The organism is Propioniciclava sp. LT432 (assembly GCF_059515965.1).
In genome coordinates, this window is the sequence record NZ_JCAKNE010000017.1 from 1 (window position 1) to 57,111 (window position 57,111).

46 protein-coding genes (1 of these 46 only partly in view) are annotated in these 57,111 nt (G+C 71.5%); 24 read left to right on the forward strand and 22 right to left on the reverse strand.

Translation table 11 applies throughout. The features are described 5' to 3' along the window. Nucleotides 1–51 precede the first annotated feature (51 nt). On the forward strand, nt 52–1,242 hold the full coding sequence (locus tag AC5YDV_RS10660) for an integrase catalytic domain-containing protein (RefSeq protein ID WP_496182577.1): 1,191 nt from the start codon (nt 52–54) through the stop codon (nt 1,240–1,242). Between the two features lie 483 nt (nt 1,243–1,725). Here AC5YDV_RS10660 and AC5YDV_RS10665 read toward each other — a convergent pair whose 3' ends face one another. Next, nucleotides 1,726–1,902, reverse strand: a complete 177-nt coding sequence (locus AC5YDV_RS10665; RefSeq protein WP_496182895.1) for a DUF8730 family Cys-rich protein — start codon at nt 1,900–1,902, stop codon at nt 1,726–1,728. 97 nt (nt 1,903–1,999) lie between these two features. Then, nucleotides 2,000–2,398 carry a metal-sensitive transcriptional regulator gene (locus tag AC5YDV_RS10670; RefSeq protein WP_496182894.1) on the reverse strand — a complete coding sequence of 133 codons (399 nt, stop codon included), beginning with the start codon at nt 2,396–2,398 and terminating at the stop codon, nt 2,000–2,002. 135 nt (nt 2,399–2,533) lie between these two features. Between AC5YDV_RS10670 and AC5YDV_RS10675 the strand changes: the two genes are divergently transcribed. Further along, nucleotides 2,534–3,988, forward strand: a complete 1,455-nt coding sequence (locus tag AC5YDV_RS10675; protein WP_496182893.1) for a benzaldehyde dehydrogenase — start codon at nt 2,534–2,536, stop codon at nt 3,986–3,988. A gap of 415 nt (nt 3,989–4,403) precedes the next feature. Here the strand turns inward: AC5YDV_RS10675 and AC5YDV_RS10680 are convergent, their stop codons facing one another. Both AC5YDV_RS10680 and AC5YDV_RS10685 read right to left on the reverse strand, forming a co-directional pair. After that, nucleotides 4,404–4,712: a rhodanese-like domain-containing protein gene (locus tag AC5YDV_RS10680; RefSeq protein ID WP_496182898.1), complete on the reverse strand. Its 309-nt coding sequence runs from the start codon at nt 4,710–4,712 to the stop codon at nt 4,404–4,406. A gap of 25 nt (nt 4,713–4,737) precedes the next feature. Continuing rightward, nucleotides 4,738–6,114 (reverse strand): MBL fold metallo-hydrolase, encoded by a 1,377-nt coding sequence (locus AC5YDV_RS10685; RefSeq protein WP_496192485.1) that lies wholly within the window; start codon nt 6,112–6,114, stop codon nt 4,738–4,740. Between the two features lie 187 nt (nt 6,115–6,301). Here AC5YDV_RS10685 and AC5YDV_RS10690 point away from each other — a divergent pair, with 187 nt between their 5' ends. Continuing rightward, nucleotides 6,302–6,874 (forward strand): TetR/AcrR family transcriptional regulator, encoded by a 573-nt coding sequence (locus AC5YDV_RS10690; protein WP_496182891.1) that lies wholly within the window; start codon nt 6,302–6,304, stop codon nt 6,872–6,874. Between the two features lie 38 nt (nt 6,875–6,912). After that, nucleotides 6,913–7,320 carry a hypothetical protein gene (locus AC5YDV_RS10695; protein WP_496182890.1) on the forward strand — a complete coding sequence of 136 codons (408 nt, stop codon included), beginning with the start codon at nt 6,913–6,915 and terminating at the stop codon, nt 7,318–7,320. Nucleotides 7,321–7,328: 8 nt separating this feature from the next. On the opposite strand, the gene AC5YDV_RS10700 is transcribed toward AC5YDV_RS10695, so the two are convergent. Continuing rightward, the gene (locus AC5YDV_RS10700) at nt 7,329–8,477 is read right to left on the reverse strand and encodes a DNA glycosylase AlkZ-like family protein (RefSeq protein ID WP_496182889.1); all 1,149 of its coding nucleotides are present in this window, start codon (nt 8,475–8,477) and stop codon (nt 7,329–7,331) included. Nucleotides 8,478–8,725: 248 nt separating this feature from the next. Between AC5YDV_RS10700 and AC5YDV_RS10705 the strand changes: the two genes are divergently transcribed. Then, the gene (locus AC5YDV_RS10705; RefSeq protein WP_496192486.1) at nt 8,726–9,160 is read left to right on the forward strand and encodes a hypothetical protein; all 435 of its coding nucleotides are present in this window, start codon (nt 8,726–8,728) and stop codon (nt 9,158–9,160) included. Nucleotides 9,161–9,415: 255 nt separating this feature from the next. On the opposite strand, the gene AC5YDV_RS10710 is transcribed toward AC5YDV_RS10705, so the two are convergent. Beyond that, on the reverse strand, nt 9,416–10,321 hold the full coding sequence (locus AC5YDV_RS10710) for an NAD(P)-dependent oxidoreductase (RefSeq protein WP_496182887.1): 906 nt from the start codon (nt 10,319–10,321) through the stop codon (nt 9,416–9,418). Nucleotides 10,322–10,434: 113 nt separating this feature from the next. Between AC5YDV_RS10710 and AC5YDV_RS10715 the strand changes: the two genes are divergently transcribed. From AC5YDV_RS10715 to AC5YDV_RS10730, 4 genes are all read left to right on the forward strand, one after another. Continuing rightward, nucleotides 10,435–12,300, forward strand: coding sequence for an exo-alpha-sialidase (locus tag AC5YDV_RS10715; protein WP_496182886.1), 1,866 nt, complete (start codon nt 10,435–10,437; stop codon nt 12,298–12,300). Between the two features lie 133 nt (nt 12,301–12,433). Next, nucleotides 12,434–13,126: an SGNH/GDSL hydrolase family protein gene (locus tag AC5YDV_RS10720; protein ID WP_496182885.1), complete on the forward strand. Its 693-nt coding sequence runs from the start codon at nt 12,434–12,436 to the stop codon at nt 13,124–13,126. A gap of 85 nt (nt 13,127–13,211) precedes the next feature. After that, nucleotides 13,212–14,648: a tyrosine-protein kinase domain-containing protein gene (locus tag AC5YDV_RS10725; protein WP_496182884.1), complete on the forward strand. Its 1,437-nt coding sequence runs from the start codon at nt 13,212–13,214 to the stop codon at nt 14,646–14,648. Beyond that, entirely contained in the window at nt 14,645–15,226 is a 582-nt protein-coding gene (locus AC5YDV_RS10730; RefSeq protein WP_496182883.1) for an arsenate reductase/protein-tyrosine-phosphatase family protein, read from the forward strand. Before AC5YDV_RS10725 ends, AC5YDV_RS10730 begins: the two co-directional genes overlap by 4 nt. A 22-nt stretch (nt 15,227–15,248) precedes the next feature. On the opposite strand, the gene AC5YDV_RS10735 is transcribed toward AC5YDV_RS10730, so the two are convergent. Beyond that, complete coding sequence (locus AC5YDV_RS10735) at nt 15,249–16,559, reverse strand: hypothetical protein (protein ID WP_496182882.1); 1,311 nt, start codon at nt 16,557–16,559, stop codon at nt 15,249–15,251. 153 nt (nt 16,560–16,712) lie between these two features. Here AC5YDV_RS10735 and AC5YDV_RS10740 point away from each other — a divergent pair, with 153 nt between their 5' ends. After that, on the forward strand, nt 16,713–17,699 hold the full coding sequence (locus AC5YDV_RS10740; protein WP_496182881.1) for a LacI family DNA-binding transcriptional regulator: 987 nt from the start codon (nt 16,713–16,715) through the stop codon (nt 17,697–17,699). On the opposite strand, the gene AC5YDV_RS10745 is transcribed toward AC5YDV_RS10740, so the two are convergent. From AC5YDV_RS10745 to AC5YDV_RS10765, 5 genes are all read right to left on the reverse strand, one after another. Then, a complete protein-coding gene (locus tag AC5YDV_RS10745) occupies nt 17,700–18,530 on the reverse strand; it encodes an MBL fold metallo-hydrolase (protein WP_496182880.1) in 831 nt (276 codons plus the stop codon). Next, the gene (locus AC5YDV_RS10750) at nt 18,527–20,038 is read right to left on the reverse strand and encodes an MFS transporter (protein WP_496182879.1); all 1,512 of its coding nucleotides are present in this window, start codon (nt 20,036–20,038) and stop codon (nt 18,527–18,529) included. Before AC5YDV_RS10750 ends, AC5YDV_RS10745 begins: the two co-directional genes overlap by 4 nt. A 333-nt stretch (nt 20,039–20,371) precedes the next feature. Continuing rightward, nucleotides 20,372–21,601: an alpha/beta hydrolase family protein gene (locus AC5YDV_RS10755; RefSeq protein WP_496182878.1), complete on the reverse strand. Its 1,230-nt coding sequence runs from the start codon at nt 21,599–21,601 to the stop codon at nt 20,372–20,374. A gap of 184 nt (nt 21,602–21,785) precedes the next feature. Then, the gene (locus tag AC5YDV_RS10760; RefSeq protein WP_496182877.1) at nt 21,786–22,841 is read right to left on the reverse strand and encodes a zinc-dependent alcohol dehydrogenase family protein; all 1,056 of its coding nucleotides are present in this window, start codon (nt 22,839–22,841) and stop codon (nt 21,786–21,788) included. Between the two features lie 147 nt (nt 22,842–22,988). After that, the gene (locus tag AC5YDV_RS10765) at nt 22,989–23,471 is read right to left on the reverse strand and encodes a hypothetical protein (RefSeq protein WP_496192487.1); all 483 of its coding nucleotides are present in this window, start codon (nt 23,469–23,471) and stop codon (nt 22,989–22,991) included. Between the two features lie 278 nt (nt 23,472–23,749). On the opposite strand from AC5YDV_RS10765, the gene AC5YDV_RS10770 reads away from it, so the two are divergent. After that, nucleotides 23,750–24,013, forward strand: a complete 264-nt coding sequence (locus AC5YDV_RS10770; protein ID WP_496192488.1) for a hypothetical protein — start codon at nt 23,750–23,752, stop codon at nt 24,011–24,013. A gap of 69 nt (nt 24,014–24,082) precedes the next feature. Here the strand turns inward: AC5YDV_RS10770 and ggt are convergent, their stop codons facing one another. The 7 genes from ggt to AC5YDV_RS10805 form a co-directional block, all read right to left on the reverse strand. Then, entirely contained in the window at nt 24,083–25,930 is a 1,848-nt protein-coding gene (gene ggt / locus AC5YDV_RS10775) for a gamma-glutamyltransferase (RefSeq protein WP_496182874.1), read from the reverse strand. A gap of 78 nt (nt 25,931–26,008) precedes the next feature. Beyond that, nucleotides 26,009–28,195 (reverse strand): alpha-galactosidase, encoded by a 2,187-nt coding sequence (locus AC5YDV_RS10780; protein ID WP_496182873.1) that lies wholly within the window; start codon nt 28,193–28,195, stop codon nt 26,009–26,011. Nucleotides 28,196–28,631: 436 nt separating this feature from the next. Continuing rightward, complete coding sequence (locus AC5YDV_RS10785; RefSeq protein WP_496182872.1) at nt 28,632–31,604, reverse strand: glycoside hydrolase family 2 TIM barrel-domain containing protein; 2,973 nt, start codon at nt 31,602–31,604, stop codon at nt 28,632–28,634. Between the two features lie 13 nt (nt 31,605–31,617). Next, on the reverse strand, nt 31,618–32,535 hold the full coding sequence (locus AC5YDV_RS10790; RefSeq protein WP_496182871.1) for a carbohydrate ABC transporter permease: 918 nt from the start codon (nt 32,533–32,535) through the stop codon (nt 31,618–31,620). Next, nucleotides 32,532–33,449: a carbohydrate ABC transporter permease gene (locus AC5YDV_RS10795; RefSeq protein ID WP_496182870.1), complete on the reverse strand. Its 918-nt coding sequence runs from the start codon at nt 33,447–33,449 to the stop codon at nt 32,532–32,534. Before AC5YDV_RS10795 ends, AC5YDV_RS10790 begins: the two co-directional genes overlap by 4 nt. Next, nucleotides 33,446–34,795, reverse strand: a complete 1,350-nt coding sequence (locus AC5YDV_RS10800; RefSeq protein WP_496182869.1) for an ABC transporter substrate-binding protein — start codon at nt 34,793–34,795, stop codon at nt 33,446–33,448. The genes AC5YDV_RS10795 and AC5YDV_RS10800 overlap by 4 nt, the downstream gene beginning before the upstream one ends. Nucleotides 34,796–34,807: 12 nt before the next feature. Continuing rightward, on the reverse strand, nt 34,808–36,907 hold the full coding sequence (locus AC5YDV_RS10805; RefSeq protein WP_496182868.1) for a beta-galactosidase: 2,100 nt from the start codon (nt 36,905–36,907) through the stop codon (nt 34,808–34,810). A gap of 434 nt (nt 36,908–37,341) precedes the next feature. Between AC5YDV_RS10805 and AC5YDV_RS10810 the strand changes: the two genes are divergently transcribed. The 13 genes from AC5YDV_RS10810 to AC5YDV_RS10870 all read left to right on the forward strand — a co-directional run bounded on the left by AC5YDV_RS10810 (nt 37,342) and on the right by AC5YDV_RS10870 (nt 53,565). Beyond that, the gene (locus tag AC5YDV_RS10810; RefSeq protein WP_496182867.1) at nt 37,342–38,373 is read left to right on the forward strand and encodes a LacI family DNA-binding transcriptional regulator; all 1,032 of its coding nucleotides are present in this window, start codon (nt 37,342–37,344) and stop codon (nt 38,371–38,373) included. Nucleotides 38,374–38,573: 200 nt separating this feature from the next. Then, nucleotides 38,574–39,200, forward strand: coding sequence for a hypothetical protein (locus AC5YDV_RS10815; RefSeq protein ID WP_496182866.1), 627 nt, complete (start codon nt 38,574–38,576; stop codon nt 39,198–39,200). Nucleotide 39,201: 1 nt separating this feature from the next. After that, entirely contained in the window at nt 39,202–39,495 is a 294-nt protein-coding gene (locus AC5YDV_RS10820) for a LysM peptidoglycan-binding domain-containing protein (protein ID WP_282004287.1), read from the forward strand. A 1-nt stretch (nt 39,496) separates the two neighbouring features. After that, nucleotides 39,497–40,633 (forward strand): hypothetical protein, encoded by a 1,137-nt coding sequence (locus AC5YDV_RS10825; protein WP_496182865.1) that lies wholly within the window; start codon nt 39,497–39,499, stop codon nt 40,631–40,633. Beyond that, nucleotides 40,630–41,127: a phage baseplate assembly protein V gene (locus AC5YDV_RS10830; protein ID WP_496182864.1), complete on the forward strand. Its 498-nt coding sequence runs from the start codon at nt 40,630–40,632 to the stop codon at nt 41,125–41,127. The genes AC5YDV_RS10825 and AC5YDV_RS10830 overlap by 4 nt, the downstream gene beginning before the upstream one ends. Continuing rightward, nucleotides 41,127–41,444: a hypothetical protein gene (locus AC5YDV_RS10835; protein WP_496182863.1), complete on the forward strand. Its 318-nt coding sequence runs from the start codon at nt 41,127–41,129 to the stop codon at nt 41,442–41,444. The genes AC5YDV_RS10830 and AC5YDV_RS10835 overlap by 1 nt, the downstream gene beginning before the upstream one ends. Continuing rightward, nucleotides 41,441–41,809 carry a GPW/gp25 family protein gene (locus AC5YDV_RS10840; RefSeq protein WP_496182862.1) on the forward strand — a complete coding sequence of 123 codons (369 nt, stop codon included), beginning with the start codon at nt 41,441–41,443 and terminating at the stop codon, nt 41,807–41,809. Before AC5YDV_RS10835 ends, AC5YDV_RS10840 begins: the two co-directional genes overlap by 4 nt. Continuing rightward, nucleotides 41,806–44,460, forward strand: a complete 2,655-nt coding sequence (locus tag AC5YDV_RS10845; RefSeq protein WP_496182861.1) for a baseplate J/gp47 family protein — start codon at nt 41,806–41,808, stop codon at nt 44,458–44,460. Before AC5YDV_RS10840 ends, AC5YDV_RS10845 begins: the two co-directional genes overlap by 4 nt. Then, nucleotides 44,457–46,925, forward strand: a complete 2,469-nt coding sequence (locus tag AC5YDV_RS10850; protein WP_496182860.1) for a baseplate J/gp47 family protein — start codon at nt 44,457–44,459, stop codon at nt 46,923–46,925. The genes AC5YDV_RS10845 and AC5YDV_RS10850 overlap by 4 nt, the downstream gene beginning before the upstream one ends. Then, nucleotides 46,922–49,024, forward strand: a complete 2,103-nt coding sequence (locus AC5YDV_RS10855; protein ID WP_496182859.1) for a phage tail protein — start codon at nt 46,922–46,924, stop codon at nt 49,022–49,024. The genes AC5YDV_RS10850 and AC5YDV_RS10855 overlap by 4 nt, the downstream gene beginning before the upstream one ends. 15 nt (nt 49,025–49,039) lie before the next feature. Then, nucleotides 49,040–51,907 (forward strand): DUF6519 domain-containing protein, encoded by a 2,868-nt coding sequence (locus AC5YDV_RS10860; protein WP_496182858.1) that lies wholly within the window; start codon nt 49,040–49,042, stop codon nt 51,905–51,907. Further along, a complete protein-coding gene (locus AC5YDV_RS10865) occupies nt 51,904–52,935 on the forward strand; it encodes a serine/threonine-protein kinase (protein ID WP_496182857.1) in 1,032 nt (343 codons plus the stop codon). The genes AC5YDV_RS10860 and AC5YDV_RS10865 overlap by 4 nt, the downstream gene beginning before the upstream one ends. 18 nt (nt 52,936–52,953) lie before the next feature. Beyond that, nucleotides 52,954–53,565 carry a HEAT repeat domain-containing protein gene (locus AC5YDV_RS10870; RefSeq protein WP_496182856.1) on the forward strand — a complete coding sequence of 204 codons (612 nt, stop codon included), beginning with the start codon at nt 52,954–52,956 and terminating at the stop codon, nt 53,563–53,565. Between the two features lie 58 nt (nt 53,566–53,623). Here AC5YDV_RS10870 and AC5YDV_RS10875 read toward each other — a convergent pair whose 3' ends face one another. The 3 genes in view from AC5YDV_RS10875 to AC5YDV_RS10885 are tightly spaced (each overlapping or abutting the next) and all read right to left on the reverse strand, a layout consistent with a single transcriptional unit that may run on beyond the window. Continuing rightward, a complete protein-coding gene (locus AC5YDV_RS10875) occupies nt 53,624–55,264 on the reverse strand; it encodes an ATP-binding protein (protein ID WP_496182855.1) in 1,641 nt (546 codons plus the stop codon). After that, the gene (locus AC5YDV_RS10880; protein WP_496182854.1) at nt 55,264–56,511 is read right to left on the reverse strand and encodes a Pvc16 family protein; all 1,248 of its coding nucleotides are present in this window, start codon (nt 56,509–56,511) and stop codon (nt 55,264–55,266) included. Before AC5YDV_RS10880 ends, AC5YDV_RS10875 begins: the two co-directional genes overlap by 1 nt. Continuing rightward, nucleotides 56,508–57,111 carry the 3' portion of a hypothetical protein gene (locus AC5YDV_RS10885; RefSeq protein WP_496182853.1) on the reverse strand. It continues 257 nt past the right edge of the window, so only the last 604 of its 861 coding nucleotides appear in the window; its start codon lies beyond the right edge, outside the window; the stop codon is at nt 56,508–56,510. Before AC5YDV_RS10885 ends, AC5YDV_RS10880 begins: the two co-directional genes overlap by 4 nt.

A 57,111-nucleotide genomic window follows, 5' to 3' on the forward strand; every position in this document is an offset into this window, starting at 1 on the left:
TTCGGGGGTGTCGTTGCCTCGCGTAAGGGTCTCCGCCTGAACGATCCGGGGATGGAGCTGACCTTGAGCGAGCGCAGGGCTGTCACGGTGAAGAAGGCGTTGGCCTACAAGGGGGCGGACCGGGCCGGGAAGTCGCGGATCCTGGACGAGTTGGTCGAGTTGACGGGCTGGCATCGTGACTATGCGCGGGCGGCGTTACGGGAGGTGCTGGTCGTCAAACCGGTCCGGCCTCGCAAGCCGCGGTCGCGGGTCTACGGCGATGACCTGCTGCCCGCCCTGGTGCGCTGTTGGACCCTGTTGCGGGCGCCGGCGGGGAAGATCCTGGCGCCGTTCATGCCCGTGCTGGTGCCCCTGCTGCGGGTGGAGGGGGAGATCGTCTTGGACGACACCCAGGCCGAGTTGTTGGCCGGTATCTCGGCGGCCACGATCGACCGGATGCTCGCCGGGGAGCGGAAGCGGATGACGCTACGCGGCCGGACGCACACCAAGCCGGGGTCGTTGTTGAAACACCAGATCCCGATCCGCACGTTCGCTGACTGGGACGATGCGACGCCGGGGTTCGTCGAGATCGACCTGGTCGCCCACGACGGTGGGGTGGCCTCGGGTGAGTACTGCTACACGTTGACGATGACCGATGTGGCGACGGGGTGGACGGTGAACCGGTCGGTGCCGAACCGGGCCCGTCGGTGGGTGATCGAGGCCATCGACCACGCCGCCGGGATGTTCCCGTTCCCGATCGTGGGGATCGATTCCGACAACGGGTCGGAGTTCATCAACCACCACTTCCTGCACTACTGCGAGACCCGCAAGATCACGTTCACGCGCGGGCGGGCGGGGAAGAAGAACGACGGCTGTTACGTGGAGCAGAAGAACTGGGCCCGGGTGCGGGAGTTGGTCGGCTACTACCGGTACGACACCGACGCCGAGCTCGAGCTGCTGAACCGGATCTGGGCGTTGGATGACGCGTTCGCGAACTACTTCCTGCCCAGCCTGAAGCTGGCCTCCAAGCACCGCGACGGCGCCAAGGTCGTCAAGAAGTACCACCAGGCCGCCACCCCGCACCAGCGTGCCCTCGCCCACCCCGCGACCCGGAAACGGCCCGTGATCACGATGAACGCCCGGTTCAAGAAGCTTCGCCTCGGTGCCCTGCAACGCGAGATCCTCCACCACACCGGACGCCTCGAAGCCCTCGCCCAGGCCAAGGGCCGTACCGCCCGGCAACGCCGTGCCGCGACCGGCTGAACCGGAGGAGACACGTGAGGCAACGACTCCTGCCGAACCGGAGGTCACAGGTGAGGCAACGACCTAATCCATCCGGAGGTATTGACATGAGGCATCACGGAAGGGAGCGACCCGGAGACGGGAGAGAAGGCCAGGCCAATGATCTCCGGGGGCCCAGGCCAGCGACCGGATTCAGCGGAACTCGGCCACGATCAACTGGGTCGGCCTGCCGCCATGGACGCTGGACAACATCACCGACGAGGGCCGCGAGCAGATCGACACGGTGGGTTACAACCCGTAGCTGAGCAAGCTGAGGGCCCCGGTTCCGTCATGGAACCGGGGCCCTTGGTGCGTTGCTGGGGTGCTGCGTGGGCGGTGTTGGGGTCTGCCAACAAGATCCGCGCGTCCTGAGTGAATCGGCGCTCTGTCTACGACGAGCACATTCGCTCAGGACGCGCGGATCTTGAACTGGACCTGAGGAGCCTGCCCCTCAGCCCACGCGCATCAGCCGAAGAGGCGGGAGAACATGCCGGCCGGCTTCGCGGCGGCGATCTCTTCGGCGGTGTGCTTCTGGTCGCACCAGTTGCCCTTGGGCACGGACGCCTTGACCATGGCGACGTGGTTGCCGCAGCCGGCCCACGTCGTCTTGCCGCAAACCCTGCAGGTGGTGGGGCTACACATGTTGGTTCTCCTTCGGTTGGCCGCCGAGCGGCGATGTCCTGTGAGTAGAAGCATACATACCCCCGGGGGTATACGCAAATGCCCCGTAGGGTATCTTTCAGGCGAGCGACAGGAAGAGCTTCTCGAGCTTGGCGACATCGCCGCTGTGGGCGGGGCCGGTCCGGGTCAGGCACTCGCGGAGGCTGGACGAGATGAGCGTGAAGCCCGCGCGGTCGAGTGCCTTCGAGACGGCCGACAGCTGGGTGACGACCGCTTCGCAGGATCGTCCGCCCTCGAGCATGCGGATGACGCCCGCCAGCTGACCCTCCGCTCGTCGGAGGCGCTTGATGACGGCGATGGTGTCGTCCGGGTCGAGCGGCGACGAGGCTGCATCGAGCGTCGGCGAGGCCGGGTCGACCGGCGATGTGGTCTGGTCCAGCAGCGCTGGCGCCTGGTCGACTGGCGATGAGGCCTGGTCGGGCTGCGATGAGGTGATGGAATCCTCGTTCCGGGGCATGAATGAACTCCTCTGGCGAATTGGAGCCAGTATACCCCCGGGGGTATGATTTTGTCCCATGTGGGGGGTCGACGTTTCGTGACCCTTACCATGGAGATCTCGTTGAAATTTCTTCGATCGGCAAAGGAGCTGGACATGACGGTGACGCAGGTATGGGATGGAAAGGTCTTCGCGGGCGGTTGGGCCGAGGGCTCGGGTGAGTCCTTCGCGGTGACCGAGAAGGCCACCGGGGGCGAGCTCGGCACGGTCGGTGCGGCGTCCGTCGCGGATCTGGACCGGTCGGTCGAGGCCGCCAAGGCCGCGCAGAAGGAGTGGGCGGCTGCGCCGTACACCGTGCGCGCGACCGTGATGCGCAAGGCGGCCCAGCTCCTGGAGACGAACCTCGACCGGCTGGTGGCCTGGCTCGTCCGCGAGGCCGGCTCGGCGCAGGGCAAGGCGATCTTCGAGGCGACGCAGGTCGTGTCGGAGCTGTACGAGGCCGCGGCCACGGCGTCCGCGCCCTATGGCGAGATGCTGCGCTCGATGAAGCCGCGCCTGTCGATGGCGCGCTACGTCCCCTACGGCGTGGTGGGCGTGATCAGCCCGTTCAACTTCCCGGCGCTGCTGTCGATCCGTTCGGTCGCGCCGGCGCTGGCGCTGGGCAACGCGGTGATCCTCAAGCCGGATCCCCGGACCAGCATCGCCGGCGGCATGGCCCTGGCCGAGTTGCTGCACGAGGCCGGCTTGCCCGAGGGCCTGCTGCACGTGCTTCCCGGCGACGCCGAGTTGGGCAAGGCGCTGGTTGCGCACCCCGGCGTCCCGTGCCTGACCTTCACCGGGTCGACGGGAGCCGGGCGCCACATCGGCGCGGAGGCCGGCAAGGCCCTGAAGCAGGTCCACCTCGAGCTGGGCGGCAACAATGCCCTCCTCGTGCTGCCGGACGCCGACGTCGAGGCCGCGGCGTCCGCGGGCGCGTGGGGGTCGTTCCTGCACCAGGGCCAGATCTGCATGACGACCGGACGCCACCTCGTCCACTCCTCGATCGCGGAGGAGTACACCCGCCTGCTCGCCGAGAAGGCGGCGCACCTGCCGGTGGGTGACCCGACCGATGGGACGAACGCGCTCGGCCCCGTGATCGACGCGACCCAGCGCGACCGCATCCACAAGGTCGTGACGGACGCCGTGGCCGACGGCGCGAAGCTCGAGGCCGGTGGCGAGTACGACGGGCTGTTCTACCGTCCGACCGTGCTGGCCAACGTGCCGCTGACCAGCCGCGCGTTCTCCGAGGAGATCTTCGGCCCGGTCGCGCCCGTCACCGTGTACGAGACGATCGACGAGGCCATCGACATCATCAACGACAACGAGTACGGCCTGACGCTGGGCATCCTGACCTCGAACGCCTTCGCCGCGTACGAGCTGGCCGACCGCATCGAGGTGGGCATGGTGCACGTCAACGACCAGACGGTCGACGATGAGCCGATCATCCCGTTCGGTGGCACGAAGGCCTCCGGCACGGGCGGTCACTTCGGTGGCGCCAAGGCCAACCTGGACACCTTCTGCCGGGTCCAGTGGGTCACGATGCAGTCCGAGATCGAGAAGTACCCCTTCTGATCCTCTTCTGATCCTCTGCGTACGAGGGCCCCGGTTCTGATGAACCGGGGCCCTCGTGGTTGGTGCGGGGTGCTTGCTGCTAGGTGCTTCGGTACACGCTGCGATGTCTGGGCGCTTGGGTCTCCCGACCTGCCGCGGCGTCTGCGCGCTCAGGCCTCCCTGACCTGTCGCGCCGGTTTGGAACACCTGCCACGGTTCAAACCGGAGCAGGTGTCCTCAACCGGCGCGGGTGATGGCGCAAATTTCCCGAAGCGGCGGACCTGTCCTGAGGTGGCGCACTCGGGAGTGGCGCAGGCGTCCCGAGGCGGCGGACCTGTCCTGAGGTGGCGCAACGACTGGCGCCCAGGAGCAGTGCGCCCAGGAGCAGCGCACCCAGGAGTGGCCCACCCAGGAGTGGCCCACCCGGGACGCGAAATCAGCGCGGCGTGAGCCCCGTCGCGACCTCGCGGCGGCGACGGATCCACCCCGAGGTGCCCTCGGCCACGCTCACGGCGTTCACGCCGTGCTTTGCGAGGATCTGGGCACCCTGCGCGCTGCGGTTCCCGCTCTGGCAGATGACGTACACCGTTTCGCCCAGGTGCACCTCGGTGAGGCGCTCGGGCAGCTCGCCAAGGGGGATCAGCGCGGCCCCCGGCACGTGCGCCTGGGCGTACTCGTGCGGCTCGCGCACGTCGATCACCCGCATGCGGCGGTCATGGGCGGACACGAACTCGTCCATGGGCATGGTCTTCACAGGCCGTCCCCCCTTCTCACGCCAGGACGGGCGTGTTCTCGATGGCCGAGTACCCGCCGAGGACGTCCGAGACGTCGTCGAAGCCGTGCACCTTCAGCCAGCTGGCGCCGACGCTGGAGCGGTAGCCGCCGGCGCAGTGCAGGAGCACGGGCTTGGCGGGGTCGAGCTCGGTGTAGCGGCCCGGCAGCTGCGCGAGCGGGATGTGCCGCGCGCCCGGCACGACACCGTTGACGAGTTCGCCCTCGTTGCGGATGTCCACCAGCTGCACGTCGGGGTCGGTGATCGCCTCGAACATCTGCGTCGGCGTGAGGCGGCTCGACCGCTCCGACTGCTCGGGGTGTTCGACGAGGTAGGCCTCCACCTGGGGCAGGTAGCCGAGGCAGCCGTCGAAGCCGATGCGGGCCATCCGCAGCGCGGTCTCCTGCTCCTGGCCGGGCTCGGCCACCACCACGAAGGCGCGGTCGTGCTCGATGACCATGCCGGCGGTCTCGGCCATCCGGCCGCCGAAGCCGACGTTGATCGAGCCGGCGAGGTGCCCGACGGCGAAGTCGGCCGGGTCCCGGGAGTCGAGGATGGCCGCGCCTTCGGCGACGAGCTTCTGGAACTGCGCGGCGTCCAGTGTCGGCACCTCGGCGCCGAGGGCACGGACGTCGCGGGCGCGGCGGTTGGCGTCCGCGTCGTGCGAGAAGTACGCGGGCGCGGGGGGCTGGCCCTCCGTCACGAGCTCCACGAACTTCTCCTCGCTCATGGGCTGGCAGGCGTAGTTGACCAGTCGCTGCATACCGATGGTGGAGGTGCGCTCGGTGGAGAGGTTCTTGCCGCAGGACGACCCGGCCCCGTGGGCGGGGAAGACGCGGACGGCGTCCGGCAGGCCCATGAGCTTGCGCTGGACGGAGTCGTACAGCAGCGAGGCGAGCTCGCCCTGCGTGACGCCGATCGAGGCCAGCAGGTCGGGACGGCCGACGTCGCCGATGAACAGGGCGTCGCCGGTCAGGACGCCGTAGGGCACCTCGTCGTCGGCGTGCTCGTACACCAGCACGCTGATGGACTCGGGGGTGTGGCCGGGCGTGGTCATGATCTGGAGGCGGACGTCGCCCAGGAGGATGTCCTCGCCGTCGTGGAGCGGGCGGAACTCGAAGTCGGGCTGCGCGGCGGCGCCGTAGCCGATCCAAGCGCCGGTCGCCTCGGCGATCTCGAGGTGGCCCGACACGAAGTCGGCGTGGAAGTGGGTGAGGAGGACCCCCTCGATCCGAAGGCCCGCCTGGCGGGCGTCGGCGAGGTACTCCTCGATGTCGCGGCGGGGATCCACCACGACGGCGCGGCCGGTGGTCGTGTCGCCGATGAGGTAGGACGCCTGGGACAGGCAGTCGAGGTAGTACTGCGTGAAGTGCATGTGCGCTCCGTATTCGTCGGTGCCGGTTGGTTGGGTGACGCCAGCGTACATACCCCCGGGGGTATGCACAAGTACCCCCAGGGGTATGTGGACCGGTCGGCCTGGCCCTGCGATCGGGATTGGGGGGCGCGGGCGTGCTGGTACGGCGATCTTGCCAATGGAAACTTGCCACTGTAAAGTTTTGCTCATGGCGGACGAGTACCACCACGGCGACCTGCGACGAGCGGTCCTGGTGAAGGCGTTGGCGATCATCGCCGACGAGGGGGTGGACGCGCTGAGCCTCCGCGCGGTGGCGTCCGAGTTGGGAGTGAGCCACGCCGCTCCGCGGCACCACTTCGGATCCAAGCGCGGTCTGCTCACCGCCATCGGCGTGCAGGGGTTCGAGGAGTTGGCCGGACGGTTGGTCGCCCTGCGCGAGTCCGGTGCGCCCTTGGCGGAGATCGGAGTGGGCTACGTCCGGTTCGCGCTGGAGAACCCCGCGATGTTCGACGTGATGTTCACCCCGGCGTTGCTGGACCTGTCGGATCCGGCCCTGCTGCGGGCGCGTTCCGGGGCGTACGCCGAGCTGAGCGGCCCGGCGACGGACGCGGCGGCGGACGGCAGGGGAGGGCTGGTCACCGTGGCGGCCTGGTCCTTGATGCATGGCCTGGCCACGCTCCTGCTCTCCGGCAACTTGGCGGCCGCTCCCGTGCCGTCGGGCGACGATCCCCTCGACCTGGCCCGCAGCGTGGCCCGGTTGCTGACACCTGGTGCTTCCTGACTTCCACCCCCTGACTTCCACCCCTGAGGAGAACTCCCATGACCCCCATCGACCTCATCTCGACCGGCGTGATCCTGATCATCGTGGTGACCATCGCCTACGGCGGGACGTTCCTGCTGCGGGTGTTCAGCGGCAAGCAGGCGACAAATGACCTGCAGAAGTCGTTCTTCCGCGCCGGGCACGCGCACGCGGGTGTCCTGGTGATGCTGGGGCTGCTGGTCCGGGTGCTGCTCACGTTCGGAGACGTGCCCGCGTGGGCGCTGTGGGGAGACGAACTGGTCCTCGGCGCGGCCATCCTCATGCCGGCGGGCTTCTTCCTCAGCGTCGTTGGGAAGGATCCGGCCAGGCCGAGCCGCCTCACTGCCTTGGTGTGGCTGGGTGCGGCCTCCCTGACCGTCGGGCTCGTGCTGGCCGGTGTGGGATTGATCCTGGCCGGGCTTGCCTGATCTGCCGATCACCTGATCGCGTGATCGCCCGGGCGGAGGCCATCCTCGCGTGCCCACGACAGGCGTGACCGCAGCTCACGCCCCAAGACCTGCGCGAGACGCTGACCTTCGGCGTCCAGCGCGGGTTCCGGGGCGCGGCCGGCCTCGGGGAACCACGTGACCGCCAACTCCGGGCCGCGGACCTGCCACGTACCGCTGACGATGCCATTCACGATCACCACGTTCGCGCCGCGGGAGACCAGGGCCCGGCGCTCGGGCGGGGTCACCAGAGGGTCGGCGGTCCCCGGACCGAGCACCCAGGGGTCGTACCCGGGCAGGAAGCGGACGGACGAGGACGGTTCGGCGGAGCTCACCTCGTCGAGATCCGCTGTGCAGGCCCACGCCTCCTGGCCGTCAAGGTCCACCGTCGTGACCCCGTCGCCGACCAGTTCGGTCAGCCAGCCTTGAACGAGGCGCCGGGGAGCGCTCAGGCCCTCAACGAGCCAGTAAAGGAGGTTGGTCAGCGTCGCCCGCCCGTAGGCGTGCAGGTAGCGGAGGATGGCGCGCCGTCCGGCGGTGTCGACGTCCGGCAGACCGGGCCAGGCGGGGTCGTCCCGGAGTAACCGGAACGTGGCCTGGCGGCCCTGTGGGGGACCGAAGCAGATGTCGCCCCACCAGTGGAGCGGCTTGTAGAGGGAGTCGGACCCGACCCCGGTCGCCGCCTCTGTGAGGTGGCGCAGGGTCGGGATGCCGCCCAGGTGCGCGACGATCTGCTCCCGGGTCTTCGGTCCGTCGGCCAGGAACGTGCACACCGCCTCGCGGAACGGTTCCCAGTCGTCCAGCGCGAAGTGCCCCTGTCGTTGGTAGCGCGCGTTCTCCCAGGCCCGCGACGTGGTGCGGACCGCCAGCAGCACCGCCGCGTCGTCAGGGGTGAACACGTAGGAGCCGCCGCGTATCGCGTAGCTCCGGATGAGGACGCCGTCGTCGAGGGCGCGGGCCGCGGCGTCCGGCCGGGGGGCGGCCCGGCGGACGCCCACGGCCAGCTCGGTCATGTCCGCGGGCCAGCCGCGGACCGCCACGACGCGGCGGACGACGTCGACGGCATCGGCGCCGTGGACCGGGTCCAAGGCGTGCCTGCCGAGGCGCCAGGCGAGGACCCGCTCGCGTTCGAGGAGCACGAACTCAGGGTAAGCCGAGCCCTCGGCGCGCGGAAGCCGAGCCCTCGGCGGGTGGAAGGGGAGCCCTCGGCGGGGTGGAAGCCAGGCACGGGGGCGGGGGTGGCAACGGGTTGCAGGGAACTGCCGGATGTTCTGTCTTCCGCCCTTGTGGATCCGGGTTTACGCTGTGCTCGAGGGCGGTCACTAAGGTTTGCCTTACCTTACTCGTGAGTCCGGTCTCTTTACCCAATCCTGGAAGGGGGCTACTCGTGAAACACACGATTAGCAGGGGATTCATCATCGCAGCGACGGTCCTGCTCGCCGTCTTCGGCCTCTCCGTGGGGCCTGCCCATGCGGGAAATCCGCACTTCATCAAGTCTGCGACATCGGTCACACGCACGGGGGACGACCTGACGGTGTCCGGCAAGCTGGCGGGGCTCGGCGACGAGACCCAGGTGACGGTCTACATCTCCGCCGACGCCCAGTGCGTCAACCCAGGCGGGAACAAGCCGAAAGCCGGAAACAAGATGACCGTCGGAGACAGCGAGGACGTCCCGGTTCAGAACGGCAAGGCGGACTTCTCGTTCACGCTCACAGCCGACTTCACGCCCGATTGCTCACCGCCGATGACAGTGCAGTGGAGCAACATCGTCGTGACAGCTCCGGCCTACGATCTCACGCTGGTGATTCGCGGTACCTACTGACAGCCAAGAGATCCCCGAGGGCCGGCACGCGTGCCGGCCCTCGACTCTGCCAAGCCGAGCCCCGGTCGTGCCTCCCGCTTCGCCGCGGCGCACCGAACCCGAGCCCTCGGCACTGCCGAACCCGAGCCCTCGGCGCACCGAACCCGAGCCCTCGGCGCACCGAACCCGAGCCCTCGGCGCACCGAACCCGAGCCCTCGGCGCACCAAACCCGAGCCCTGGTCGTGCCTCCCGCTTCGCCGCGGCGCAGAGGCGGGTCAGCCCCGCCCGGCACGGATCGGCGTGCCCGCCAGCTTCTCCTGCGCCTTGACCACCGACAGGACCATCTCGCTGCCGAAGCCGAGGGCGCTGGCGAGGGTGAGGGTCTCGTGGACTCCGTCGCCCACCGGCGCCGGGTGTCCGTTGTCGCCGGCGAGGCGCGTGTAGTAGCGGACGTCCTTGCGGGCGTTGTCGAGCTCGAACGCCATGGTGTCGTACTCGCCCTCCAAGGTCTTGGCCATGAGCCCCAGCAGCGGGCTGTTGGCCATGCCCTTGCTCAGCACGTCGGTGAGCTTCTTCGGGTCGACGCCGGCCTTGGCCGCGACCGCGAACGCCTCGGACAGTGCCGTCACCTGGGCCTGGAACACGAAGTTGTTGAGCAGCTTGATCGCGTGGGCGGACCCGACCTCCCCGATGGGGATGATGTTCTCGGCGAACGCCTCGAGCGCCGGCCGGATGTGCGCGAGCACCTCCTCGTCCCCGCCGACCAGTACGTTGAGCGTGCCGGCCTCGGCCTCCTTGGGCGTCCGGCTGAGGGGCGCGTCCACGAACCGGACGCCGCGGGCCGCGCAGGCCTCGGCCAGCTTGAGGGTGACCGACGGCTCCGAGGTGCTCGAGTCGACGATCACGAGCCCCTCGCGCGGGTCGGTCAGCAACCCGTCGACGCCGGTCACAACCTCGGTGACGTCCTCGGCGGCGGTGACGCAGATGAAGACGACGTCGCTGTCCCGGCCCAATGCCGCCAGGCTCTCGGCGCGGACGGCGCCGGCCTCGCGCAGGTCGGCCACCTCCCGGCGGTGCACCGTGTAGGACAGCGGGAACCCCTTCGTCACAAGGTTCTTCGCCATGCCGTGCCCCATCATCCCGGAGGCTCCGACGAATCCGATCTTCAACGTCTCAGTCATGCTTCCCACTCTCTCAGGTCAACGAAGGGGGTTCCCACTCCTGAGAAGATCCTGATAGGTTCCCTGACATCGGACATCGGACGTCCGATGTGAAAGCCCACGATGGAGATTCAATGAAGAACACGATTCGGGTGAGTGCCGGCTCGTTGGCCGTACTGGTGGCGCTGGCCACCGCCCTGCCAGCGCAGGCCGCGGACGACTACGACGCCGACCCGCTCTGGACCGGCCAGAAGCCCTCCTACACCGAGCAGACGGTCGCCATGGGCGGGGACGGGCTGTTCCCGAACTACCGCATCCCCGCGCTGGCCGTCACGAACGCCGGCACCGTCCTCGCCTCCTACGACGGGCGCCCCACGAGCATCGACGCCCCGGGGCCGAACTCGATCCTCCAGCGGCGCTCCACGGATCTCGGCGCGACCTGGGAACCCCAGACCGTCGTGAGCGCGGGCAAGACGACCCCGCCGATCGAGGGGTCCTCCGATCCCAGCTACATCGTCGACCGTGAGACGGGGACCATCTTCAACTTCCACGTGAAGTCGTTCGACGTGGGCCTCATGGGGTCGGTCGCGGGCGTCGACCCGGCCAACCGCAAGGTCCTGCACGCCGCGGTGAGCGTCAGCAACGACGACGGCATCACCTGGGAGACGCGTCTCATCACCGCGGACATCACTCCCGACCTGACGGTGAAGTCGCGCTTCGCGGCGTCCGGACAGGGCATCCAGCTCAAGTACGGCCCCCACGCCGGACGCCTGCTGCAGCAATTCACGATCGTGAAGGCCAACGGCGACTTCCAGGCGGTCTCCATCTACTCCGACGACCACGGCGCCACGTGGCACTCGGGCACGCCGGTCGGCACGCGGATGGACGAGAACAAGACGGTCGAGCTCTCCGACGGACGCGTCATGCTCAACTCCCGTGACTCGGCCAGATCCGGCTACCGCAAGGTCGCTTACTCGACCGACGGGGGCATCACCTACGGCCCGGTGACCCTGGACCGCGAGCTGCCCGACCCGGCGAACAACGCCTCGATCGTGCGGGCGTTCCCGAACGTCCCCGAGGGCTCGAACGAGGCCAAGGTGCTGCTGTTCAGCAACGCGGCGTCCCAGACCTCGCGCGTCAACGGCACCGTGCGTGTGAGCTGCGACGACGGCGCGACCTGGCCCGTCGCCAAGACGTACGCCGCGGGTGCACACGCCTACTCGACGCTGGCGACGCTTCCGGACGGGAACGTCGGCCTGCTGTACGAGCCCGGCCACAACGGGCTGGTCTTCGCGAAGTTCAACCTCGCCTGGGTGCAGGGCCTGTGCGCGCCGATCACCGCGGCGTCCGACCTGACGATCGAGCGCGGCTCCTCGGCGACGACCGAGCTGTCGGTGACCAACCAGCTCGGCCCGATCCTGAAGGGCGCAACGCTGACCGCCGAGGCCCCCGAGGGTTGGACGGTCACCCCGGCGGACGCGTCCCTGACACTCCGGCCGAAGCAGACGTCGTCGACGTCGGTGACGGTCGAGGTGCCCACCACTGCCACGGGCGGCACGTACACGATCCCGGTGCGGCTCACGGACGCCGCGGGCCGGTCCTCCGTCGGTCACGTCACGGTGGTGGTCCCGAAGATCGCCGGCGAGGAGGACGGGCGCATCTCGGTGACCTCGAAGTTCGTCAACCCGAAGGCGACGCTGTACGTCGTGGGAGACGTGCTGCGGTTCGAGTACCGCGTGACGAACCTCACGAATGCGGTGACGACCGTGGTGCCCTCGGGCAACCTGCAGGGCTTCGACCCCGCCGACGGCACCCCGAACTGCCGCTGGCGGAACCTCCCCGGCAACGACGCCTACACCTGCAAGACCGCCTACCACCGTGTGACGGAGTCCGACCTGGTCACCGGGTCGTTCACGCCGCAGACCACGTGGGTGTCCACGGCGGTGACCGGTGACGTCACCACCGTCCGGCTCGACGGGCCGGCGGTCCAGCTCGGCTGAGGCCGCTCCCGGAGCAGGACCCGGCGCCCGTCCCTCCGGGGGCGGGCGCCGCCACGTGGCGGGGACTGGCCGGGCACTGCGTCGGGACGGGCTAGCCTGATGGCGGTCGTAATCGGGCGTGCGGGGAGAGCTGATGCAGAAGCGAAGGGCACTGGTCGGGCTGGTGGTGCTCGGGTTGGTGACGGTCCTGCTGGTCGGTCTGGCGCTGTTCCGCTCGCGGACGGTCCCGCCCGCGGCGGCCGATCGCCCGGTGGTCGCCACGCCGGCCGCGCAGACGAGCGCCTCAGCGGCCCCGTCCCCGTCGCCCAGCGCCGGAACGCTCGTCGTCCTCGGCGACGGCCACGCGAAGGACGCCGTCTGGGTCGACCAGCTCGGCCAGGACGTCGGCATGCAGGTCGTGAACCTCTCCGAGGACGGCATGGGTTACCGGGTGACGCCCGGGAACTGCTCGGTGAAGCCGTGCCGCCCGTTCACCGGGATGGTGCCGCGCGTGGCCGACGCAAAGCCCACCGCGATCCTGGTCGTGGGCGGCGAGGCTGACGGGGACTACGCCCTGAGCCCGTTCATCGCCTCGACCTTCAGCGCCCTGAGGAAGGCGGTCCCGGACGCCAAGGTCGTGGCGCTGTCGCCGCTGAGCTCCCGCTCGCCGCGCCCCCACTGGTTGACGTTGCACGCGCGCTCGATCGAGAAGGAGGCGGCCGCCGCGCGGGTCACCTGGGTCGACGTCAGCGCCGCAGCGGGCAGGTCATCGGCCTACGACGGACGGCACCTGACCCCCGCTGCGGGTGCCCAGGTCGCCGCCGCGATTGCGGCCAAGTTGCAGTGAGAGTTTCAGTTTCTGGGCTCCCCGGCTTAGGGCGGCCGGGGCTTCCGACATCCCCAAACGGCCCAGAGAAGGTGGTTCAGGCGCGGTGGAGTTGAGTGACTACCTCAGGGTGCTGCGCAGGTTCTGGGTCAGCATCACCGCGCTGGCGATGCTGGGCGTCGCGGCGACGGCCCTCTTCTCGCTGGTGACCAAGCCGACGTACACGTCGTCCACGTCGCTGTTCGTCACGGTGCAGAACGCCAACTCGGCCGGCGAGCTCGCGAGCGGTTCCACGTACGCGGAGCGGCAGGTCAAGTCCTTCGCCGAGGTGGCGGAGACCCCCATCGTCCTGCAGCCCGTGATCGACCGGCTACGCCTGGGAACCACCCCGGCCGCGCTCGCCCGCACCGTCACCGTGTCGGTCCCCACCAACACCTCCATCCTCGAGGTGGCAGTCGAGGGCACCGACCCCGCCCGCGCGGCGGCGACCGCCAGCGGCATCGCCCAGAGCCTCGTCGACGTCGTGGCGGAGATCGCCCCCAAGGACGCCAAGGGTGAGTCGACCGTCACCGTCACGGTGGTCAAGCCCGCCGCCGTCCCGACGTCGTGGACGAGCCCCAAGGTGGCCCAGAACCTCGTCCTGGGCCTGCTCGTCGGCCTCATGCTCGGCGTGGGACAGGCGCTTCTGCGGGAGGTGCTCGACACCAAGGTCCGCAACGCCGACGACATCGCCCGGCTGACGGACGCCCCGGTCGTGGGCACTGTCGCCTTCGATCCGGACGCCCGCGGGCACGTGCTGGCCGTGGTCGACACCCCGTACTCCCTGCGCGCCGAGGATTACCGACGCCTGCGCACCAACCTGCAGTTCCTCGGGGTCGCGGGGAGCGGTCGCACCCTGGCGATCTCGTCGTCCCTGGAGGGGGAGGGCAAGACGTCGACCATCCTCAACGTGGCGTTCTCCCTGGCCGCGACCGGCAAGCGCGTGCTGTTGGTGGACGCCGACCTGCGCCGTCCGCGTGTGGCCAAGCGGCTCGGCCTCGAGGACGAGGTCGGCCTGACCACGATCCTGATCGGACGTGCGACGCTCGACGACGTCGTCCAGCCCGTCAAGGGCGGCGTGGACGTGCTGCCCGCCGGGCAGGTGCCTCCGAACCCGTCGGAACTCCTGGGGTCCGACGCCATGCGCGGGCTGGTGCTCCAGGCGACGAAGCGCTACGACTACGTGCTGTTCGACTCCGCGCCCCTCGTGCCCGTCACCGACACGGCGGCGCTCTCCCGGGTCATCGGGGGTGTCATCGTCGTGGTGGGCAGCGGGGACGTGGACGGCGCCCAGCTCGAAGAGGCCCTGGAGTCCATCGAGAGCGCCGATGGCACCATCCTCGGCTTGGTGTTGAACAAGCTGCGCCCCGAGGACGCCGGCCACCGCAAGGCCGTCTACTACCAGCGGGAGACCTACGGCGAGGGCCCCGCTGCGCCTACGACGCCTTCCGAGCCCGCACCCGACCCCTCCAAGCGCCGGCGCGCGGCGGGTCGAGCATTGTGACGTTCCGCGTCCTCACCGTCTGCACCGGCAACATCTGTCGCTCACCCGCGGCCGAACGCCTGCTCGCCGCGGCGCTGGCACTATCCGCGCACGTCGAGAGCGCCGGCACCCATGCCATGGCCGGGCACCCCATCGACCCGCCCATGGCGGCGCTCCTGCGGGCCGACGGCATTGGGCCGGACGGCTTCGTCGCCCGACAACTCGACGAGGGGCAGGTCCAGCGCGCCGACCTCGTGCTGGCGATGGCGCGCGAGCACCGCGCCCACGTCGTGGACCTCGTCCCCGGTGCCGTCCGCCGGACCTTCACCCTGCGTGAGTTCGCCCGTCTCGTGGGCGGTGGCGACACCTCGCCGGGCTCCGGGCGGGGCGGCTCGGACGACCTGCTGCGCTTGGTGGGCCAAGCGGCGTCGGGCCGCAGGGGGGTGGCCGACGATGACGTCCCCGATCCCTATGGCCGTTCCCTTGCCGACTTCGACCACGCGTACCTCGCTCATCCGGGACGCGGTGGCGGCGATCCATGCTCGCGTGGGTGGCAACGGTCGGTGAGCCGGCGGACCCGGCAACCCACCATGACGTAGCCGTGCGAGGCGAGTCGTGGAATCAGCCCGCTCGTCCGTAGGCGTCGACGTCCGCCCCGAGGGCGGGCGCAGGGGTGGGGGCCGACGGCAGGGCGTCCAGCGTGGACCATTCTGCTCGGTCGCTGGTGACCCTGCCGTGGAAGGCGTGGGCTCCCTGCGCCCGTCCGGCAGCCTTGAGGTCGTCGCCTTGGACGAGGAAGTAGTCGAACGACACCGACACCGACGTGGCGACGCGCGGCCACCACAGGCGGCGGGCGACGACCAACTGGGACGCCTCGGCGTCCGCCCCGGTGATGACGAGCACGAACGGCTTGGGGTCCGCCATGAGGGGGGCCACCGCCATGGCGGCCGCAAGCGGGCTGTCGGCGTCTGCGGTGGGGGTGGTGATGCGGGTCAGGAACGCCTTGGCGAGGTTGCTCAGGGCGTCGAGGTCGGTCCGGAGGGCGGCGAGCCTGGCGATGAGGGCGGGATCCTTGGGGTCCGCGGCCTTGGCGTCCGTCTCGGCGGCTTGGAGTGCGGCGAGCGCGGCCGCGGCGTCCGCTTGGGCGGCCATCAGGTCGCGGACCTTGCCGAGGAGTGGGGTCCCGTCGGGGTCGACCACGCGGAGCGTGAGGTGTCGGACCGTGTGGCCGGCCCGCAGCAGGGTGGCCGCCACGGCCGCGTGGACGGACTGGGCGGGGATCGTCGACTGGTCCTGCAGGGCGCTGGTCTCGACCTCGAACAGCGAGAGCGCCTGGTTGAGTGCGGCCCCGGTGACGCCGGCGGCGATGGCGGCGCCCGTCATGGGGTCGAAGGATTCGGTGGTGACGAGTTCGGGTTGCGGGAGCCCGTCCCGGGCGCGCGTGGTCGCTGCTTGGAGCTTGGTGGTCACGACCTCGAGCTCGGTGGTCAGCAGCCGGTGGGCCAGGCAGTGCTGGAGCAGGTGGGGGTCGGACGTCAGGTGGACGGTGCGCGCCTGGTTGCCGATCGCGGCGACGACCGCCGCGGCGGCCTGCTCGGCCGCCGCTGTCAGCGCGAGGGACGTGGCCTCGGCCTGGCGCAACCCGCGTCCCTGGGCGAACGTGATGCCGTTGCGCTGCAGGGACGCCACGTCGGGGACGCCGGCCTTCACCAGCGAGGCGACCTTCTCGGCGTTGGCGAGCTGCTTGGCGCTGAGGTCGGCGCGTGCGGCGTCCAGGGCGGTCTGGGCGCCGGCGGCAGACCGGGCGACCTCGTCGCGGATCTTCTCCGCCTCGGCCGTGGTCTTCGCAGCGTTCGCCTCGGCCAGCTTCTCGTTCTGCTGGCTGAGCTTCGCGATCGCGGCCAACACGTCCGCCAACGTCGGGTCTGCCATGACGCCTCCTCGGGGTTCAGGTCACGCCGGTGCTGGTCTGAAGCGTAGTCTCGGCGGGCTGGCGCGGGAAGGCTTCGGCCGCCGCGTGCACGGTGCGCTCCACGTGCCCCGTGCCGGCAGCTCTATGCTGGCCCGTGGGAAGGCGGTGGTGGCATGGCGCGGCCCTCGATGAAGCACGTGGCCCTGCTGGCCGGCGTGTCGATCCAGACGGTGTCCCGCGCCATCAACGAGCCCGATCGCGTGCAACCCGAAACGCTCGCGCGGGTGCGGGAAGCCATCGCCCACATCGGCTACACCCCGAACGTGCTGGCCCAATCACTGCGCACGAACCGCTCTAGGACGGTCGGGTTCGTGCTGAACGGCGGGTCGCTGCGCGGGCCATCGGCGACGTTCCCCCGCATGGCGCGCCGCGCCCACGAGGCCGGTCTGGCCACCTTGGTCGCCGCGTTCTTCGACGACGACCCGGGCAGCGCTCGCGCGGCAGTCGACCAGATCATGGCCCGCAACGTCGATGCGGTCGTCGTGATCGCGGCGGTGCAATGGGCGGCCGACGAGGTGGCCCGCTTGTCGGCCAGGCTGCCGGTGGTGGCGATCCAGTCCGGCGAATCCAGCCCCGGTACGTTCCGGGCCACCATTGACCAGCGCGTCGGCGTCCGGCTCGCCCTCGATCACCTGGTGGAGCAGGGGGCCCGAGACCTCGCCTTCGTCGGTGGCCCGGAGTCGTGGTTCGACGGAGCCACCCGCACCGCGGCCTGGCGTGTGGAGGCATCGGACCGGGGCCTCCAGACGCGGATCCACGCCGACAACTTCTTCGGCCCCCACGAGGGCTACCTGGTCGGGCGCGAGCTGGCTGCCGACCCGCCCGACGCCGTGCTGGCCGCCAACGACTTCCTCGCGCTGGGGGTGGTGCGCGCGTTCCACGAGGCGGGCGTCCGGGTGCCTCAGGACGTGCTCGTGGCAGGCATCGACGACTCGATCGAGGACGCCTATCTCGTGCCCAGTCTGACCTCGGTCACCCAGCCGCTCGACCAACTCGCCGACGCGGCGCTCACCCTTCTGCGCGACGCGTTGGCGTGCGAACCAGCCCGGGTGGAGCTGGTCCAACCCGGGCTGGTCGTCAGGGAGTCCACGACGCGCTGATCAGGCGTCCGCCTCGTACCAGTACTCGGCGAGCCCGTGCCGGACGACACGGCCCTTGCGGATGCCGACCTCTTCGTAGTCGCCCACGAGGCTGCCGTCCAGCAGCCGATCGCAGAGTTGCACGAAGTCGTGGAGGAGGTCCTTGTCGTAGACGAGGCCGTCGTGGCCGGGGCAGGTGCCGTCGAAGTCGGCGTCCCGGTCGAGGAGCACCTGAAGGCTGCTCCGGAAGGTCTCGATCTCGCGGCGGGTGCCGCCGGGCTTGTTGATGATGATGCTCGAGGCGTTCAGGGTGTCGCCGGTGTAGACCAGCCGCGCCGTCCGGTCGAGCACGCAGACCGAGCCGGGCGTGTGGCCGGGGGTGGCGAGAACCTCGAGGGTGCGGCCGCCCAGGTCGATGACCTCACCGTCGTGCAGCGGCGTGTAGTCGAACATCTCCGGCAGTTCGGCGGGCACCAGGCTGGACAGCTGGTCGACGACCCCCTCGCCCGGGTTGCGGAGCGGTGCGCGGGTCTCGACGTACCACCGCACCATGTCGGGGTTTCCGTACATCCCGCGGGCCACCTCGTCGTCGGCGGGATGCATGCGGACGTCGTCGAACAGGTGGGCGGTGCCGACGTGGTCCATGTGCCCGTGGGTGAGCAACACGGTCACCGGCTTGTCGGTGATCTGGCGGATCTCGGCCCAGGGATCACCGATGCCGCAGCCGCAGTCGATGAGCGCGGCGCGCTCCTGTCCGACCACGAGGTAGTAGTTGTCGAGCTGGAAGTCGCTGACCTGGTAGGCGCCCTCGGCGACCTGGGTGACTGCGCGGGTGATTTCTCGGGTGATCACTTCTTGCCCTCCTCGCGAGCGGTGGCGATGCCCGCGGCGTCCGCGTCGTCAGCCTCGGCGAGCTCGTCGTCGATCTCCTCGACGAGGTGGGTCGACATGCCGTCGATGACGGTGCGCACCTCGGCCATCTTCTGGTCGGTCATGTTGTAGATGAACGTGAAGATCAGGAACACGATCACGCAGCCGATGGCCGGGAGCGCGCCGGCGGCGATGCGGAGGTTGTTCGCCACCTCGGGGGCCTGGTTGGCCTGCAGGGCGGGCACGTAGCCGAGGGCGTTGATGATGATCGCGATGAACGAGGTCGACAGCGAGGCAACGGTGAACACGACAAAGGTCACGGTCGAGTAGACGAGGCCGTCGTTGCGTTCGCGGGTTAGGTAGGCCTGGTAGTCCACGGCATCCGCGATGAGCGCCCAGATGAGCAGCGTGAAGAGGCCCTGGAAGAAGGCCGCGACGAGCTGGATGGCGATCCACGCCTGGGGCGGCACGGGGACCAGCGCGAGCACCGAGTACGCGACCGCGGCCATGAGCACCGGCCAGCTCGTCAGCTTCTTCTTGCCGAACCGCTTCATGAGGGGCTTGAGGGAGAGCATGCCGAGCACGAGGGGAATGACGGAGCCGAGGCCGATGGCGGCGAGGATCGCGGTGTTCTGGTAGTAGGCCTGGAACACGTACTGGTTCATCAGGTTGATCGTCTGCACGAAGAACTTGAAGGTGATGTAGGCGAGGATGATCGCGATCATCGGACGGTTGTGGGCGAAAGACCGCACCAGCTTGAGGTAGTCGACCTTCTGGTGCTCGCTGGCCAGCGAGACGACGACCCGCTCGCTGGTGAGCTTGTGGGTGCCCCACAGGCAGGCCACGGAGAACGCGGCGAGCACGATGGAGAGCACCATGAAGCCGCCGGCCTGCGGGGTGTTGAACTGGTCGAAGATGATGAGCGGGGCGATCGTCGTGACGAGGATGCTCGCCCCGGTGGAGCCGATGGCGCGGAAGTTCGACAGCTCGGTGCGCTGCTGGCTGTCAGTGGAGATCGAGCTGAGCATGGTGCCGTAGGGGATGTTCCAGAACGACGACACCACGCCCCAGACGAAGTACACCGCGAGCGCGTAGAGCAGCTTGGCCGCGTAGGGGAGGGCGCTCATGTCGAAGAAGAGGGCGACGGTGAGCAGCGCCATGGGAACCGGGATCCAGCGCAGCCAGGGCTTGTACTTGCCATCGCGGCGCCCCTTCAGGCGGTCGACGATCCGGCCGATGATCGGGTCGTTCAGGGCGTCCAGGAGCCGACAGACCGCGATCACGATCGCAAAGTGCGTCGCCTCGATGCCGACGACGTTGACGAGGAACATGAGCAGGTACACGTTCACCAGCACCTGCAGCGAGTTGCCGCCCAGGTCGCCCAGCATGTAGCCGATCTTGTCCTTGAGGCCGAACGGCTTGGCCGTGCGGATCGTCTCCACGTAATCGCGATCTGCGACGAGATTCGCGCTCTTTGTCATCACTGACATGTCCATCCCTTTGATTCGCTCGGTCGCACATCGATCTGCGTACCGGGGCGCCATCCTTGGCGCGCTCTGGGCATGATTCTGAGGAGTGCTGAGGGGGTTTGTTCGGGGAATCGTGGTGGCAACGTTCACACCGTCCGGTGGGAACGTTCACGAGCGTGTGGTTGCACTTGGTTGTCCCGCGCCGAGGGCTCGGGTTCGGTGCGTCGAGGGCTCAGGTAGGGTGCGTCGAGGGCTCGGGTTGGTGCTTTGGGCGGGTGGAACCGGAGCCCTCGGCGGGTGGAACCGGAGCCCTCGGCGGGTGGAACCGGAGCCCTCGGCGGAGCGGGGTGGCCGTCACGGCTCGATGATGACCTCCGGCCACTCGGCTCCTTGGGCTTCGGGCGCCGGGCCGTCACGCAGCACGTGGTCGAAGAACGCCACGCTGACGCCGTTGATGATCGCGTGGCCGCGGCGTCCGTCTAGTGGGCCGGACCACCCCACAAGCCGTGTGAGTGGCGTCCATGTGGGGACGTCGGTGAAGTCGAGGTGGGAGAGGTCGTCGATGCGGACGAACCATCCTTCACCGGCGGCGGCTTGGGCGACGACGGCGTGCATGGTGCGCTGGTGGACGTCGATCTCGTGGTCGGTCCAGCCGCCGGTGCGGTCGCGCTCGCGGCGCATGGCGTCCGGGCTGCGGGTCACGACCATGACGGGGTGGGGGAGTCCGCGCTGGGTGGCGGCCAGCGTGAGTGGGGATTCCAGGATGAGCGTGGCCTTGATCCGGTCGTCGGTGGCGGCGGCCTCGGCGACGATCGTGCCGCCGAGGGAGACGCCGAACGCGCCGGTGCGGTCGAGGTCGAGGTGGGGGCCGAGGCCGTCGGGTTCGGTCGCCCACGCCGCGAGTTGGTCTTGCGCGAAGGAAACGTCGGCGGCCAGGTAGGCGGCGATGCCGTCGGGCAGGGGGCGTCCGTGGAGTGTGGGGGCTGGGTCGTGCGGTTCGATGCCTTGGTAGAGCAGCGGGTCGAAGACGGGCTTGCCGCCGATGCCGGGGATGACGCGTCCGTCCGCCAGCGTGACCGCGCCCGAGGCTCCGGGTTGGTCGAGGGCGACGACGATGTAGCCGTGTGAGGCGAGTTCCTGGACTTGGAAGGTGCTGATCGAGCGGGAGCCCAGCAGGCCCGTGGCGTACACCAGCACCGGGAACCGGCCCGGGGCTGGTGGGGCGTCCACGATGGCGGGCACCTTCGCGGACGCGACGGTGGTGAGTAGCCAGGCCGGCACGCCGGCGAGGTCAGCGGCGGCGTCCAAGTAGGCGGGGTCTTCGATGTAGCGGGCTCGGCGTCCGGCCGCGCCGGCTTGGGCCGGGTACCAGACCTGGGCGACGACCTCCCGGCGCACGCTGTCGTCGGGGTTGGTGATCTCGGGGCGCGAGGCGTCCACCCAGTGCCGCGTGGTGGTGCCCAGCGCGTACGGGCCGGTGGGTGGGTCGAACCGTGGGTAGGGCCACACGTAGGCCGCCACCCCGATGAGGGTGACGGCTGCGAAGCTTGCCGCGATGAGTCCGATCCTCTGCCTGGGGGCCACGTGCTCCACTGTGCCACGCCCGCGGAGAGGGGGTCAGCCGGCTCGTGCGCCTCATTTCAGCATGTACTACGAGTTCCGGATCACGGTGTACGCCATCTGTGCGTCGATGTGACGTTTCTGGCCTTCACGGACGCCTCGGGCCCGGGTCGTGCTGAACCGGACCCACGGCGTCCGTCTTGGCTTGTCAGTCGGCCGTCAGCACCACCTTCAGCGCCTTGTTCTGCGCCGCCGCGCCGAAGACGTCGTAGGCCTCGACGATCTCGTCCAGCTTGAAGCGGTGGGTGGCCAGCTTGCCGGCCGGCAGCTTGCCCTCGGCGATCATGCGCAGCAGCATGTCGCCGGTCACCGAGTTGACCAGCCCCATCGTGATGCGGATGTTGTCGATCCAGCGCTTGTTGATGTCCAGGGTGATGGGCGCCCCGTGGACGCCGACGTTCGCCACGCAGCCGCCGGGGCGGATGGCGTCCAGACATTCCTGGATCGTCACGGGGATTCCGACCGCCTCGATGGCGACGTCGACGCCCAGGCCGTCGGGGGTGAGTGCCTTGACCTCCTCGAGCCAATTCGCGTCGGAGTTGTTGATGGCGTGGGTGGCGCCGAAGTCGCGGACCGCGGCGTCCAACCGGTTCTGGTCGCGGTCGATGGCGATCACGCGGGAGGCGCCGTGCAGGCCTGCGGTCATCATGGCGGCCAGCCCAACCGGTCCGGCGCCGATCACGGCGACGACGTCGCCCGGCTTGACCCCACCGTCGCGGACGCCGATCTCGTACCCGGTGGGCAGGATGTCGGAGATGAACACGGCCTCCTCGTCGCTGACGCCATCTGGGATGGCGTAGAGGCTCGAGTCGGCGAACGGGACGCGGGTGTACTCGGCCTGGGTGCCGTCGATGAGGTGTCCGAAGATCCAGCCGATGCCGCCGACCGTCTGGCAGTGGCTCGGCAGGCCCTTGCGGCAGTACGAGCAGGCGCCGCAGTTGGTGATGCACGAGATGATGACGCGATCACCGACCTTCCAGTGCTTCACCATGTCGCCGACCTCGGTGACGGTGCCGACGCCCTCGTGGCCGAGGACTCGGCCGTCGGTGACCGCCGGGACGTCGCCCTTCATGATGTGCAGGTCCGTGCCGCAGATGGTGGTGGTCTCGATCTTGACGATGACGTCGGTCGGGTCCTGGATGACAGGGTCCGGGACCTCCTCCCAAGCCTTCTGACCGGGACCGTGGTACACAAGCGCTTTCATGGGTCCTCCTTGACCTCGCGCCCCAGTGGGTGCAGCACACATCGTCCACCCGCTTGGCCTGGGGGTTCAAGGGGTGCAACGAGGTCGAATGTGGGGCCGGCGCGGATGGGCGCGGCAACTCACCAGTGGTGCGCTCGGGTGCCCGAGCTACATGAAGTCGTCCTCATCAATCGTCCCTTGGTTTGAAGTGCCCCGCCCCATGTTCGCGTAGTAGTCATCGTGGGACGAAGTGCCGGATTCAGGCTTACCGTCTGGTTCGGGCTCGGGCTCGGGCACCTTCTCTGGAACGATCACTTTCGGGGCTTTGGCTCCTTGTTCAGTGAGCCAATCAACACAGTCCCTGATGGCAGACGCGTACTGGACGGCACGGCCCTTGTCATTGGCGATGGAGCCTTCGAACTGGAGAAGCGCCTCCAGGGCGTTGTCGAGTCGATCGCATTTCTCTCCCAGGTAGACCGACCTGCCTTCGAGTTTGAGATGGTTCTTCTTGCCTATCTCGATGTGTAGGTGAACTTGGGCATTTCCATAAATGAAGTGGCCGCCCTGCTTTCCCTTTCCTGCGACCGTCTTGTAGCGTTGGATGACTGCATTGGTGGTGGCGTTTCCGACGGTCCGTTGCAGAATGCCCAAGCCGTGGATCGTCGGGGGCATCTGGGCGGCCTGACTTACGGTGGCCGGCGACCTCTCTCCCGCGCGGCCACGACCCGCTCGCGCTGTGCGGATGTCCGAAGAACGTTCGCTTGACTGATCCTGCTCTCGTCGCGACCCCATGATGCGACCTTGCCTGTGGGTCAAGGAGGAAGTCCAGCGACTTGGGGCACACCATCGGGCACCGCGACGAGCGGTTTCCTGACGCGTTGTCCGACGTGCCGTTGACTGCGTATTGGAGCACGCCCCAGCCGTCGTCGGTGGAGTTCGCTTCGGATCTGCTGGGGCAGGCGTTCGGGTCGAGCTCGACGGCGTACTACTTCGCCGAGATGACCGACCACATGTACACGCAGGCGCTGCTGACGGACGCGGACGTGAAGGCCGCCGCTGAGCGAGGACGCGTCGGTCTTGAGGCGATCGTCTCAAGGATCCCGATCGAGAAGCTCGTCGAGGACATGGCCAGGCTCGCTGAGTACAACGAGTCCGCGATGGAACGCTACCCGTCCACGCGTCGGCTGGGTTGACGCCAGAGCTTGTGAGGGCCCCGGTTCGTGACCGAACCGGGGCCCTCGGCGTCGCGTGGCAACCCCTCGCTACCTGTCCCGGTTGACCACCATGGCCGAGCCGCCGCAGCGGCGAACGGTCTCCGCGGCGGCCTCGATGCGCCCGTCGCCCAAGGCGCGGATGCCTGTGGCCGCGCCGATCTCGCTCGACGTGCTGAGTTGATGGCCCATGCCCGTCAATCCAGCACCGAGGGGTCCCGAGGCGATGGCGGGTTCGGCCGATTCGCTGCCTCCGTTGCGGGAGGAGAGCCGGGGGGCGGCGATGGCGTCCACCAGCGCAAGGTCGCGGTCGAGGTGGCCGAGCAGGACCTGTGCGACCGTGGTGATGATGGTCGCACCACCGGGCGTGCCCAACGCGAGGTAGGGCTCGCCATCCTGGAGCACGATCGTGGGGCTCATCGACGAGCGCGGGCGCTTGCCGGGCCCGGGCAGGTTCGGGTCGGGCACCGCGCCGGCCGGGCCGAAGTTGAAGTCGGTCAACTCGTTGTTGAGGATGAATCCGTAGCCCGGCACCGTGATGCCTGAGCCGCCGGTGGCCTCGATGGTCAGCGTGTAGGCGGCGACGTTGCCCCACCGGTCCATGACGGTCAGGTGGGTGGTCGACTGGCCGTCGTTCGGCTGGGCGGTCGTCAGGGCGGAAGGTGTGCAATCCGCGTAGTCCCCGTCGGGTGAACCGAATGGGATCGGCCGCGCGTGTGCCCGCGCCTCATCGAAAAGGCACGCGCGTTCGGCGGCGAAGGCTGGGTTGGTGAGCTCGGTGGCCGGCACGTCCGGCACGTCGCCGACCCAGCGGTTTCGATCGGCGAACGCGGTCGCCGAGGCTTCGGAGAAGCGGTGCAGGTAGTCGAGGTCGGACGCCTCGCTGGTCGGCGTCCCCGTCCGATCCTCGTAGGCCTGCATGAGGTTGAGGATCTCGGCGACCGCGATGCCGCCGGAGCTCGGCACCGGCATGCCGTAGACGTCGTAGCCGTGGTAGGTCGAGTGGATCGGCGTGGGAGTGAGCGCCTCGTAGTCGGCCAGGTCGGCCATCGTCATCTGGCCGCCGGGGACGGTCACGTTGGGGGCGGTGGTCGGGTCAGAGGATTCGGCGACGATGGCCTCTCCGATGGCGCCCGTGTAGACCGCCGCGGTGCCCTGCGTGCGCAGCACGCGGTAGGCGCGGGCCATGTCACGGTTCGTGAAAGTGGAGCCGACCTCCGGCGCCGCGCCGCCCGGGAGGAAGATGCGAGCCGTCTCGGGGAACAGCGAGAACTTCGCAGCGTTCTGCTCGGTCTGTTCGCGGAAGGTCTCGTCGACGACGAACCCCTTGTGCGCGAGTTCCTCGGCGGGCTTCAGCGCGTCGTTGAGCGACCACGTGCCGAGTGTCTCGAGCGCCTCGGCCCACAGGGCCGGCGTGCCGGGGATCCCGACCGAAAGCCCCGAGCGGACGACCGTGTTGAAGTTCATGGGCGTTCCGTCCGGGTTGAGGAACGTGCCCGCGTGGTACGTGGCGGGGGCGGTCTCGCGGCCGTCGATGCTGGTCACCGTCTGGGATGCGGCGTCGTAGTAGACGAAGAATCCGCCGCCTCCGATGCCGGCGCTGTACGGCTCTGTCACGCCCAATGCCGCAGCAGTGGCGACGGCGGCGTCGGCGGCGTTGCCGCCGCGCGTGAGGACGTCGATGCCGATCTGGGAGGCGTCCCGATCGACGGAGCTGACCGCGCCGCCCGTCCCGGACATGGCGGCAACCTTCGGCAGCGTCGTCGGCTTGCCGTGCCAGCCACGGTCGTTTGATGGTGCCGCGTGGGCGACGGTGGAGGGGGCGACGAGCGCCAGCGGTAGGAGGACGGCTGCGAGGGCAACGGGCAGCCGGCGAGGACGTGCGGGGTGCTTTGGCATGCCTCACCCTAGGACAGCACAGGGCGATGCACCATAGGGACCCAAGTCGCGTGCGCCTCCCGCTTCACCGCGGCGCAATCACAGCACCCGCGTCACCTCCAGCAGGATGGCGTGCTCGGGGATCGGCCACGGCGTCTGGACGCCGCTGGTCGCCAGCGCGGCACCGGTCAGCACGAGGCCGTCCGGGGCGACCAACCACGGCGGGACGCCCATGGCGCCCGTCGACCCCGCACCCTCGGGGACAACCCCGACCAGCGACAACGGCACCGGGGTCACGCGATAGTGCGCCTCGGGTACGAGTCCCGGCAGGGCGACTCGCCCCAAGGTCGAGGTGGCCGGTGCTTCGGCCAAGGCCAAGCTGTAGACCGCGGCGTCCGGGGTCACCACCCCGCGCAGGAACGCGCCGGACTCAGGCAGGTCGACGCGGACGACGTCCCCGCTCAGGAGGAGCGCCCGATGGGCCTTGTACCAGGCGATCCAGCCCTGAAGGTGGGCCAGTTCCTCGGGGGTGGCCCGCGTGATGTCCCACTCGATGCCCAAGTGCCCGAACACCGCGGTGCCGGCCCGGAACGACAGGTCGTGCGTCCGGCCCGTGGTCCGTGAATGCCTCGACGCGATGTGGGAGCCGATCATCTCCGGGGGGAGGAGCTGCGCGGTCCACCGGTCGATCTGCTGGCGCTCCAACGGGTCGATGCAGTCGGACGCCCACACCCGATCACAGCGGCTCATCACCTCAAGGTCGATGCGTCCGCCGCCCGAGGCGCACGACTCGATCTCCAGGCCGGGGTGGGCGGCCTTGATCTCGTCGACGAGCCGGTAGAACGCGAGCGTCTGCTCGTGGACCGCCGGTGCCCCACCCGGCGCGGTGCCGGCGTCGACGAGGTCGCGGTTGTGGTCCCACTTGAAGTAGCTGATCGGGTACTCGTCCAGCAGCGCGCACAGCTGGTCGCGCACGTGGGCGTACGCCTCGGGGATGCCCAGGTTCAGCACCTGCTGGAACCGCGCCTCCACCGGCAGCCGCCCGCCCGGCTGCATCAGCCACTCGGGGTGGGCGCGGGCGAGGTCCGAGTCGGGGTTGACCATCTCGGGCTCGACCCACAGGCCGAACTGCATGCCGAGGTCCACCACGCGGTCGACGAGCGGGTGCAGGCCGTCCGGCCAGGCGTCGCGGCTGACGACCCAGTCGCCCAGCCCCGCGCGGTCGCTGCGCCGGGAGCCGAACCAGCCGTCGTCCAGCACGAATCGCTCGACCCCGACGGACGCCGCCTGCTCGGCGAGGGCCACCAGCCGGTCGAGGTCGTGGTCGAAGTAGACCGCCTCCCAGGTGTTGAGGGTGACCGGACGATCCACGCCCGGGTGCTCGGGTCGCGACCGCAACCAGCGGTGGAAGCGGCGGGCCACGGCGTCCAAACCGTTGCCGTGGTTGGCGTAGACCCATGGACCCCGATAGGTCTGGCCGGGGGAGAGGCGTCCCTCGGTGGGCAGCAGGAGCTCGCCGCCCCCGACCAGCTGGTCGCCGTTCAGGCTGCGTTCGGCGTAGTGGACGTGGTTTCCGCTCCACGCGGTGTGCACCGCCCACACCTCGCCCGAGGCGAACCCGAAGCAGGGCGTGCCGACGTGCAGGACGAACGCCGAGTCGGCGCCGGTGCGGCCGTGACGGCCTTCGCGGCGGGTGTTCCCCACCTCGAGTGGACGCCGCTGCGGCACGCGTTCCTTGCCCCAGCGTCCGGCGAGGTCGAGGACCTCGCGGGCTCGAGACGGGACGGCGAAGGTGACGAGCAGTTCGTCCACGCGGTAGTCGTCCGCGCCCTCGTTCGTGACGGACGCCCGCGCGCGGACGAGGCCTTGGGGGAGCATCTCGACGAGCAGGGCCAGGGTGAGGGCGGCGTGATTGTCGTGGGCCCGGAACTCGACCGTGGTCGGGCCGAGGATATGGGTGCCTTGGGGGAGCGGGACGCCGCCGGCGAGGACCTCGGTGAGGCGCCAATCGGGAGACCATCCTCGGCCGTCGGCCCGCGAACCGGAGAGACCGGGGTGGCCGGTCCAGCCGGTCCGGGCCTCGGGGACCATCGACACCCGCACCGGGACGTCCGGCGAGTTCGGGAGCTGCGGCGGCAGGGTCGCAAGCACGAGCTGATCGACGGCCGCGGCGTCCGGGAGCGGCAGGGCCGCACCCCAATGGGTGACGGCCGGGAGCCGGGCGTCGGTGCAGTCCAGGACGAGGGAGACGTCGTCAGAGGTGAGGGCGATCCGCCAGTCGGTCATGTTCGGTCCTTATTGGTAGAGGGCGGAGACGGTGCAGGAGCCGCCGAGGGCTCGGGTTGGGGCTGCCGAGGGCTCGGGTTCGGAGCGCCGAGGGCTCGGGTTGAGGCTGCCGAGGGCTCGGCTTGGGCCTGCCGAGGGCTCGGGTTGGTGGCGCGCTGATTGGGGAGCCGGCGATGCGGTGTTCCCGGCGTCGGTGATCCACATGACCTGCCGATTTCGACCGACGCGCGGGGCGTCCACACACCAGCGGTGTCGGTCGAATTCGTCGTTCACAGCGTCCCATATGGGGCCAGGGGCAGCAGGCAGGCCCTCGGCGCCGTGAACCCGAGCCCTCGGCGCGGTGAACCCGAGCCCTCGGCGCGGTGAACCCGAGCCCTCGGCGCAGTGAACCCGAGCCCTCGGCGCAGTGACCCCGAGCCCTCGGCGCAAGTCACACTCACACCTCCGTGGCGAGGACCACCGACAGCGAGGCCGGCCGGGGCCACAGGGCGTCCTTGGGCTGGACGTCCGGCCCGCACGAGCGCGAGCCGATCCCGTGCTGGGCCATGTCCAGGTAGAGGTGGGTGGCCTCCGACTCCGGCAGCTCGTACTGGTGCCGCGCCGCCGTCCACTGCTCGGCGCTGTGCCGGGCAACGGTGAAGCCGGGACGGTGCCCGCCGACGGCAGACGCGGTGACCCGAAGGGGGGTGACCCCCTCGCCGGCGAGCGTGAGCTCCCGGAGCCCGGCGCGGTGGCCGCTCTCCTGGGGGACCGCGTACGGGATCGTCAGGTCGTCGATCGCGCTGGTGAACCGTCCCACCCGGGCGGCCGCGTGGGTGTCGGCGTAGTTCTCCAGCGGTCCCGTGCCGAACCACGCGGCATCTTCGTAGTCGGCTGGCAACGCGAAATGGACGCCGATGCGCGGCCACGTGACCGTCCACCTCGACGAAGGTTGGACGTCGACGTCGAGCCGCAACGCGCCGTCGTCCCAGGCCCACCGGTGGAGCACGAGCACGTACTGCATCGCGTTCGCCGCTGCCAGCCGGTAGGTCGTGGTGAGCACGTCGTCGCACACCTCGAGGCCGAGCAGCTTCGGCTGAAGCTTGTCGAGCCGCGCGGCGCGCCAGCGTTCGGCCGACGACGGCCCCGGGACGCCCCAGCCCCCGGTCAGCGCCGGGTCGGCCAGCTCATAGGAGCCGAAGGTCGCCAGCGAATCGTTCTCCGTCGGCGCGCGCCACAGCGTGACCTGGCCACCGCTGATCGTCAGGTCGCCCAACCCTTGGAGGGTTCCCCAGCGGTCGAAGCGGGCGTCGCCGAGGCGGATGGTGCCGTCCGAACCCGCACGCGACCCCCCACCCGAACCCAGCACCGTCGCCGGCCCGACGGCCGAGACCACCGCACGCGGAGCTGCCGCCACCGTTTCGGCCAGCAGCACATGGGCAGTCGTGACGACGTGCCCCGCCGCGGCCCAGGGCGTGTCGGACGCCAACTCCGCGGTCACCGTGTGCCAGTGCTCGCCGGGCGCGTCCGCGCCGTCCGCCACCACCGGCAGCGCGACCTCGCACGACTCGCCGGGCTGAACCGCCGCCACGTCCAGCACCCCACGGGCCCGCTCGTGCCCGTCGACCTCGTGCACCCACGCGAAGCGCAGGTCAGCGGTGTCGCCGTCGTGGCGCAGGTTGGTGATGGTGACGGCGTCCCGGGTCAGGGCGATGCGGATCGGCGTGGCCACCGCCGCGAACTCGGCCAGCGCGGGCGTCGGCGTCCCGTCGGCCAGGACCATCCCGTCGCAGACGAAGCTGCCGTCGTGGACCGGTTCGCCGAAGTCGCCGCCGTACGCGTGGTACGGGGTCCCGTCCGGCGTCGTGGTGAGGATGCCGTGGTCGCGCCACTCCCACACGAAGCCGCCGGCGATGGCCGGGTTGGCGTCGAAGCAGGCCTCGTAGTGGGCGATGCCGCCGGCGCCGTTGCCCATCGCGTGCACGTACTCGCACAGCAGGATCGGCCGGTTCGGGCGGACCCGGACGAGGCGTTCGAGTTCCTCGACCGGCGCGTACATCCGGGAGACGACGTCGACGTAGCGGTCGTCGTGGTCGTTCTCGTAGTGGACCGGCAGCGAGGGGTCGCGGCGCTTGATCCACGCCGCCATGGCCGCGAGGTTCGCCCCCTTGCCAGACTCGTTGCCCAGCGACCACGCGATGAGGCTGGGGTGGTTCTTGTCCCGCTCGAGCATGCGCTCGGCGCGGTCGAGGTAGACGTCGCGCCAGTCCGGGTCGTCGGACGGGTTGCCCCGCCAGCCGGACAGCTCGAACCCGTGGGTCTCGATGTCGCACTCGTCGATCACCCAGAAGCCCAGCTCGTCGGCCAGGTCCAGCAGCCGCGGGTGCGGTGGGTAGTGGCTGGTCCGGATCGCGTTGATGTTGTGCCGCTTCATCAGCAGCATCCCGGCGCGGACGTCGTCCTCGTGGAACACCCGCCCGTCCGTGGGGTGGAAGTCGTGGCGGTTCACGCCCCGGATCCGCAGCTGACGCCCGTTCACCAGCCACCGGGCACCGTCGATCTCGACCCGCCGGAACCCGACCTTGAGCGTCACCGTCTCGGCAGCGTTGGCGACCGTCACCGTGTACAGCCGCGGCACGTCTGCGCTCCACGGCTCGGTGGGGCCGACGTCGATCGTGCCCGAGCCCTCGGCGTCCGGGATGGTGTGGTCGAGCCTGAGCTCGGGGCACGTGAGGCGGACGGGGTACGCCTCGGCCGTGCACCGCAGCTCCGGGGTGAGGGTGCCGCGGCCGGTGGCCGGATCCCGGTCGGCGCGCAGCCAGACGTCGTCGAGGCCGCCGTCGGGTCGGTGGAGCAGCGACACCTCGCGGAAGATGCCCGGCAGCCACCATTGGTCCTGGTCCTCGACGTAGCTCATCGCGGACCACTGGTGCACCCGGATGTGCAGCACGTTCCCACCCGGGCGCATGGCGTCCGTCACGTCGAGTTCCTGCCGCAGGCGGCTGCCGCGGACGACACCCACCGCGGTGCCGTTGAGCCACACCCGCCCGATCGACTCGATGCCGTCCAGCCGCAGCCAGACCCGTCCGGATGCCAGCCACGCGGCGGGTACGTCGACGGTGCGCCGGTAGTCGCCGGTCGGGTTGGCGTCCGGCACGCGCGGCGGGTCGAGCGGGAAGGGGTACTGGACGTTGGTGTACGCCGGACGCCCCCACGCGCCGTCCCCACGCAGGACCCAGTGGGACGGCACGTCGATGACCGCCCAGCCGGAGTCGTCGGACGCCGCGGCGTCCGCCTCGACGGCGGTGGGGGAGTACTTGAACCTCCACGCTCCGCACAGGTCGAGCACGGGCGCGGACGAGTCCAGGTGGCTGCGGGGCGCGACGCGGCGTCCCGAACCCGGCGAGATCTCTTCGATGTAGGTGGTCATGGCCCCTTCGAACTCAGCCCTTCGTCGCGCCGAGGGTCAGCCCGGCGACGAAGTGCTTCTGCAGCAGGAAATAGATGACGATGGTCGGCAGGGCGATGAGCACCGAACCCGCCGAGACGAGGTTGTGGTTGGTGAAGAACTGCCCCGACAGGTTGGTCAGCGAGCTCGTGATGGGGAACAGGTCGCCGTTCTGCAGCAACACGGTCGCCCAGAAGAACTCGTTGTAGATCCACGTGACCTCCAGGGTCGCCAGCGCGGCCAGCGACGGACGGATCAGCGGGAGCGTGAGCTCCCAGTACTGCCGCCACAGGCTGGCCCCGTCGACCATGGCCGACTCGTAGATCTCCTTCGGCAGCGCCTTCATGTAGTTGCTCAGCACGAAGGTGCAGAACCCCACCTGGAACGCCACGTTGACCGCGATCAGGCCCCAGTAGGAGTTGAGCAGCGTCCCGGAGTCGCTGAACCAGAACGGCACCTCGATCGCCTGGAACATCTTGAACACCGGGATCAGCAGCGCCTGGGGCGGCAGCAGGTTGCCGGCGGTGAACGCCGCCAGCAGGACGATGTTGAGCGTCCAGCTGAACCGGGCGATGATGAACGCCACCATCGAGGCCAGGAACAGCGTCAACAGGACGGCCGGGATGGTGATGATCGCCGAGTTCAGGAACTTGCGCCCGAACTCGCCCATCGTCCACGCGTCGATGTAGTTGGACAGCGTGAACCCGCCGAAGCTGAGGTAGCCGTACTGGGCGGTGTACTGGTAGTCGCGCAACGACGCGAGGACCGCGTACACCAGCGGGATCAGCCAGAGGACGGTCACGACCGCGAGGAACACGTGGGTCGCGATGCGCCCTCTGGTCCAGGGCCGCTTGCGGATCTCGGCGGTGTCGACGACTGCGGGCGGGACCGCCACGGGGGTTTCGGCGCTCATCGCTGGTCCTCCTTCATGACGATGCGCAGGTAGACGATGATGAACAGCGTCGACATGACGAGCATGATCGTGGCCAGGGCCGAGCCGAAGCCGATGCGTTGGGCCTCACCCACGATGTTGCGGGTCACCTCGGTGGCCAGCAGTTCGAGGCCGTTGCGTCCGCGATTGATCACCCACACCAGGTCGAAGGCGCGCAGCGAGTCGATGAACGTGATCACCAGGACGACGATGTTGATCGGGAACAACACCGGGAAGACGACCTGGAAGAACGTCCTCGACTCGGACGCGCCGTCGATCTGGGCCGCCTCGCGGAGCGACGGATCGACGCCCTTGAGACCCGCGAGGTACAGCAGCATGACGTAGCCGACGTGCCGCCACGCCGTGGCGATCAGGGCCGCCCACAGGTTGTACTGCGGGTCGCCGTACCAGTCGATGCTCGTGCCCAGAAGCTGGTTGAGCAGGCCCTGGTCGCGGCTGAAGATGAGCTGCCAGATGAAGCCGATCAGGGCCATCGACAGGACGACGGGCAGGTACAGGGAGGTCTGGTAGAACTTCGTGTACTTGACCTCGCGGTCGATCAGCACCGCAATGAGCATGCCGAACGGCGTCGCGATGCCGAACAGGACGACCAGCCAGATCACGTTGTGCTGGATCGCCGGCCAGAAGGCTGGGTAGATCGTCGCCGCCTCGGTGTACCAGCGGGTGCCCACGAACTCCGCCTCGCTGAACGGTCCGAAGCCGTCCCAGTTGAAGAACGAGAACACCACCGTGGCGATCGCGGGTCCCCACACCAGCGCCGCGGCGACCGCGGTCGGGATGAGGACCATCAGGGCCACGGTCAGCCGGTCCCGGCCGGACAGCCGCGTGCCGCGGCGTCCGGACCGAGACCTGGTCAGGGTTTGTGCCTGGCTCATGACGCGAAGATCGACTTCTTCTGCGCCTCCACACTGCTGAGGATCGAGGAGAGGTCGTCGGGGTTGCGGACGAAGCTCTGGATGGCCGGGCCCATCACCGTGGACGCGAAGTCGGGACGGCTGTCGCGGTCGAGGAACAGGGAGACGTCGGTGGCCTCCTTGAGCAGCTTCAGCGCCTTGGTCTGCAGGCCGGTGTACTTCGACACGTCGGCGTCCTCGCTGGTCGCCACGACGGACGGGTCGGCCTGGACGAGGATGTCCTGGGCGGCGGCGGTGCCGAGGTAGCCCAGCCACTTCTTGGCGCCGGCCTCGTTCTTCGGACGCCGGCTCATCATGAAGCCGTCGGTCGGGGCCTCGATGGCCCCCGCGCCGATCGCCGAGTCGACCTCGGGGAACGCGAAGAAGTCCAGGTCCTCCTGCTCGGCGCCCTTCGCGAACTGCTGCGCGGCGAAGGTGCCCAGGTAGTACATGGCCGACTCGCCCTTCTGCAGCGACTGCGCGGCCTCCTGCCAGGTGCGGCCCAGCGCGTCCGCCTGGTGGTAGGGCAGCAGACCCTTCCACGTGTCGAAGACCTTGACGACCTTCGGACCCGTCCAGTCCTCCTTCCCGGCCATCAGGTTGATGTGGTAGTCGTAGCCGTTCACGCGGAGGTTGAGGATGTCGAAGGTGCCCATCGCCTCCCAGCCGTCCTTGTCGGCGAAGGCCAGCGGCGTGAGGCCGTCCGCCTTGATCTTGTCGCCGAGGGCCTTGAACTCGTCGAGGGTCTTCGGCACCTCGTAGCCGCGCTGCTGCCAGACGCTGGGGCGGTAGAGCACGACCCACGGGTAGTAGGTGTTCGGCATGACGATGGCCTTGCCGTCGGCGGTGGAGCACGCCTTCTTCAGGCTGTCCGGGATGCCCGGGGTGGCGTTGAACACGTCGGTGATGTCGCCGACCAGGTTCTTCTCGGCGAAGAAGCGGGCGCGGTAGCCGGCGAACCAGCCGAAGGTGTCGTCGGGGGAGCCCTGGAGGTAGTTGTTGATGTTCTCCTGGAACGTGGTGTGCGCCACCGTGTTCATCTTGATGCTCAGGCCCGGGTTGGCCTCGCTGAACGCCTTGGCGACGGCCTCGATGGCCTGCTTCGGGACGGGGTCGGCCTGGTTGTTGCCGAACGTGATCTCACCGGCCGCGGACGCCGCGCCTCCGGGGGAACCGCTGGGGCTGCCGCAGGCGGCCAGGGTCGGGCCGGCCAGGGCGGCGAGGCTGACGCCCATGGCGCCGCGGAGCAGGGAGCGCCGGGAGAATCCGCTGACGGGAGCGGAGGGGAAAGAGGCCAGGTACTGGGCTTCGGTCTGGGGACGGGACATCGATGTTCCTTCTCAAGGTTGGTGGCGGGCGGCGGCGGCGTCGGTGAAGACGCGGCAACCCCACGCGTCGAGCACAACCGCGTGCCCGGCGTGGACAGGGGCGCCGTCGACGGCGTCGACGACGTCATGCGGCACCGTCGCCCGGGCGGGCGCGGCGCTCCAGTTGTGCAGGAACCAGGTCCTGCACCCACGGGCGACCCCGGAGAGCACCGTGGTGCTGGGGTCCGGTCGCCACACCGCGCCGACGGGGTCGGGCACGACGTGGCGGAGGATGTCGGCCGCGAGCGCCCGGTTGGGCACGGTGCCGACGTACGTGATGCGGCCCCGCCCGTGGGGGCGGGTGGTGACCGCGGGGAACGTGCCGAAGCGGTGGTGGCGGTACGTGGCCAGCACCTCGGCGTCCATCACCTGGAGGCCGTCGGCCCAGTGGGTGGCGGCGGCTTCGTTGGTGGTGGGGAGGGGGCCGTCGACCGGGATCGGGGTGGTGAGGTTGGAGAACTCCTCGTACCGGACGCCGGCCGCCTCGTGGAGGCGGTCGGGGGCGACGGCCAAACGGGCGCGGGCCTCGTGGTCGCCGTAGCCGGTCCGGATGCCGAGCACCAGGTGTCCACCGGCGGCGGCGTAGTCGTGCAGGAGGTCGAGGTCGGCGTCCGTGGCGGTGTAGAACGCGGGGGCGATGAGGACGGGGTGGGTTCGCGCCAGCGCTTGGGGGCTGTGCTCGGCGGCCTGCTCAGCGGGCAGGTAGCGGACCTGGACGCCGGCGTCCACGGCGCCCTGCTGGAACGCGCGGACGATGTCGGCGTAGGCGGTGGCGCGCGGGGAGCCGTCGGCGTTCGCGAGGGGAGGGTGGCCCTCGAAGGCGAGCTTGGAGTCGGTGCTCCACAGGATGGTGACGTCGGCGTCCGGTTGGTAACCGTCGAAGGAGGTGCCGAGGGCGGCGAAGAGGTTGCCGATCTCGGCGACTTCTGTGTAGATGCGGCCGGGTTCTTGGCTGTGGGGCAGGACGCCGCCCCAGTAGGTCTCGGTTCCCCACGGCAGCGAGTGCCAGTGCCAGTACTCGACCATCGCCGCGCCGCGCGCCACGAGGGCGAGGGCGGCCTGGGTCAGCTGGCCGGGGTAGGGCGGCTGGTTCTGCCAGCTGAGGTGGATCGAGGAGACGCTGGTCTCGGTGACGAGGAAGCGCTCTTGGCGGATCGCCCAGGACCGGTCGGCCAGCTCGAGAAGGCCCGCGACGCCCGTGCGGACCCAGTGGTCGGGGGCGGGGAGTTCAAGCGCGCGGTCGAGGTGGTCCTGCATGCCGTAGTAGGCGTTGGTGGCGGTGACGTCGAGGGCTCGGGCGGTGCGGTGCTCGTCCATGGCCGGGCGGTCGAAGGCGATGCAGGTGGTGACGAACTGGTGGGGGGCCGCGTACTGGCGGACGATGTCCGCCTGCCAAGCGATGTAGTCGGCGACGAGGCCGCACTGGAAGCGGCGCCAGGCCAGGTCGTACTGCGGCTGGAGGTTCCCATCGGGGCGCCACAGCTCCTCCCACGCGGAGAGGCTGTGCGACCAATAGACGAGGCCCCACTCGCGGTTGAGGGTGTCGACGTCGGCGTAGGTGGCGCGGAGGTGGTCGACGAAGGCGGCGAACGTGCCCTCATTGTGGAGGAGGAGGGCGCCGGGCTCATTGTCCACCTGGAAGCCGATGACCGCCGGGTGGTCGGCGTAGCGCCCGACCACGGTGCGGATGATGCGTTCGGCGTAGTGGCGGAAGGTCGGGTGGGTGAAATCGATCTCCTGGCGCGAGCCCCACCCGAGCGGACGGCCGGTGGCGATCTCGCCGGCGATCTCGGGGTGCTTGGTCTGCAGCCAGGGCGGGCACGCGTAGGTCGGGGTGCCGAGGATGACGCCGATGCCCCGGGCGTGGGCGCCATCGAGGACGGGCTGGAGCCAGTCGAGGTCGAATTCGCCGTCGCGGGGCTCCCAGGTCGACCACGTGGACTCGCCGACGCGGATCACCGTGAAGCGCGCCTCGGCCATCAGGTCGAGGTCGCGCTCGAGCCGCAGGTCGGCCTGGTACTCGGGGTAGTACGCGGCGCCGAACCTGAGGCTGGTCAGCGGTGACGGTGTCATCTGGTCTCCACGATGAGGGATGCGATGGACCAAACGTTACCGGTAACAGTTCCGCGTGTGAAGAGTTTCGGCCGATTGAGTCTTCTGAGCGCCGAGGGCTCGGGTTCCGTACGCCGAGGGCTCGGGTTCCGCACGCCGAGGGCTCGGGTTCCGCACGCCGAGGGCTCGGGTTCCGCACGCCGAGGGCTCCCATTCCCCTGGGCGAAGGCCTGCGAAGCGCCAACTGCGTTCGGAGTCGATGGCGGCATGACGCGCCGAGCACGTTTGTCCACACCGACCGGGATTCGGTCCGAGGACCGAGCCCTCGCCAGCCCGAACCTGAGCCCTCGGCGCCCAACCCGAGCCCTCGGCGGGGAAAGGGGTGACCAAGGCGCCTGTGAGCGGTAACGTTTGGGCAAGGGACCCCGTCCCCCCCCCCAGTGAAGGACGCCACCATGCCGCAGCAGCACCCTCCCGCCGAGCGGAGCGGCAAGGCGCCCACCATCTACACCGTGGCAGCCCATGCGGGGGTGAGCCACCAGACGGTGTCGAGGTACCTGAAGGGTGAGTCCCTGCGCGCGGGCAACCGCGAGCGCGTGGAGCAGGCCATGAAGGAGCTCGACTTCCAGGTCAATGACACCGCCCGGGCGCTGGCCACCAACCGCGCACGTCGGATCGGGGCGTTCATCTTCGAGGTCGACGACTGGGCGCCCCAGCGGGTCCTGAGCGGCGCCGCCGAGGCTGCCCGCAAGGCCGGCTACGTCCTCGACATCGTCCGGGTGGACTCCAGCGACGACGCCTCCATCGACCAGGCCGTCAACCTCATGAACCGGACATCCCTGGCCGGCGTGGTTGTCCTGTCCCCGTCCGACCCCATGCTCGAGCGACTGCGCCTCGAACGCCTGCGCGCCCCGTGGTTCGTCGAGGCCGAACCCGCCCTCGAGGAGGGCCAGGACGACACGGCTCACCACCCGTTCGCCCAAGTCGTCAACCACTTGGCGGACCTCGGCCACGAGCGGTTCTTCTACGTCGGCGGGCCCCTCACCTGGCTCCCGGCGCGCAACCGTCGCGCGGCGTACCGCGAGGTCATCCGCCGCCGCGGCCTGGTGAACTGCGGCGAGACCACCGGCGAGTGGGGCGCCCCCTGGGGAGCCCAGGCCATGCGGTCCTTCCCGGTCGGCGACAAGCCGACGGCCGTCGTCGCCGCCAGCGATCAGCTCGCCCTCGGCGCGCTCCACTGGCTCCACGAGCGGGGCATCCGCGTCCCGGAGGACGTCAGCGTCACCGGCTACGACGGCATCCCGGACGCCGCGTACTTCTGGCCGCCGCTGACCACCGTCGAGGTCGACTTCGCCCACCTCGGACGCCGCACGGTGGCCGCCCTGCTCGCCCACGAGGCCAGCGGACGCCGCCCTGACGACACCACCGGGCCCACCAGCACCCTCGTGGTGAGGGCGTCCAGCGGGGCACCCGCCACGGCCAGGTAACGCAATCTGAGCCCTCGGCGGACCGGACCCGAGCCCTCGGCGCAGCGGACCCGAGCCCTCGGCGGACCGGACCCGAGCCCTCGGCGCAGCGGACCCGAGCCCTCGGCGCAGCGGACCCGAGCCCTCGGCGCACCCAACCCGAGCCCTCGGCGGAACCCACGGGTGACGCCCCGGTGACGCGCAGCGGCGACGCTTGCGGCATGGCCAGCCCGCTGAGCGCCCGCACCTCCAGGGGGGCGATCGTGGCGATCGACCCGACCAACCCGCCGCCCCGGGTCGTCCCGTTCCAGTACAACCCGGACGAGGTGGTCCGCGAGATCGTTCCGCACGCGCCGCCCTCGGGCGGAGCGGGCTCCGACGTGCGCCGGCTGTGGGGCGCGGGGGTCGAGACGGTGAAGCTCACCCTCGACCTGGACGCCGCGGACAACGTCGGCGACGGACGCGCGCTCGCTTCGGTCGGCGTGTTGGCGCGGCTCTCGGCCCTCGAACTGCTGCTGTACCCGGCGACCACGAGGGTCATCGCCAACACCGTGCTGCAGGCCGCGGGCGCGATCGAGATCCTGCCGCCGACGGGTCCCCTCGTGGTGCTCACCCTCGGCCCGCGGATGGTCGTGCCGGTCTCGATCAAGAGCCTCACCGTCACCGAGCAGGCGTTCGGGCCCGACCTGGCCCCGATCCGCGCCACGGTCGCGCTGGGCGCCACGGTGCTCACGTACTCCGACCTGCCGATCACCGATCCGGGCCACGCCATGTACCTCGTCCACCAGGCCCTCAAGGAGGGCGTCTCGCTGCTGGCTCCGGTCGCAGCCCTCACCGAGGACGCCTGACATGGCCGGCCGGTACGACGGCGTCGAGATCACCGAGACCCAGGTCCCCGACGGCGACGGCGGGCTGCGCACCGTGCGCTACCTGCGCCGCCGTCCGGCACCCAGGGAACCCACCCTGCCCCCGCTCGCGCTGCACCGCGTGGTGGCCGGCGACCGGCCGGACCTGCTGGCGTCCCGCCACCTCGGTGACCCCACCGTGTGGTGGCGGATCGCGGACGCCAACCGCGTCCTCGACCCCGCCGAGCTGACCGCGACGCCCGGCGACGTCGTCGTCATCCCGACACCGGAGCTCTGACATGGACCTCGGCACCCACCTCGCCGTGCTGGCCGGCCCCACCGTCCCGCTCCCGTTGCCGCAGCCCATCGCGGCACGGCTGCTCGGCGTGGCGGTCCGTGAGACCGACGACGCCCGCTCGGCCTTCACGCTCACCTTCGACGCCGGGCGCTCCGGTCCGGCCGACCTGCTGGACGTGCCGTTGTTCGAGTTCCCGCCGCTGCTGTCGGGGTCGCGGGTCAGTGTGGTGGTCAGCGTGAACGGCATCCCGCAGGTGCTGGTCGACGGGTTCGTCACCCGCATCGAGCACAGCCCGGCGACCGGGTCGGGGGCGTCCCGGGTCACCATCACCGGTGAGGACGCCTCCTGGCTGCTCGACCGCGAGGAGGTCACCCGCGAACTGCCCATGGACGACTACCCGCAGGTGCTCCTGCTGCTGGCGCCCTACGCCGCCCGCGGGATCGTCCCGATGGCCGTCCCGCCGCTCGACATGGACCCGCCGCTGCCCATCATTCGCGTGCCCCAGCAGCGCGCCACCGACCTCGCCCACCTGCAGGAGCTCGCCCAGCGACACGGCTACGTGACGTACGCCATCCCGGGCCCCACCCCGGGCATGAGCAGCATGTACTGGGGGCCGCAGGTGCGCGTCGGCGTCCCCCAGCGGGCGATCACGATCGGACAACTGCCGTCGACCAACGTCGTCGGCGACGTGCAGTTCACGCTGGACGCCCACGGGCCCGTCGAGGTGCGCGGACGTGACCGCGACCGCACCACGGGGGTCGAGCTGCCCATCCGGACCACGCCGCCGCTCCGGCTCCCGCTCTCGGCGCTGCCGCTGGCCGTTCTGCGCGCCGGCGACACCCGGGTGCGGCTCACCACGGAGTCGGGCAGCTCGGTCGTCGGCACGCTGATGCGCGCCCAGGCCGAGGTCGACCGGGCGGCGGACGCGGTGACGGCGACCGGCACGCTGGATGGGGCGCGGTACGAGGGCGTGTTGCGCCCGCGCGGGCTGGTCGGGCTGCGCGGCGCCGGGTGGGCGCACGACGGGCTGTGGTACGTCCGCAGCGTCGAGCACACCTGGACGCGCGGGTCGTGGACGCAGGCGTTCACCCTCGCCCGGGACGGGTACGGCTCCACGGTGCCGGCGGTGCTGCCATGAAGCGGCTGTACGGGGTGTACGCGGGCGAGGTCGTCACCAACATCGACCCGTTGATGCTGGGCCGGGTGCAGGTGAAGGTGCCCGCGGTCCTGGGCGAGGGGACCCTGAACTGGGCCATGCCGTGCGCACCGTTCGCCGGAAACGGTGTCGGCCTGTTCACGGTGCCCCCGGTCGGGGCGAACGTCTGGGTGGCGTTCGAGGCTGGCGACCCCGACCACCCGATCGTGCTGGGTGGCTTCTGGGGCGCCACCGAGGCCCCCGACCCGACCGGGCTGCCGACCACCAAGGTGTGGAAGACCGACTGCATCACCCTCAAGCTCGACGACCTGCCCGGTGCGGGCGGCCTCACCATCGAGGTCAACCCGCCGGCCGTGGTGATGCCCATCAAGATCGCGGCAACCACGTCCGGCCTGGAGCTGAGCGTGGGCGCGTCGAAGGTCGTGCTCAACGGCGTGACCGTCAAGATCAACGACGGGGCCCTGGAGGTGCTGTGATGGCCAGCCCGCTGCTCGCGATGAACTCCACGGTGCTGTGCTCGCACGGCGGCCAGGCGAAGGCGACCGCGCCGGCGTCCCGGGTGCTCCTCGGCGGCGCGCCGGCCGTCCTGGCCCCGCCGCCGTGGACGGTCGCCGGCTGCCCGCTCCCGCCGAACGCGGGCGGCCCGTGCGTGACCGCGACGTGGGCCACCAGCAGCCTCCGCGTCACGAGCATGGGGCAGCCACTCGTGCTGTCGTCCGGCTCGGCCACCTGCGCGCCCACGGGCGTGCCGCTGATGCGGGTCGCCTTCCAGGTGCGGGTGATGGCGACATGACCCACCTCGGCTTCCCCCTGCGGCTGGACGCCCGCGGGCGTGTCGCGGTCGCCGACCACGAGCGGTGGCTCGCCGGCCTCTTCGAACAGGTGCTGTTCACCCGCCCGGGCGAGCGCGTGAACCGGCCCACCTTCGGCGCGGGACTGCACGACCTCGTCTTCGAACCGCTGGGCGCCGGCTTCGCCGACACCACGAACGCCCTCGTCATGGGCGCGCTACAGGCCGAGTTGGGCGAGCTGGCCCGCGTCGAGGCGGTCGAGGTGAGCGTCGAGGACACCACGGTCCACGTCGCCGTGCGCTACCAGCCGTTGAACCTGCCCGCCGGCGAGACCCGGGTCGTCCGCGTGGCGGGAGACGCGCCATGAGCCCGACACACCGGAGCACCCCCGACCAGAGCCTGCCTGACCGCCGCGCCCGCGTCGCCGACGTGCCCGCTGCCCTGCTCGCCGCCGTCGACCGGGACGACCGGCGCGCGTTCGTCGCCGGTTCGGGACCCCCCGAGCCGACCGGCATCGACTTCGTCGAGGTGGTGCCGATGGCGCTCACCATGGCCGTACTCGGCCGCGTCCGGCCCCCACGGTGGCGGACGCTGCTGGTGCACCTCCTGCGCGGACCTGTTCCCCCTGAGTGGGACGCCACCCGCGTCGAGGTGGTGGGCGGCGTCCGGGCCGACCCGGCGCTCAACCCGGTCGGCATCGCTTGGTCGGTGCCCGCGCTGGCCATCACCGGCCCGCCGGGCGGGCCGGTGCCGCCGCTGCCGCCGGGCGTCACCCCCGCCGACCGCATCCTGGTGCAGGCCGTCGTCGCCGAGCAGCAACGCGACCGCGTCCTCGTCGCGCGCACCACCACCTGGGGAGACCTCTCCGGCTACGTGTTCCGCGTGCTGGCCGCCGACCGCGAGTCGCTGCCCGACGACCTCGACCCGCCCCTGGCCCAGGACCGGTTCAGCTTCGCCGTCGAGTGCGATGCGCCCCTGGACTGCCAGCGGCCCTCGCCGGCCGCCAGCGCCGCGGGCCCCCAACCCGTCCTCGACTACCTCGCCCGCGACTGGCCCGCCCTTCGCCGCAGACTCCTCGACCGGTTCGCCGCGCTCGTCCCCGGCTGGACGGACGCCAACGCCGCCGACATCGGCGTCACGCTCCTCGAGCTGTTCGCCCACCTCGGCGACGAGTTGGCCTACCGGCAGGATGCCGCGGCCGTCGAGGCCTACCTCACCACCGCCCGCCTGCGCACCTCGGTGCGCCGCCACGCCCGGCTGCTGGGGTACCCGATGGGCGACGGCTGCTCGGCCCGCACATGGTTGGCCCTCCACACCGAGGCGGCCACCACCCTCGACGCGGGCAGCGCCGTGAGCGACGGCGGTGCGGCGCCAACCCCGCCCGGCCAGCGCCGCACGCCGGTCGAGGCCGTGGACGCCGGCGCCACCGTCTTCGAGACGACGCGCACCATCGACCTGTTGCCCGCGCGCAACCTGGTCCCGCTGCACACCTGGGCCGACCGAGGCCATGCGCTGCCGGCCGGAACCACCGCGGCGTTCCTCGCGGTGCCCGAAGGCGACGACCTGCAGCTGCGCGCCGGGGACGTCCTCCTCCTCGTCGAACTGCCGCCGGGAGGGGCGTCCAGGTGGGCCGACGCGGCCAACGGCGACCCGGGCCACCGGCACGCGGTCCGACTCGCCCGCGAACCCGTCATCGTGCCGGACGCCTGGGCCCCCGGCACCACCGTGCTCGAGATCCGCTGGGGCACCGAGGACGCCCTCGCCAGCCCGCTCGTCGTCTCCGAGCCCGGGCCCGACGGACGGCCCATCGCCCGCGCCGTGGCCCTGGCCAACGTCGTCCTCGCGGACGCCGGCGCCACCGTCCTCGACGAACCGCTCCCGCAGGTAGACGACGGCGGTTCCTTCGACCGCGCCCCGCGCGCCCCCTTCCGGCCGCGCCTCTCCCGGCCGGGCGTCGCCTTCGTGGACGCCGTCGACCCGCTCGCCGGGCCCACGGCCGGGGGGTCCAGCGCCCGGCGCACCCTCGCCACGACCCCGGCGGACGCCCGCGCCGCCGTCGCGCTGGACGACGGGCGCCGCACCTGGACCGTGCGCCGTGACCTCATCGCCAGCTCCGGACTCGACCCGCACGTCGTGGTCGAGGCCGACGGCGGCGGGGTCGCCTGGCTGCGGTTCGGCGACGGCGTGAACGGGCGGCGTCCGGCGGTCGGCACGCTGTTCTCGGCCAGCTACCGGCTGGGCTCCGGGGCATCCGGCAACGTCGCGCCCGGTGTGCTCACCGAGCCGCTGCTGCGGGCCGACGGGTCCATCGCGTTCGCGGCCGGCGTCCAGGCGTGGAACCCCTTGTCCGCGCAGGGCGGGCAGGACCCGGAGCCGGTCCGGACCGTGCAGCAGTTGGCCCCGCAGTGGTTCCGCCGGCAGGAGCGCGCGGTCACCACCGACGACCACCGGATCGTCGCCGAGGGCGTCGACGGCGTCCAGCGGGCCGTCGCCCGTCGCCGGTGGACGGGCTCCTGGCACGCGGTGGAGGTGCTCGTCGACGTGGTCGAGGCCCGCGCCGGCGACCCCGGCGTGCCGGACGCCGTGCTGGCCGGCCTCGAGTCCCGCCGGATGGCCGCCACCGACGTCGAGGTGCGGCGTCCGCTGTGGGTGCCTGTGCACGTCCGGCTCGACGGCTGCGTGCTCCCGGGGCACCTCGCGAGCCGGGTCGCCGGGCAGGTCCGCGACCTCCTGTCGGCGGGCGTGCTGCCCGACGGGCGGCGCGGACTGTTCCACCCCGACAACCTCAGCTTCGGGCAGCCGCTGCGCCTCTCGGACGTCGTGGGCACGGCCATGACCGTGCCCGGCATCGCATGGCTGGAGGTCACCACGCTCGACCGGCTGGGCGGCACCGACTCCGCGGCCAACATCGCCGCCGGGCAGCTGGTGGTCGGCCCGCGCGCGGTGATCCGCTGCGACAGCGACCCCAACCTGCCCGAGTTCGGCCGCGTCGACGTCGTGCTGGGAGGCGGGTCATGACCGAGTACCAGGTCCCACCCGGGCAGCCCGCGCTGAGCCGCCGCGCCCGCACCCACCCGCAGTCGCTGGCCGCGCAGCGCGCCGTGCTGGCCGAGCCCGGCAACGCCCCGGCGATCCGCGGGCTGGCCACGCAGTCGGACGCCGAGCCCGCCATCGCGCTGCTGGACGCCTTCGCCGTGGTCGCCGACGTCGTCAGCTTCTACTCCGAGCGGCTCGCGAACGAGGGCTACCTGCGCACCGCGACCGAGCGTCGCTCCGTGCGTGAGCTGGCCCGCACGCTGGGCCACGAGCTGCGGCCGGGCGTGGCCGCGCGCACCGAGCTGGTCCTCACCGTCGAGGACGCCCCCGGGGCGCCGCTCACGGCGCACGTCGCCGCGGGCACCCCCGTGCAGTCGGTGCCCGGGCCCGACGAGGTGCCGCAGGTCTTCGAGACCTCCGCCGCGTTCACCTCGCACGCCGTGTGGAACGCGATCCCCGCGGTGGCGTCCGAGCCGCAGGTGGTCGAGGCCCGCGACGACGAGGTGTGGCTGGCGGGCCGGTTCCCCGGGCTCCGCCGGGGGGACGCCCTCCTCGTGGTCGGCGACGAGCACCTCGTCCAGAGGCTGCGCCCGGGCGACCTCGAGCGGGACGCCGACACGTTCGCCCTACGCCGGGTCGCGGCGGCCACGGTCGACCCGCCGGGCCACCCGGGCTGGACGCTGCTGACCCTCGTCCCGGCCCCAGGGGAACGGCCCCTCGCCGCCAAGCAGGACCAGCGCGTCTGGCACCTCACCGAGCGCGCCCAGCTCTTCGGGGCCACCGCTCCCGACCCCAACCTCCTGTGGGCGGGCGGGGAGGCGAAGCACCCGCCGGGCAGCGAGCTCGTCGACGCGAACGACCGGACCCCCGCCCACCTGGTCTGGACCGGCTACGAGCTGCCCGACGAGGAGGCGCCCACCGAGATCGAGGTGGACGGCGACCGGTCGTCCATCACGGTCGGGTCGTGGGTCGTCCTCGAGCAGGAGGGCGCCGCCGAGGCCTACGTCGTGGAGGCGGTGGAGGCGTCCGGCGCCAGCAGGTGGGGTGTCTCCGGCAAGATCACCCGGCTCACCCTCCACACGAAGTCGGGCCTGGGCCAGTTCGACCGCCCCGCCGCGCTCGTCCACGGCGTGGGCGTCGGGCTGCCGGCGGCGCGGCGTCCGGCACCGCCCCTGGTGCCCGGTCCGACCCTGGCGCTCGTGCGCTTCGAACCGCTGCTGGCGCCGGGGCAGACGGTCGTGCTGCAGGGCACGGACGCCGACGGCATCGCCCGCGTCGAGGTGGCCACCGTGCTGCACTGCGCGGACGCCGGCGACGCGGTCACGCTCACGCTCGCGGACGCCGTCACGTGGTCGTATCGCCCCGAAACCCTCGTGGTCAGGGGGAACGTCGTCGAGGCGACCCACGGCGAGACGGTGGGGCAGGTGCTGGGCAGCGGCGACGGGCGGACGCCGTTCCGCACCTTCGCGCTCCTGCGCCAGCCGCTCACGCACCTGCGCGCCCAGACCTCTTCGGGCGCGGCGCCCGTGCTCGAGGTCCGGGTGGACGGCGTCCGCTGGGCCGAGGTGGACGGGTTCGCCGACAGCGGGCCGCATGACCGGGTGTTCCGGCTCATCCGCGCGGAGGGGCCGCGCGAGGGCCAGCCCCACCAGCCGACGTCGGTCGTGTTCGGCGACGGCGTGCACGGGGCGATCCCACCGACGGGCGAGGAGAACATCGTCGCGGTGTACCGGACGGGGCTCGGCGCCGAGGGGGCGCTGGACGCCGGGCAGCTCGCGCTGCTGGTCCGCAAGCCGCACGGCGTCCGCGGCGTGACCAACCCGTCCGCGACCGTCGACTGGGCGCCACCGGAGGCGCTCGAGGAGGCGCGGGTGAACGCCCCGCAGCGGGTGCGCACGCTCGACCGGGCCGTCTCGGCGTCGGACTTCGCCGACGTGGCGCGGGGCTACGCCGGCGTGGGGCAGGTCAGCGCCGAGGAGGTCTGGGACGGGCGCAGGTCGGTCGTCGTGGTCAGTGTCCGCGCGGTCGGCGGGGGAGAGCCGTCGGCGTCCCTGCTCGACGACTTGGCCGGGACGATCGACGCGCTGCGGGATCCGCGGCTGCCGTTCCGGGTGCTGGCCGGCGGGCTGGTGGGCTTCGGCGCCCAGGTGGAGGTCAACGTCGACCCCGACTTCGAGGCGGCGGACGTGCACGCCGGCGTCCGTGCGGCGCTGGAGCGCGACGTCGGGGTGGCCGTGCGCGGCCTGGGCAAGGCGGTGACCGCGGCGTCCGTGCTGCTCAGCGTGCGCGGGGTGCCCGGGGTGCGCTACTGCACGATGCCGCGGCTGGGCGCGGAGGGCGCGGCGCTGCTCGTCGCCCGGGGTGCCCGCTGCGAGGGTGGGGTGCTGGTGGCCGCGGAGGTGCTGGCCCTCGACCCGGCCGCCGTCGTGATCGGAGACCTGCCATGACGACCGCCGACGACCTGTTCGCCCTGCTCCCGCGGCACATCCGGGCGCGCGACACCGGCACGCTCCGGGCGCTCCTGGAGGCGGTCGCCGCCGAGGCGTCCGTGCTGGACGCCGACCTCCGCGCCCTCTACGACGACTGGTTCGTGGAGACCGCGTCCCCGTGGGCGCTGCCCTACCTCGCCGACCTGCTGGGCGTCGACGACCTGCCCGAGGGGCCCGGACGCCGCGCGGTCGTGGCCAACACGCTCGACCACCGGCGCCGCAAGGGGACCGTGGCCGTCGCCGAGCAGGTGGCCCGCGACGTCGTCGGCCGCCCCGCCCGGGCGGTGGAGCACCTGCGGCTGCTGGCCGCGACCGCGCACCTCAACCACGTGCGGCTCGACCGGCCCGGCACCGCCGACGTGCGGCGGGTCGACGAGCTGAGCTCCCCGCGCGTGGCGAACGGCGCCCTGGACCCGCTGATGCACACACCCGAGGTGCGGCGCGCCGCGGGCGGCCGCGGCCGGTACGGCATCAGCTCCGTGTGGGTGCACGCGTTCGAGACGGTCGTCCAGGAACTCGTCGACGCCGAGGCCACGCCCGTCGCCACGCCGGGGGCCGAGGCGTGGTGGGTGCACCCCCTCGGCGTCCGGACGCCGCTGTTCGCGGTGCCGCGCGTGGAGGACGCGATGGAGCACCTCGCGGCCGAGGAGGACCTGCCCGTGCCGCTGCGCCCGCGCCGGTTGCTGGAGTCGTTGCGGCTGGCGCGGGCCGGGCTGGTCGCGGCGGACGCGCTGCCCGTGCGGGTCACGCTGGTGCCGGGCGACGGGGCGGGTTCCGACGTGGTGCCGATCACGCCCGACCGCCTGCTCGTGTGCCGGCTGGAGGACCTGCCGGACCCGGCGTCCGGGTGGCACGCCCTGGTGGACGCGGTCGAGGGGCACGTGCGGCTGTACCGCGACGGCGTGTTGGTCGTGCCCGGGGATGCCGCGGCGCCGGGCGCAGTCCTGGTCTCGCACTGCGTCGGCGGGCGCGCGGTGGGCGCCGGCGGCTACGACCGGGGCGACGTGCACGAGGAGGCGCTGGCGTCCGACGGCTACGTGCCGCGGCTCGACGGGGTCGTGGCCCAGCACCCGGTCGACCTCGGCGCCGGGGATTCCCTGGCGGACGCGCTGGCGGACGTGGCGGGGGAGTGGGCCGGGACCGGCGGCGCCGAGCCGACCGCGGGCGGTACGACCGTCGTGTCGATCGCCGACCCGGGCACGTGGCGCCACCCGGTCGCGGTGGAGGTCCCGGACGCCACGCGCCTCGTGCTGGTCGCCGCGACGTGGACGCCCCGACGGTTGGCCGGCGGGGCGATGGCCCCCGCGGTGCCCGGGGTGTACGCCCCCGACGGGATGCGCCCGGTGCTGCGCGGGGACGTGACCGTCACCGGGCGCGACGGTGCCGCGGTGGTGCTGGACGGGGTGGTGGTCATCGGGGACCTCGTGGTCCACGCCGACGGGATGACCGTCGTCACCGTGTCGCAGTGCACGGTCACCGGATCGGTGCGGGTGCTGGACGCGGGTGAGGCCGGCGCCAACGGCCTGACCGTGCGCGTGCTGCGCTCCCTGGTCGGACGCCTCGAGCTCGCCGACACGGTCCCGGCGGTGGAGGTGGTCGAGTCGGCGGTGAGCCCGGAGGTGGGTGGACTGGCTCCCACCGGCGCCACCGTCACCGCCCGCGGGGCGCACCTGGCCGTGACAGGGTCGACGGTCCGGGGCGACGTCGCCTGCCGCACGCTCGAGGGCACCGACGCCCTGCTCGACGGCACCGTCGTCGTGGCGCACCGCCAGGTCGGCTGCCTGCGGTACAGCCATGTCGGCGCCGGCTCCCGGGTGCCGCGGCAGTTCCAGCCGGCGGTGGGGCATCCGTCGTACGGGTCGGTCGACCCCGGCGACCCCGACTTCCTCGTGCTCGCCTCGCCCGCCCTGGAGACGGCGTCCGAGTCCGGCAACGAGGTGGGCGTGGACGCCCACCTGCGGCGTCCGGAACTGCTCGCGGCGGCCCGCCGGCTCGTCGCCGCGCACCTGCCCGTCGGCATCGACCTGCACGCCCGGGCCTCCCGGCGACCGAGATGAACGAAAGGACCGACCATGGGTGACTTCTCGCGCACCACGTTCACCGAGCGCAACGGCTACCGGGCGGTGCACCTGCAGCAGGGGCGCGTCGTCCTGGACGCGGACTTCAACGAGCAGGCCGACATCGCGGCCCACCACGACGAGACCCGCACCCTCGACGTCGTCGGGTGGGTCGGCGGCCCGCTGCCGGCCGATCCCGCGGCGTCCGGGCCGTTCGCGATCCGCGCGGCGGACGGCTCCGTCCCGGGCGGCGTGGCGTGGGGCGACCTCGTGGTCACGCCCGGCCGATACTACGTCGGCGGCGTCCTGACGGAGTCGTTCCCGCCCGACCCGTCGGCGGTGGGCTGGCCGCTGGCCGACCAGCCCTTCGGGGGGACGCCCGAGCCGCCGGCCGGCGACACGCCCCGGTTCGCGCTGTACCTGGAGGTCACCGACCACGAGGTGACCGCCGACGAGGCGCCCCGGCTGGCGGAGTCGGCGCTCGGCGGCCCCGACACGAGCGTTCGCCGGCAGACCACGTGGCAGGTGCGCTGGTCGCCACTGACCGACGAGGTGTGCCCCGACCTGGACGTGGGCTGGCTCGCCCGGACGCCGCGCACGATGGTGGCCGGGCTGAAGCAGGCGCCCGCGGCGTCCGACCCGTGCCGCATCGTGAGCGCGGGCGGCTTCCAGGGGCTGGAGAACCAGCTGTACCGGGTGCAGGTGCACGACGTGGACGGCGCCGGGTCGGGGCGGTTCGTGTGGTCGCGCGAGAACGGGTCGGTGGTCGCCGCGGCGCTGGCCCTCGGCACCACGACCGTGGTCGGGGCGGACGCCCGGCTGACCATCGACCGCGAGGGCCGCGACGCCGAACTGGACATCGCCGTCGGCGCCCTGGTGGAACTGACCAGCACGGATCGTCAGTTGCAGCGGGTTCCCGGGTTCTTGGGGACGGTCGTGGAGCGCACCGGCCTGGACCTGGACGTGGCATGGCTCGACGGCGGGCCCGCGGCGCTGGCCGAACTGGGCGCGGCGCCGATCGTCCGGCGGTGGGAGGGCGGCCCGACGAAGCTCGGCACGGGGGCGGTCGAGCTCGAGGACGGCATCACCGTGCGCTTTCCGACCGGCGGCGTCCCGCGGGTGGGCGACCACTGGCAGGTGCCCGCGCGGGCCGTCCAGCTCGCGTACGGGCTGGCCGGCACGAACGGCACCGTCGAGTGGCCGCCGCCGGGCTCCTCGTCGGAGGCGGTCGCACCCCTGGGGCCGGTGAGCCGGATCGCGGCCCTGGCCATCGTGGAGCGTTCGGTGGGGGCGGACGGCGTCGGGCTGTGGACGCTGGCGTCCGACTGCCGTCGGTTGTTCCCGCCGCTGACGGGGCTCGTCGAGTTGGATCTCGTGGGCGGCGACGGCCAGGAGTCCCTGCCGGGGGCCTGGCTCGATCAGCCGCTGCGCGTGGTGGTGCGCAACGGCGTCCGGCCGGTGGTGGGCGCGCGGGTGCGGTTCACGGCGTCGGACGCCGGCGTCCTGGGCGTGGCCGACCCGCCGGTGAGTGCGGGGGGCGCGGTCGAGGTGGAGACCGGCGCGGACGGGGTGGCGTCCGTGCGCTGGCTGTTGGACGCCGCGGGGCCCGTCACGCAGGTGCTGGCGGCGCAGCGGCTGGATGACCGCGGGGGCGGGCTCGACGTGGAGGTTCGGGCGACGGCCCGGCTGTCGGTGGCGTCGCAGGTGGCGTTCGAGCGCGACGGATGCGCGGTGTTCACCGGCGTGGCGACGGTCGAGGACGCCCTGAATCGGCTCGCCACCCGGGTCGAGCTGCGCCTGCAGGGCGGCGACGGACAGGAGGTGCTGCCGGGGCGGCGACGCGTGCTCCCGCAGCCGATCCGGGTGATCGCTGACAGCCCGTGCGGTCCCGTCAAGGGTGTGCCGGTGAATGCGCGGGCCACGCGGGGAGCGCACGTGCGTCCGGTGGTGGAGGGGGAGCAGCCGCCCGCCGACCTCTCCAACGACCCCGACGTGGCGGACGCCGAGACCGGGCCCGACGGCGCGGCGCTGTTCTGGTGGCAGCCCGAGAACCGTCCGAGTGACACCCTGGAGTTGCGGTTGCCGGGCGACGACCCGCACGCGCCGATCGTCGTGTCGGCGCAGTGGGAGCGCGAGGGGGAGGGCGGGGGTCAGGTCTCCCCGGGGGCGCACGTCGTGGACGTCGTGTTCGCCGACGGACGGCCGTTCCCCAACGACGACGACATCAGGCCCGAGGAACTGCGGGAGGGGGTGACCTTCCGCCTGGACGAGGACCTGCCGGACGAGATGTCCGACAAGCCGGTGCTGCGGGTCGAGCTGGACCTGCCGTGGCCGGTGCCCGGCGACGGGGATCCCTGGGGCGTCCAACGGATCGGGACCCGCGTGGTCGCGCTCGACGGCCGAGTGGTGGCGAAGGGAGCGGAGCTGCACTGGTTCCCCGAGGACCCGGTCAGGGAGTGGCTGGTGGGCGGCGGGTTGTGGTCGGTCGGGGAGGTCTGGGAGCGCAAGGGCGTCACCGGCCGGGTCGTGCTGGAGGGCTGGGGTGTCCGGACCGCGGCGGAGCACGCCGTCAACACGCACGCCGAGCTGGTGTTCGAGGGAGGACGCCTGCTGTACAAGCTGCCGACCGACGACCTCGTGGCCGGGGGGACCTTCACCCAGTGGTTCCGGCTGCGTCCGGGTGACTTCGAGCGGCTCAGGGTGCCGGAGTTCGTCGGCATGGTGGTCGAGGAGGCGATGGCCACCGCGCGAAACGGCGGGTTCTCCCGGCTCGTCATCGAGCCGGCCGTGACCCACGGCCGCATCGTCAGCCAGCGCCCCGCGCCCGGGACGCCGGGGAATGCCTCGACCCTCATCGTCCTCGGGGTGGGGGACATGCAATGAACCGACGGCTGCACGACGGGGGAGCCCGTCCAGACGACGTCCGTGAGGTCCGTCGGGCTGGTGTCGCGCCGCCGGTCCGGCCGCGCGATGGCGTCCGGCTGGGGCAGGCTGCCGGGGGCTGGAGGTCGGGGCACGACCTCAGCGTCGTGTCGCTCCTGCCGCCCACGGCAGGAGCGAGGGTCGCTGCGCCGGCGTCCGGGGGCGAGGACAGGCAGTCCTTCGCGTTGTCGGTGCGGATCGCCCGGCGTGAGGCCGTGTCGGGCGACCGGGCCGCGCCGGGTGGGGGAGGCGTGTCCCGTGGGGGAGGCGCGCCCGCCCCGGCTGCCTCGCGCGACAGGGCCGAGCCGGGCGCGGCCCCGGAGGTGCCCCAGACGGAGGTGGAGGGCCCCGTGTCCCTGGTCGAGTCGGACGCCATCGCGCCGACGATGACCTACGCGGCGCCCATCCAGCAGGCGGGGACACCCGGGGCGACGGAATTCGGGCGGGCCACGGCGACACCCTCGATCAGGGCGATCTCGGTGACGGCCGACGCGTCCGCGAGCGCCTTCGTGGTGACGGCCGATGTGGTCACCAACGTCGAGTGGTCCACCCAATCGCTGACCAGGACCGACATCCCCAGCGAGACCGCTGCCGCGATCACGCACGCCAACCACGCCACCGTGGCTGCCGACCTGACGCCGAACATGTCGTCCGACAACGGTCGTCCGCCGCGGAGCAGCTTCTGGGCGTCCGACCTCACCGCCCGTCACGAGCGCTTCCACGCCAACGAGATGGCGTCCACGTACGGGCGGCCGGCGTTCGAGTTCGCGAGCAACTGGTTGGCGGCCCAGACCGCTGCCGACGCCGCGGAGGCCACGAGGAAGACGCAACGCGTCCCGGGCAAGGTGATCGAGAGCCTGGTCGCCAGCTACCTCCCCCGGGCCGAGCACCGTGCCTACGGCGATGGGGCTCCCTCGTACAAGGCCCGTGCCGACGCGATCACGGCCCGGGGTGCCAGCAACCAATATCCGGGCGCTCCGGCGCCCTAGGACGATCAGGAGGACGACGTGGACCCATTGGTGCTGCACATACCGGAGCCGCCGCCCGGGCAGGGGTACGCGGAGTACGAGGACTTCAAGGCCCTCGCGCTGCTGGCCGCGAACGGAATCGCCCCCGACGAGGCAGCGTTGGTGGGTGCCCTCGCGGCGTCCTCCCCGGTGCTTCGGGGCGCTGCCGCGCACGCGCTGGGGAGCCTCGGGATGGCATCCGGTGTGGAGGCCCTGAAGCATCTGGAGGCCGAGGCGGACGACCTGGTCAAGGTCGAGGCGGCGTACGCGCTGGTGCGCTTGGGCGCTGATGAGTACAGGAAGTCGTTGCTGGCCGCGCTGTCGGACCCGGTGAACGCCTACCTGGGCCCGCCCGTCGCGGCGGGCGACCTGGCTCGGCTCGGCGACCCGGTCGGGTTCGGTGTGATCGAGGCGTGCCTGGCGGAGGAGAACCTCATCGCCCGGGTCGGTGGCTGCAAGCAGTTGTTCTTCTTCGTGCCCCTGCAGGGGCAGGCCGCGGCGGACGGGCAGCCGGTCGACGCCCTGGGCCTGTTGGAGCGGACGGTGGACGACCCCGACCCCGAGATCCGCCGCATCGCCCAGCTGCAGTGGGACGAACTCCACGCGTCCTGAGCGCCGAGGGCTCCGGTTCCGTGCGCCGAGGGCTCCGGTTCCTGTGGCGAGGGCAGGGTCAACCGCGGGGGCGTCCGGACTTGGCGAGTTCCCAGTCCAGCGCACGCAGCACGTGGGCGGTGCTGACGGGGACGTCGGCGTCCGCGGCCAGATAGGCGCCGGCCAGCGCCGCGGCCATGATCGTCGCGCCCGTGGCGTCCACCTTGGCGAGAGCAGCGAGGTCGAGGTCGCCGCGCGGCATCTCGTCCGGGAACGCGCGCTGCCACAGCAGGAGGCGAGCCTCGGCGTCCGGATGGGGGAACGTGACGATGCTGGTCAGCCGGCGCACGAACGCGGTGTCGAGCGCGCTGCGGGCGTTGGAGGCGAGGATCGCGAGCCCCGAGAAGCGCTCGAGCCGCTGCAGCAGGTAGGACACCTCGATGTTGGCATAGCGGTCGTGGCTGTCGCGGACCTCCGTGCGCTTGCCGAACAGGGCATCGGCCTCGTCGAAGAAGAGGACGGAGCCACCCTGTTCGCCGTCGTCGAAGACCTTCGCGAGGTTCTTCTCGGTCTCGCCGATGTACTTGCTCACCACCTGGCTCAGGTCGATCCGGATCAGCTCCCGGCCGAGCTCGGACGCGACGATGTCGGCCGCGAACGTCTTTCCGGTCCCGCTGGGGCCGACGAACAAGGCGCTGGTGCCGAGGCCGCGGTGGTGCCGGCGCGCGAATCCCCAGTCATCCAAGACCTTTCCCTTCTGGCGGGCGGACGCGACCAGCGCCTTCAGCTGGTCGAGTTGGGGGACCGGAAGCACAAGGTCGTCCCAGGTCAAGGGGTCGGTGCCGGCCCGGGCTCTGGACGCCACCAGATCGGCCCACTCCGCGTGGGTGGGCGGTGGGACCACGAACGGGGTGGCCGTCCCGCCGATGAACGCCACCATCGGGACCCCGGCCAGTGACCTCTGCGCCCCGGCTGCCAGTTCTGCACTCCAGGCCGTGAGGTCGACCCAGAACGCGGCGGTCCCGAGGCGGACCTCGCGTTCGACCAGCCGGGCGAGCCGCCACGCGCCGTCGGGGTGCGGCGCCAGGTCGGCCGCGGCGAGGTCCCGCAGGGGACGCCCGGCGTGGTGGGCCGCGCGTGCGGCGACACCCGCGGCGTCTCCGGGGCCGACCCCGGTGAGCCGCACCGGGCCGGACGCCCACGCCGCGGCGAGGTCGGTGGCCGCCCGCTCCCACGCGGACGGGAGGGAGGCGGGAGCAGGCAGGACGCCTGAGGCACGGACGACGCGTTCGTCGGGGAGGTCCAAGCCGGCGATCAGGTGGAGGACGCGCTCGTCCACGAGCAGACGGCTGGTGACGATGCGGGTGGGATCCTCGGGCTCGAGCAGCAGCCAGCGACGCAGCCCGCCCGCCGGGGCGATGGCCGACCAGTGCGCGTCCGGGAGCATTGCCAGCGCAGCCCCGAACGTCAGGTGCGGGACACCGGTCCTCTCGGCGAGCTCGGACGCCACCGCGCCGACGAGGTCGGGGCCCGCCGCGAGCAGGAGGACGGACCGCTCGAAGGCGCTGAGGCCGGCGATCTCGCTGACCCGGTCGAGTCCGGTGAGGGTGTCGCGCGTGGCCGTGGCGCCGGCGTCCGGTGTCGCGTCGCCGCGGACGATGCGGCGCAATGCGGTCAGCTCGGCGAGCGTCGCCTGCGTGACGTCCACTGGGTCAGGCATCAGGCCAGGTCCAGTCGCGGTCCTGTGTACTCGCCGCCCGTCTGCTCGGGGATGCTGCCGATTCCGTCGGTCTCGATGCGGACCAGCCAGGCACCGTCGGGGACCTGCGAGCGGGGGACGGTGACGGTGACCTGCGGGGTTTCGCCCGGCGGGACGGGATCGAGGGCGAACGCCAACGGGACACCGCTCGACGGGAGCGGGTCGAGCCGGAGGACGGCTCGCTGACCGGCGAACAGGGGCGGGTGCAGGGCGAAGGTGACGTCACCCGGGGTGGTCCCCTGGACGGCGACCTGCGGGTGAACCACCACCGGCAGGGCGTTCGAGCTGGCCAAGGTGCGGTCCGGTGGGCCGCCGGCGCCGGGGGAGGGGCGGGTGTGGGTGACGCGCACGGCGTGGATGCCCGCCGGTACGGCGTCCGTGAGGGTGACGTGGAGTTCGCTGGGCGTGGAGGTCGCCGCCGGGGTGAGGGTCGCGGTGGCGACGTGGACGGTGGTCGGCGTGGCCGGCCCGCGGAGCAGCCCCGAGCCGCGCAGGGTGAGGGTGACGCCGCTGGCCGGAGCGACGCCGGGGGCGGCGTCCAGCGAGGTGAGGTGCGGGGCGACCCCCGGGGCGACCGTGAGCGCCGGCGTCCGGACCGGCTTGGGCGCACGGGTGGGCACGTCGGCCTCGAGCAGGACGACCGTGGCGCGGTAGGCGACCGACAACTGGAACGGGGCGTCGTGGAACAGGCCCCAGAGGCGGGTGTGGTCCTCCAGCGAGAGGGGCACGGGGGAGATCTTGACCAGTTCCGCTTGGTCCTCGAGGTCGGACGCGGACAGGAACGCCGTCTCGGGTAGGGCCTGGTGGGCGGTGCGGGCGGCGACGATGACGTCTCGGGTGAGGACGGGCGCCGTGGCCAGCGCGATGATGGCGCGGGCCATGAGGCGTTGCCCCTCCAGGGAGGATTCGTCGCCGAACGCGGTGATGAGGTAGTGCAGGTCGAGTGCGGCGTTCGGGCGTCGGGAGATCGCGCCGGTGGCGTCGCGGGTCGGCAGGTCGGTGAGGTTGCCCGCGTGGTTAGGGGTGACTTGGTAGAGCAGCACGTTCAGGCCGGGTGTACCGGCCAGGTCGCCGGTGCTGAGCTGGTCGAGTCGCAGGGTCCGGACCGAGGCGCCGCCCACCGGCCCGGGGTGCTGTGTCGCCAGGGCGCGCTCGAGGATGTAGCGGATCGTCGAGGTGACCGCAGCCAGCGCGAGGGTGTTGCTCATCGGGACGCTCGCCCCCTCTCCTGCAGGAACATGGTGAGCGCCGTGGGAGTGGTCTGTGCGGAGGTGGGCGCGGGTGAGGTCGGTGGCGTGGGGGCTGGTGGCAGCACGGTGAGCCGGTCGATGTGCACATGCATTTCCCGGTCGCCGGGGAGTTCGGTGCCGGGGACCTCGCCGCGCCGTACCAACTCCTGCCGCACCGCTTCGCCGAAGGCTCGGGTTGGGTGCGCCGAGGGCTCGGGTTTCGTGTGCCGAGGGCTCGGGTTGGGTGCGCCGAGGGCTCGGGTTGGGTGTGCCGAGGGCTCGGGTTGGGCGTACTGAGGGCTCGGGTCGGCGGCGGCGCGAGCGGGGATCGGACGGGGTGCGTCGAGGGCCTGTGTTGTGTGCGTCGAGGGCCTCTCGCCGGAGAGCCGAGTGTCCCGAATCGCGGGTTGTGGGCGCTCGGGGTCGGGGTCCGCGATCGGCGCGCGATCTGGTGCTCGGCGTCCGGGCGGGCTGGTGGCGACGGACGGCCGGACGGGGGCGGCGTCCTCGGAAGAGCCCCTCGAGACAAGCAGGCGCGTCGAGGTGGGTGCGTCGTGGGTGGCCGACTCGGTGGGCGGC

Coding starts and splice junctions, on each gene's coding strand:
- AC5YDV_RS10660 (WP_496182577.1), top strand. CDS start 52: ATGGAGCTGACCTTGAGCGAGCGCAGGGCTGTCACGGTGAAGAAGGCG.
- AC5YDV_RS10665 (WP_496182895.1), bottom strand. CDS start 1,902: ATGTGTAGCCCCACCACCTGCAGGGTTTGCGGCAAGACGACGTGGGCC.
- AC5YDV_RS10670 (WP_496182894.1), bottom strand. CDS start 2,398: ATGCCCCGGAACGAGGATTCCATCACCTCATCGCAGCCCGACCAGGCC.
- AC5YDV_RS10675 (WP_496182893.1), top strand. CDS start 2,534: ATGACGGTGACGCAGGTATGGGATGGAAAGGTCTTCGCGGGCGGTTGG.
- AC5YDV_RS10680 (WP_496182898.1), bottom strand. CDS start 4,712: ATGCCCATGGACGAGTTCGTGTCCGCCCATGACCGCCGCATGCGGGTG.
- AC5YDV_RS10685 (WP_496192485.1), bottom strand. CDS start 6,114: ATGCACTTCACGCAGTACTACCTCGACTGCCTGTCCCAGGCGTCCTAC.
- AC5YDV_RS10690 (WP_496182891.1), top strand. CDS start 6,302: ATGGCGGACGAGTACCACCACGGCGACCTGCGACGAGCGGTCCTGGTG.
- AC5YDV_RS10695 (WP_496182890.1), top strand. CDS start 6,913: ATGACCCCCATCGACCTCATCTCGACCGGCGTGATCCTGATCATCGTG.
- AC5YDV_RS10710 (WP_496182887.1), bottom strand. CDS start 10,321: ATGACTGAGACGTTGAAGATCGGATTCGTCGGAGCCTCCGGGATGATG.
- AC5YDV_RS10715 (WP_496182886.1), top strand. CDS start 10,435: ATGAAGAACACGATTCGGGTGAGTGCCGGCTCGTTGGCCGTACTGGTG.
- AC5YDV_RS10720 (WP_496182885.1), top strand. CDS start 12,434: ATGCAGAAGCGAAGGGCACTGGTCGGGCTGGTGGTGCTCGGGTTGGTG.
- AC5YDV_RS10735 (WP_496182882.1), bottom strand. CDS start 16,559: ATGGCAGACCCGACGTTGGCGGACGTGTTGGCCGCGATCGCGAAGCTC.
- AC5YDV_RS10740 (WP_496182881.1), top strand. CDS start 16,713: ATGGCGCGGCCCTCGATGAAGCACGTGGCCCTGCTGGCCGGCGTGTCG.
- AC5YDV_RS10750 (WP_496182879.1), bottom strand. CDS start 20,038: ATGTCAGTGATGACAAAGAGCGCGAATCTCGTCGCAGATCGCGATTAC.
- AC5YDV_RS10760 (WP_496182877.1), bottom strand. CDS start 22,841: ATGAAAGCGCTTGTGTACCACGGTCCCGGTCAGAAGGCTTGGGAGGAG.
- ggt (WP_496182874.1), bottom strand. CDS start 25,930: ATGCCAAAGCACCCCGCACGTCCTCGCCGGCTGCCCGTTGCCCTCGCA.
- AC5YDV_RS10780 (WP_496182873.1), bottom strand. CDS start 28,195: ATGACCGACTGGCGGATCGCCCTCACCTCTGACGACGTCTCCCTCGTC.
- AC5YDV_RS10785 (WP_496182872.1), bottom strand. CDS start 31,604: ATGACCACCTACATCGAAGAGATCTCGCCGGGTTCGGGACGCCGCGTC.
- AC5YDV_RS10790 (WP_496182871.1), bottom strand. CDS start 32,535: ATGAGCGCCGAAACCCCCGTGGCGGTCCCGCCCGCAGTCGTCGACACC.
- AC5YDV_RS10795 (WP_496182870.1), bottom strand. CDS start 33,449: ATGAGCCAGGCACAAACCCTGACCAGGTCTCGGTCCGGACGCCGCGGC.
- AC5YDV_RS10800 (WP_496182869.1), bottom strand. CDS start 34,795: ATGTCCCGTCCCCAGACCGAAGCCCAGTACCTGGCCTCTTTCCCCTCC.
- AC5YDV_RS10805 (WP_496182868.1), bottom strand. CDS start 36,907: ATGACACCGTCACCGCTGACCAGCCTCAGGTTCGGCGCCGCGTACTAC.
- AC5YDV_RS10810 (WP_496182867.1), top strand. CDS start 37,342: ATGCCGCAGCAGCACCCTCCCGCCGAGCGGAGCGGCAAGGCGCCCACC.
- AC5YDV_RS10815 (WP_496182866.1), top strand. CDS start 38,574: ATGGCCAGCCCGCTGAGCGCCCGCACCTCCAGGGGGGCGATCGTGGCG.
- AC5YDV_RS10820 (WP_282004287.1), top strand. CDS start 39,202: ATGGCCGGCCGGTACGACGGCGTCGAGATCACCGAGACCCAGGTCCCC.
- AC5YDV_RS10825 (WP_496182865.1), top strand. CDS start 39,497: ATGGACCTCGGCACCCACCTCGCCGTGCTGGCCGGCCCCACCGTCCCG.
- AC5YDV_RS10830 (WP_496182864.1), top strand. CDS start 40,630: ATGAAGCGGCTGTACGGGGTGTACGCGGGCGAGGTCGTCACCAACATC.
- AC5YDV_RS10835 (WP_496182863.1), top strand. CDS start 41,127: ATGGCCAGCCCGCTGCTCGCGATGAACTCCACGGTGCTGTGCTCGCAC.
- AC5YDV_RS10840 (WP_496182862.1), top strand. CDS start 41,441: ATGACCCACCTCGGCTTCCCCCTGCGGCTGGACGCCCGCGGGCGTGTC.
- AC5YDV_RS10845 (WP_496182861.1), top strand. CDS start 41,806: ATGAGCCCGACACACCGGAGCACCCCCGACCAGAGCCTGCCTGACCGC.
- AC5YDV_RS10850 (WP_496182860.1), top strand. CDS start 44,457: ATGACCGAGTACCAGGTCCCACCCGGGCAGCCCGCGCTGAGCCGCCGC.
- AC5YDV_RS10855 (WP_496182859.1), top strand. CDS start 46,922: ATGACGACCGCCGACGACCTGTTCGCCCTGCTCCCGCGGCACATCCGG.
- AC5YDV_RS10860 (WP_496182858.1), top strand. CDS start 49,040: ATGGGTGACTTCTCGCGCACCACGTTCACCGAGCGCAACGGCTACCGG.
- AC5YDV_RS10865 (WP_496182857.1), top strand. CDS start 51,904: ATGAACCGACGGCTGCACGACGGGGGAGCCCGTCCAGACGACGTCCGT.
- AC5YDV_RS10875 (WP_496182855.1), bottom strand. CDS start 55,264: ATGCCTGACCCAGTGGACGTCACGCAGGCGACGCTCGCCGAGCTGACC.
- AC5YDV_RS10880 (WP_496182854.1), bottom strand. CDS start 56,511: ATGAGCAACACCCTCGCGCTGGCTGCGGTCACCTCGACGATCCGCTAC.